Below are 55,632 nucleotides of genomic sequence, written 5' to 3'. Positions count from 1 at the left end.
TTCTGGCCCATGGAGGGCTCGGGGTTCGACCGGTGGGGCCCACTCGATGTGGCCGGTACCGCCGACGCGTGTGTATGAGCTGTGGCCGGCCCGTGGCCGACCCCTGTGACAGGCCTGTGACAGTCGGCGGACACGGCCATGAAAGTGCGGCGGCAAGCTTCTCGGCACAGGCAAGGAAGCCCGCCCCGACAGGCGGGCCGCACAACGGAAGTCCACGACGGGGGGCGCGAGATGAACACGCTGCACGGCATCAGCACCAGCGCAGTTGTCACGCGTCTGCACGACGTGAACCGGGGTTCCGAGAAGTCCGGTGCTGTGAGCATGCGGGGGTGCGCTCACAGTGCCGGGCGTCAGCACACCGGGTTCATGACGGTGGTTGACGCACGCACGGGGGAGAACAAGGGGACGGGGGAGGCTCACGGGGGAGCCGCGTACAGGGAGGGCTCGGGGGAGCGCAGCTCGCTGACGGAGGCGGAGTTCACCGCTTACGTCCGGGAGCGCCGCGCCTCCCTGTACGCGACCGCCTACCACCTCACCGGTGACCGCTTCGAGGCCGAGGACCTGCTCCAGAGCGCGCTGTTCTCGACCTACCGGGCGTGGGACCGGATCAGTGACAAGGCGGCGGTCGGCGGATACCTGCGCCGCACCATGACGAACCTGCACATCAGCGCCTGGCGGCGCCGCAAGCTCAACGAGTACCCGACCGAGGAACTGCCGGAGACGGCCGGCGACACGGACGCGATGCGCGGCACCGAGCTGCGCGCGGTCCTGTGGCAGGCGCTGGCCCGGCTGCCCGAACTCCAGCGCACCATGCTGGTCCTGCGCTACTACGAGGGCCGCACGGACCCGGAGATCGCGCAGATCCTCGACATCAGTGTCGGCACGGTGAAGTCCAGCATCTGGCGGTCGCTCCGCCGGCTGCGCGAGGACGAGGTCCTCAGCTTCGGCCGTGACGAGGAAGACGCCTTCGGCGAGCTCGTCGCCTGAAGGTACGGGGGGGAAGCACCACAAGGGGGCCCACGGGGGAACTGGGGAGACGCTGGGGGGCGTCTCCACAGGAGAGTGGGGGCTCGGGGGAGGACCACGGGGGAGCACAGGAGCGGGACCGGAGGGCCGGGGGGTCCGTCCGGTCCCGCTTTTCTGTGCGCTCCGGCTTCTGCGTGCTCCGGGCCTCTGGCGTGTTCCAGGGGCCTTCTGCGTGTTCCGGCGCCTCTGCACGTGTTCCGGGCCCTCTGCGTGTTCCGGGGCCTCTACGCGTGTTCCAGGGCCTCTGGGTGCTCCGGCCGCCCGGGACGGCGGTTCGCCTCCGTCCTCCGGCCGGCTAGGCCGCGGTACGCAGGCTCGCGCACCGGCCCGCCGCCGCTTCCGCAAGCCGGCCCATCGCCTCGTCCCGGTCACAGGCGTACGCGCCCAGTGCCGTCTGCCGGGAGACGATCGTCCGCTCCTGCCGCATCAGGCGCCAGCCGCGGCGCAGCAGGAACGGCACCGACTTGCGGCCCTCCTTCAGATCGCGCAGGAAGCGGCGGCGGAAGGTCCGCACCGGGCCGCGGCTCAGACACAGCGCGTCGGCGAGGACGCCGAGTTCGCGGCAGCGGGTGACGATCTCCGCGGCGAAGATGCCCTCCGCGATGAACAGCGGAGTCCGCCCGATGTCGACGGTCTCCGCGCCGGTGCGCGCACTGAGCGACAGGTCGTAGACGGGAACCTGCGTACGACCCGTGCGGCACAGGCGGGCGATCGCGGCGACGGCCGTGTCCGCGTCCCACGAGTCCGGGTGGTCCCAGTCGATGTCGGAGCTCTCCGCCACCAGGGGCAGGGTCGGGTCGTCGCCCTCCTTGTAGAAGTCGTCGAGCCGCAGCACCGGGAGACCGGAGCGGGCCGCGAGGAGGGACTTGCCGGAGCCGGAAGGGCCGCAGAGCAGCACGACTCGCGTGGGTAGGGGCAGTGGAGAACTCACGGGACACCAGTGTGAGGCATCCACCGGGGGCCGTACGCCCTGCGGGTCGGCTTTGATGCGCGCGTCACACCTCAACTACCCTCGGTCCCGACCCGATCACCCAGCGCATCAGAAGGTGGCACCCATGGCCCGACACGACTCCCCCACCAACCCGGCCGCCCGGCGTGCCCTGGCCGTCCTCGCGACCGCGGGCGTGGCGCTGGGGGCGGGCACGGCGACGGCCGCGGCGGACACGGAGTCGATCCTGGGCGTGGTCAACACCCGGCCCACCTCCCTCGGCAGGATCGACCCCCAGTCCGGCCTCCAGGCCGCCACCGGCACCCTCGGCTACGTCACGGGCCCGGTCGCCGGCCTCAAGCCCAACCCGCTCGCCGGCACGGGAGTGGACCCGCTCGACAACGGCATCGGCACCGACCTCGCCGACTTCAAGCCGATGACGTCCCAGGCGCTGACGGGGCCGGTGGCCCAGGCGCAGTCGATCGGCAGCATCCCGCTGGTGGGGCAGGCGGCCGGGCTGCTGTCGCAGCGGTAGGCAAGGAGGGCCGGGAGGGCGGGGCAAAGGCGCCTTCCTCTGTTCGCCGCACGGCTACGGAAGAAGCCCCGGCCCTCCTGGACGGAGGAAGGCCGGGGCTTCCGTGTGCGGGGGTGCGGGGTCAGTACGAGGAACCCGACGCGCCCAGTGAACCCGTGGGGTGCCAGACCGTCTTGGTCTCCAGGAACGCCGTCAGGCGGTCGATGCCGGGGGTCTGCGTGTAATCCACAGGCTGTGGACGCAGAACGCGCTTGAGGTTGTCGGCCGCCGCGATCTCCAGCTCCTTCGCGAGAACCTCGTCGGCACCCGCGAGGTCGATCGCGTTGACGTCCTGGTGGGCGGCGAGCGGGGCGGCGATCTCGGCCGTGCGGCCCGACAGGATGTTGACCACGCCGCCGGGGACGTCCGAGGTGGCCAGGACCTCGGCCAGGGACAGGGCGGGCAGCGGGGCCTTCTCGCTCGCCACCACGACCGCCGTGTTGCCCGTCGCGATCACCGGGGCCAGCACGGACACCAGGCCCAGGAAGGACGACTCCTGGGGGGCCAGGACCGCGACCACGCCCGTCGGTTCGGGGGAGGAGAGGTTGAAGAACGGGCCCGCGACCGGGTTGCCGCCGCCGACTACCTGGGCGATCTTGTCGGTCCAGCCCGCGTACCAGACCCAGCGGTCGATCGTGGCGTCCACGACCGCCGCCGCCCTGGACTTCGACAGGCCCTCCGCCTCGGCCACCTCACGGGTGAACTGGCCCCGGCGGCCCTCCAGCATCTCGGCCACGCGGTAGAGCACCTGGCCCCGGTTGTACGCCGTCGCCCCGGACCAGCCGCCGAACGCCTTGCGCGCGGCGACGACCGCGTCCCGGGCGTCCTTGCGGGAGGACAGGGGCGCGTTGGCCAGCCAGTTGCCCTTCGAGTCGGTCACCTCGTACACCCGGCCGCTCTCGGAACGCGGGAACTTCCCGCCGACGTACAGCTTGTAGGTCTTGAGGACACTCAGTCGCGTGTCAGACATCGAGGTACGCCTCCAGGCCGTGGCGGCCGCCCTCGCGACCGAAGCCCGACTCCTTGTAACCGCCGAACGGCGACGTCGGGTCGAACTTGTTGAACGTGTTGGACCAGACGACACCCGCGCGGAGCTTGTTCGCGACCGCCAGGATGCGCGAGCCCTTCTCCGTCCAGATGCCGGCGGACAGGCCGTACTGCGTGTTGTTGGCCTTGGCGACCGCCTCGTCCGGCGTGCGGAAGGTCAGCACCGACAGCACCGGGCCGAAGATCTCGTCGCGGGCGATCCGGTGCGCCTGGGTGACGTTGGTGAACAGCGTCGGGGCGAACCAGTAGCCGCTCTCCGGCAGTTCGCACGCCGGGGACCAGCGCTCGGCGCCCTCCGCCTCGCCCTGCTCGACGAGCGAGGTGATGCGGGTCAGCTGCTCCTCGGAGTTGATCGCGCCGATGTCGGTGTTCTTGTCCAGCGGGTCACCGAGGCGGAGCGTGGACAGGCGCCGCTTGAGGGAGTCGAGCAGCTCCTCCTGGATCGACTCCTGGACCAGCAGGCGGGAGCCCGCGCAGCAGACCTGGCCCTGGTTGAAGAAGATGCCGTTGACGATGCCCTCGACGGCCTGGTCGATCGGGGCGTCGTCGAAGACGATGTTCGCGCCCTTGCCGCCCAGTTCCAGCGTGACCTTCTTGCGGGTCCCGGCGACCGTGCGGGCGATCTCCTTGCCGACGGCCGTGGAGCCGGTGAAGGCGACCTTGTTCACGTCCGGGTGGGCGACCAGCGCCGCACCGGCGTCGCCGTAGCCCGGGAGGATGTTGACGACGCCCTTCGGCAGGCCCGCCTGGCGGCAGATGTCCGCGAAGAACAGCGCCGACAGGGGGGTCGTCTCGGCGGGCTTCAGCACCACCGTGTTGCCCGTCGCCAGCGCCGGGGCGATCTTCCACGCCAGCATCAGCAGCGGGAAGTTCCAGGGGATGACCTGGCCCGCGACACCGAGCGGCCGCGGGTTCGCGCCGAAGCCCGCGTGGTCGAGCTTGTCGGCCCAGCCCGCGTAGTAGAAGAAGTGCGCGGCGACCAGGGGGAGGTCCGCGTCGCGCGTCTCCTTGATCGGCTTGCCGTTGTCGAGCGTCTCCAGGACGGCGAGCTCGCGGGAGCGCTCCTGGATGATGCGGGCGATCCGGAAGAGGTACTTCGCGCGCTCCGCGCCCGGCAGCGCCGACCACGTCCCGAACGCCCGGCGCGCGGCCTTCACCGCACGGTCGACGTCCTCGGAACCGGCCTGGGCGATCTCGGACAGGACCTCCTCGGTGGACGGGGAGACGGTCTTGAAGACCCTGCCGTCCGCCGCTTCGACGAACTCGCCGTCGATGAACAGGCCGTACGAGGGCGCGATGTCGGCGATCGAGCGCGACTCGGGGGCCGGGGCGTAATCGAATACGGGTGCCATGGTGATCAGTCCACCGTCACGTAGTCGGGACCGGAGTAGCGGCCGGTGGCCAGCTTCTGCCGCTGCATCAGCAGGTCGTTCAGCAGCGAGGAGGCGCCGAAGCGGAACCAGTGGTTGTCCAGCCAGTCCTCGCCCGCCGTCTCGTTGACCAGCACGAGGAACTTGATGGCGTCCTTGGAGGTGCGGATGCCACCGGCCGGCTTCACACCCACCTGGATGCCGGTCTGGGCGCGGAAGTCGCGCACCGCCTCCAGCATGAGCAGCGTGTTCGCCGGGGTCGCGTTGACCGCGACCTTTCCGGTGGAGGTCTTGATGAAGTCCGCCCCCGCCAGCATCCCGAGCCAGCTCGCGCGGCGGATGTTGTCGTACGTCGAGAGCTCGCCCGTCTCGAAGATGACCTTCAGGCGCGCGGAGGTCCCGCAGGCCTCCTTCACGGCGGTGATCTCGTCGTACACCTTCAAGTATCGACCCGCCAGGAACGCCCCGCGGTCGATGACCATGTCGATCTCGTCCGCACCGGCGGCGACGGCGTCGCGCACGTCCGCCAGTTTGACGTCGAGCGCGGCGCGGCCGGCCGGGAACGCCGTGGCCACCGAGGCGACCTTCACGCCGGAGCCGGCGACGGCCTCCTTGGCCACGGCCACCATGTCGGGGTAGACGCAGACCGCCGCGGTGGCGGGCGTCGTACGGTCCGTCGGGTCGGGGCGGACCGCCTTCGCGCCGAGCGCCCGGACCTTGCCCGGGGTGTCCGCGCCTTCCAGCGTCGTCAGGTCGACCATCGAGATGGCGAGGTCGATGGCGTAGGCCTTCGCGGTCGTCTTGATCGATCGCGTGCCGAGGGAGGCCGCACGGCCCTCGAGTCCGACCGCGTCGACGCCGGGGAGCCCGTGGAGGAAGCGGCGCAGCGCGCTGTCGGACGAGGCGACGTCCTTGAGGGGGTGAGCTGCGGTGAGTGCAGAACTGGGCATGGTCACCAGACGAGCATATCTACGCGCGTAGCGGCTGTACAGCCCCCGGGTTCTTCCCGGACGGATGCGCCCGTCGTCCTCGGGCGGATGACGGACGCGTGTGCCCGTTGTCCTCGGGCGGATGACGGACGGATGCGCCCGTTGTCCTCGGGCGGATGACGGACGCGCGGAACGGTCCGGCAGAATCGAGACATGACGAGCCCCGAGTCCCAGTCGCCCGCGCCGCAGCCTTCGGAGCCCGAGTCCAAGGACCGGGTGTACCGGTCGGCCCCGGCCATCGCCGGCGGCGTGCTGCTGCTCGCCCTCACCGGGTGGCTCGGCATCGACGCGGTGATCTCCGGCGAAGGGCGCACGCCGTGGCTGGCACTCGCCGTGCTGCTCCTCCTCGTGCCGCTGATCGTCGCCTTCACCCTGCGGCCCGCCGTGTACGCCGGCGACGACCGGCTGCGCATCCGCAACCCCTTCCGCGTCGTGGTCGTGCCCTGGGCGCAGGTCGCCGCCCTGCGCTCCGCGTACTCGAACGAGGTCCTCACCGAGTCCGGTGCGAAGTACCAGCTGTGGGCCGTGCCGGTCTCGCTGCGCGCGCGCAAGAAGGCCGCGCGGCGCGAGTCGCGGGCGACGGCGCAGGCGCGGCGGGTGATGGGACGGGACGAGGGCCGCGGGAGCGCGCTCGGGATGACCGCGGGGCTGGGGCAGGGCCTCAGCCGGGAGCCGATCTCGGACGGGCCCGTGCGGGCGGAGACCGACCGGATCATGGACGAGCTGCGGGCGCTGCGCGAGGCGCGGCACGAGGCGGCGTCGGCGCGGGGCGCGGTGAGCGTGCGGTGGGCCTACGAGGTGCTGGCGCCCGCGGTCGCGGGGGCCGTGCTGGTGCTGATCCTCGTGGTGGTGGGCTGACGGGGTCGTCGGGCCCGGGCCGCACCGGTGCGGGCCGGGCCGGAGCCGGGGGTGGCCTGGTGACCCGGTGAGTGGGGCCGTGGGGTTCTGGCCCACCAGGCTCGTGATGACTGGCGCTAGCAGGCCGGTCGCGATGAGCACGAGCACCACGGGGACGGTCCGTTGCCCCGGTGGGGGACCGTGGGGTGGCGCGGGGGCGGCTCCCCTGGAGTCCCGTAGCGAGCCGGGGGAGTGCCGGGGAGTGCTGGGGAGCGCCGGGGCCGGACGTCCCGGCCCTGGTCGTGGGAAAACCGGTGGAGCCCTGCGAGGCGCGCGCCTAGGTTCGGGGGATGAGTACCCGTACCTTCCGTGTCACCGTCCGGGGCGTCTTCGACGGGCTGAGCGCCGGCCAGCGTGCCGAGCTGCTGGAGCGTGCCGCCGAGCACGATCTGCTGCGCGCCGCCTTCACGCTCGAGGGGAGCCTCACGTACGACATCGCCGTGCGGCCCGCCTTCACCTTCCGGTTCCTGGACTCCGGGGAGACCGAGGAGGACATCCTGGAGGCCGCCGAACGGGCCGAGGGGGCCGCGCGGGAGTGGCTGGAGCAGCGCGGGTACGGCTACAAGAACCTCAGGTCCAGCGCCGAGGACCTCTCCCAGGCGCCTCTTGGCAAGCGGCAGCGGCGGGAGGCAGCCCGGAAGAGTTCCTGAGCCCCGGCCGGGGCGGTGGCGTGGACCCCGGCCGAGGCCCCGGCCTTCTGGCTCAGATGCCGGCCGCCGCCGACAGGTCCCGCTTGATCGACTCCAGGACGTCCGCGGCCTCGGCGCGGGCCGCCGGGAGGTCTTCGGAGGACGCGACCGGGATCACGACCTCCAGGTAGCACTTCAGCTTCGGCTCGGTGCCGCTCGGGCGGACAATCACCCGGGCGCCGTCGAGGGTGTAGCGCAGACCGTCCGTGGGCGGGAGGTCGGCCGTGCCCAGGGTCAGGTCCTCGGTACGGGTGACCGGCAGGCCGGCCAGCTCCGTCGGGGGCTGTTCGCGCAGGCGGTGCATCGCGGCGGCGATGAGGGACAGGTCCTCGACCCGGACCGAGAGCTGGTCCGTCGCGTGCAGGCCGTGCTCCACCGCCAGGTCGTCCAGCAGGTCGAGGAGCGTGCGGCCTTCCTCCTTGAGCCGGGAGGCCAGCTCCGTGATCAGCAGCGCGGCCGTGATGCCGTCCTTGTCGCGCACGCCGTCGGGGTCCACGCAGTAGCCGAGGGCCTCCTCGTAGCCGAAGCGCAGGCCCTCGGCCCGGGCGATCCACTTGAAGCCGGTGAGGGTCTCGACGTGGGGCAGGCCCGCCTTCTTGGCGATCCGGCCGAGCAGGGACGACGAGACGATCGACTCCGCGAACGTGCCGGTCGCCCCGCGCCGGACCAGGTGCGCGGCGAGCAGGGCGCCCACCTCGTCACCGCGGAGCATCCGCCAGTCCGTGCCGTCCTGTACGGCGACGGCGCAGCGGTCCGCGTCCGGGTCGTTGGCGATGATCAGGTCCGGCGGGGTCTCACCGGCGCGGGCCGTCGCGAAGGCCAGGTCCATCGCGCCGGGCTCCTCCGGGTTGGGGAACGCGACGGTCGGGAACTCCGGATCGGGCTCGGCCTGCTCCGCGACGAGGACCGGTTCCGGGAAGCCGGCGCGTGCGAAGGCGGCCAGGAGGACGTCCTTGCCGACGCCGTGCATCGCCGTGTACACCGTGCGGGCGGTGCGGGGGGACCCCTCGGCGAGGACGGCGTCCGTGCGGGCCAGGTAGGCGTCCAGGACGCTGTCGTCGAGGACGTCCCAGCCTTCGGTGGGGCGCCGGACGGTGGTGAGGGACGCGACGGCGGCGATCTCCGCCGCGATGTCGATGTCCGCCGGGGGGACGATCTGGGAGCCGTCGCCGAGATAGACCTTGTAGCCGTTGTCGCGGGGCGGGTTGTGGCTGGCGGTGACCTCCACACCGGCGACCGCGCCGAGGTGCCTTATCGCGAAGGCGAGCACGGGGGTCGGGAGGGGGCGGGGCAGGACGGCCGCGCGCAGGCCGGCGCCGGTCATGACGGCGGCGGTGTCGAGGGCGAAGTCGTGGGACTTGTACCGGGCGTCGTAGCCGATGACGACGAGGCCGTCGTCGTGGCCCTGCTTCTTGAGGTACGCGGCGAGACCCGCGGCGGCACGGATGACGACCGAGCGGTTCATGCGCATGGGGCCGGCGCCCAGTTCACCGCGGAGGCCGGCGGTGCCGAACTGGAGGGTGCCGCCGAAGCGGGCGGCGAGTTCCGCGTGGTCCCCGGCGTCGATGAGACGGGCGAGCTCGGTGCGGGTCTCCGGGTCGGGGTCCTCGGTGAGCCACGCCTGGGCCTGTGCGATGAGTTCTTCGTGCACGGTGTGGGGTCAGCCTCTCCGGTGTGGTGTGGGTGCCTGCCTGCGGCGGCGGTGGGGGTGTGCCCGCCTGCGGCGGATGGGGGTGCGTGCGCCGTCCGCCTGGGTGGTGGGTCGGGGCCGCGCCGGGGGGTGTCCGTCCTCGGAACGGCGCGATGGGGTCGCGTACCGACTAACCGTCCGTCGACGCGCCAACCGCTGCGGGCGGACACCCCCCGACACGGCCCCTTCTCGCCGTACGCGGGCGCGGGAGCGCATCACGGCGGCTGCTCTGTCGCGCGGGCGACCCGCGGCACCCTGGGGGCGCGGGGAACTGCGCGACCAGCCACTACGGGCTCGCAGCCGCCGGACGACCTGCGGAGACGTCCCTCAGAGGCGGTCCAGGACCTGCGCGAGCAGGGATCCCATGCGCGTCGCGGAGTCGCGGCCCGCCTGGAGGACCTCCTCGTGGTTCAGGGGCTCGCCCGTCATGCCCGCCGCGAGGTTCGTGACCAGGGAGATGCCCAGGACCTCGGCGCCCGCCTCACGCGCCGCGATCGCCTCCAGGACCGTCGACATGCCCACCAGGTCCGCGCCGATGACACGGGCCATGCGGATCTCGGCCGGAGTCTCGTAGTGCGGGCCGGGGAACTGGGCGTAGACGCCCTCCTCCAGCGTGGCGTCGACCTCCTTGCACAGGGCCCGCAGCCGCGGGGAGTACAGGTCGGTCAGGTCGACGAAGTTCGCGCCGATGATGGGGGAGGTGGCCGTGAGGTTGATGTGGTCGCTGATGAGGACCGGCTGGCCGGGGCGCATGCCCTCGCGCAGGCCGCCGCAGCCGTTGGTGAGGACGACCGTCTTGCAGCCGGCCGAGACCGCGGTGCGGACGCCGTGGGCGACCGCCGCCACCCCGCGGCCCTCGTAGTAGTGCGTACGGCCCAGGAAGACCAGGGCGCGCTTGTCGCCGATCCGGTAGGAGCGGATCTTGCCTCCGTGGCCCTCGACCGCCGGCGGCGGGAAGCCGGGGAGCTCGGTGACCTGGAACTCGGCCTCGGGGGCGCCCAGGGCGTCCACGGCCGGGGCCCAGCCGGAGCCCATCACGAGGGCGACGTCGTGGGTCTCGGCGCCCGTCAGTTCGCGCAGGCGGGCCGCGGCGGCGTCGGCGGCCGCGCGGGGGTCGCCCTGGATGTCGTCCGGAAGAAGAGATGCGTTCACGCCGACGAGGGTAGCGGCTGTTTGCCTACGCGCGTAGATGGCAGAGCTCACGGGGTGGCGATCGTTGTCTTGTCGTTTCCGACGAAGGGGTGCCGCGGGGGCCGCCGTCAGCAGGGGCGCTTGCGGAGCTCCATCACGTAGTCGTGCGGCGCGCCGGCCGACTCGGCCGCGTCGGCGATCTCGCCCAGGTAGCGGGCGGAGGGCAGGCCGCCCTCGTACGCGTTCAGGGTGAAGGCCCAGGCGGAGTCCTCGCCCTCCAGGGTGTGGACCCGTACGCGCGTACGGCGGTAGATGTCGAGGCCCACCCCCTCCCAGCGGTCGAGTGACTCCTCGTCCATCGGGGCGATGTCGTACAGCGAGACGAAGACCTGGGAGAGCGGGTCCTCCACGATCGTCGGCAGCGCGCCCTCCCAGCCCATGTGCTCGCCGCCGAAGGTCAGTCGCCATCCGTTGAGCCAGCCGGTGGCGCGCAGCGGCGAGTGCGGGGCGCGGCGGGACATCAGCCGCGCGTCGAGGTTGCCGGCGTACGCGGCGTAGAGCGACATGGGGAGAGGGTACGGCAGGCGGCCCCGGCGTCACTGTCGTAACAACCGACGCACCGGTGGGGCCCCGGGGCGGTGGCACCTTGAGCGGTGCGGGACAATGGAGTACGTGACTCGGATCGTGATCATCGGTGGCGGACCCGGCGGATACGAAGCGGCGCTGGTGGCCGCTCAACTCGGCGCGGAGGTGACCGTCGTCGACTGCGACGGTCTGGGCGGGGCGTCGGTGCTCACCGACTGCGTGCCGTCGAAGACCCTGATCGCCACGGCCGAGGTGATGACGACCTTCGACTCCTCCTACGAGGAGCTGGGGATCATCGTCGCCGACGACACCCCGCACATCGAGCAGGCCGCCCGGGTGGTGGGCGTCGACCTGGGCAAGGTCAACCGGCGTGTGAAGCGGCTCGCGCTCGCCCAGTCGCACGACATCACGGCCTCCGTGACGCGTGCCGGGGCGCGTGTCATGCGCGGACGCGGGCGGCTGGAGGGCATGCAGGCGCTCGACGGGTCGCGCAAGGTCGTGGTGCGCACCGCCGACGGGAGTGAGGAGACGCTGACGGCCGACGCCGTGCTCATCGCCACCGGCGGGCATCCGCGCGAGCTGCCCGACGCCCAGCCGGACGGCGAGCGGATCCTGAACTGGACCCAGGTGTACGACCTCGACGAGCTCCCGGAGGAGCTGATCGTGGTCGGGTCGGGTGTGACGGGTGCCGAGTTCGCCGGGGCCTACCAGGCGCTCGGTTCGAGGGTGACGCTCGTGTCGTCGCGCGACCGCGTGCTGCCGGGTGAGGACCCGGACGCCGCCGCCGTGCTGGAGGACGTCTTCCGGCGGCGCGGGATGAACGTGATGGGGCGTTCCCGGGCGCAGTCCGCCAAGCGCGTCGGGGACCGGGTCGAGGTGACCCTCGCCGACGGGCGGGTCATCACCGGCTCGCACTGCCTCATGGCCGTCGGTGCCGTGCCCAACAGCGCGGGCATGGGTCTCGAGGACGCCGGGGTCCGGCTGCGCGAGTCCGGGCACATCTGGACCGACAAGGTCTCCCGTACGACCGCGCCGGGCGTGTACGCCGCCGGTGACGTGACCGGCGTGTTCGCCCTCGCGTCGGTGGCCGCCATGCAGGGCCGTATCGCGATGTACCACTTCCTGGGCGACGCCGTGGCCCCGCTGAACCTCAAGACGGTGTCGTCGAACGTCTTCACCGACCCGGAGATCGCCACCGTCGGCTACACGCAGGCCGACGTCGACGGCGGGAAGATCGACGCCCGGGTCGTGAAGCTGCCGCTGCTGCGCAACCCGCGCGCGAAGATGCAGGGCATCCGCGACGGCTTCGTCAAGATCTTCTGCCGGCCGGGCACGGGCATCGTGGTGGGCGGTGTCGTCGTGGCGCCGCGCGCCTCCGAACTGATCCACCCCATCTCGATCGCGGTCGACAACAATCTGACCGTCGAACAGATCGCGAACGCCTTCACCGTCTATCCCTCCCTGTCGGGCTCGATCGCCGAGGTGGCACGGCAGTTGCACACCCGCAAGGAGAACGGCCACGGCTGAGGCCGAAACCGACTCCTCGCTGGTCACGGGGAGTGTTCGACCATGCGTACGGCATAGGCGGCGGGACTAGGTCCTATACCACTTCCCGCAGCTCGGTGCGAACATCTTCTGCTATTCAGCGCAAACTGCTGAAAGCAGACGGTCGCTGGCGTTACTGTCAGTTTCGTGTTCGCTGCAGAACGTCGCCAATTGATCCTCGAAATGGTGCGAGCGAACGGGGCCGTGTCGCTCCGTGAGCTCGCCCGCGTCGTCCAGACCTCCGAAGTGACCGTACGGCGGGACGTGCGCGCGCTGGAGGCAGAAGGACTCCTCGACCGCCGGCACGGCGGTGCGGTACTGCCGGGCGGTTTCACGCGGGAGTCCGGCTTTCCGCAGAAGTCTCATCTCGCGACCGCCGAGAAGACCGCCATCGCCGACCTCGCCGCGAACTTCGTGGAAGAGGGGGAGGCGATCGTGGTCGGGGCGGGTACGACCACCCAGGAGCTGGCCCGCCGGCTCGCCCGGGTGCCCGGGCTCACCGTCGTCACCAACTCCCTCCTCGTCGCCCAGGCGTTGGCCCATGCCAACCGGGTCGAGGTCGTGATGACCGGCGGTACGCTCCGCGGGTCGAACTACGCGCTCGTCGGGAGCGGGGCCGAACAGTCCCTGCACGGGCTGCGGGTGTCGCGGGCGTTCCTGTCCGGGAGCGGGCTGACCGCCGAGCGCGGGTTGTCCACGTCCAACATGCTGTCGGCGTCCGTCGACCGGGCGCTGGTGCAGGCCGCGGCGGAGGTCGTGGTCCTCGCGGACCACACCAAGCTCGGCACCGACACCATGTTCCAGACCGTGCCGACGGATCTCATCACGCGCCTGGTCACCGACGAGCCGCCCGCGCACGACGACCGTGCCGCCACGGAACTCCAGGCGCTTGCCGACCAGGGCGTGCAGATCGCTGTCGCCGGTGGGCAAGGGGGCGCTGCCGGAGCGGGGGCGGGGGGCCCGGGGGGTGATTCCGTCCCGGCGCGTCAGCAGCGCCGGGACGTGCCGTTGCCCGGGCCCCGGCGGCAGGTGCCGGGGAGTGCGGGGCAGTTGCGGTCCGCCTCCGCGTCTGCCTCGATGCTGGGCGAGCAGAGTCCCGGGTCGGAGCGGGCGCGGGTGGCCGATCTGCGGCGGCGTTGACGCCGACGCCGGGCTGACCGCCGGTGCCGGAGCGGGGATGGGCCCGTCACCCGGCGAAGCGGGTGAGGTGCCTCGCCCAAGCTCCCTGCCCCGGCTCCCGGCTTCGCGAGCAGGGGCCGGCACGCGTGTCCACAGCGGGGTCAGGTGAGGGCGGTCCCGTGACCGACACCCATGCCCGCAGGGGGCGGGTTCGGTGGGCGGTCCTCGCGGCCGGTGCGTAGAGCCGCAGTGGGGTGGGGCAGGCCGCCGGGTGCTCCCCCCGCCGCCGGTGTGCGTGCCCGGGGCGGGCGGGCCCCGGATATGCGTGTGCGGCGCGGCCCCCTGGTCGGGGCCGCGCCGCAGACGTTCGTACGGTGAGGGCCGGTCAGTCCTTGATCTCGCAGATCGCCGCGCCCGACGTCACCGACGCCCCGATCTCCGCGCTCAGGCCCTTGATCGTGCCGGACCGGTGCGCGTTCAGGGGCTGCTCCATCTTCATGGCCTCCAGGACGACGATCAGATCGCCCTCCTTGACCTCTTGGCCCTCCTCGACGGCGACCTTGACGATGGTGCCCTGCATCGGGGAGGCGAGGGTGTCGCCGGACGCCACGGGGCCCGACTTCTTCGCCGCGCGGCGCTTGGGCTTGGCGCCCGCCGCGAGGCCCGTACGGGCCAGGGACATGCCCAGCGAGGACGGCAGCGAGACCTCGAGGCGCTTGCCGCCGACCTCGACGACGACCGTCTCGCGGCCCGGCTCCTCGTCCGCCTCGGCGTCGGCCGGCGCGGCGAACGGCTTGATCTCGTTGACGAACTCCGTCTCGATCCAGCGGGTGTGCACCGTGAACGGGTCGGTGGAGCCCGTGAGCTCGGGCGCGAACGCCGGGTCCTTCACCACCGCGCGGTGGAAGGGGATGGCGGTGGCCATGCCCTCGACCTGGAACTCCTCCAGCGCACGCGCGGCCCGCTCCAGGGCCTCCTTGCGGGTGCGGCCGGTGACGATCAGCTTGGCCAGCAGCGAGTCCCAGGCCGGGCCGATGACCGAGCCGGACTCCACGCCCGCGTCCAGCCGGACACCCGGGCCGGACGGCGGGGCGAACGTGGTGACCGTGCCGGGGGCGGGCAGGAAGTTGCGGCCCGGGTCCTCGCCGTTGATGCGGAACTCGAAGGAGTGACCGCGCAGCTCCGGGTCGCCGTAGCCGAGCGCCTCACCGTCGGCGATGCGGAACATCTCGCGCACGAGGTCGATGCCGGCGACCTCCTCGGTGACCGGGTGCTCCACCTGGAGGCGGGTGTTGACCTCCAGGAAGGAGATCGTGCCGTCGTTGCCGACGAGGAACTCGACCGTGCCGGCGCCGACGTAGCCGGCCTCCTTCAGGATCGCCTTGGACGCGGAGTACAGCTGCTCCACCTGCGCGTCGGACAGGAAGGGGGCCGGGGCCTCCTCCACCAGCTTCTGGTGGCGGCGCTGGAGGGAGCAGTCACGGGTGGAGACGACCACCACGTTGCCGTGGGTGTCGGCCAGGCACTGGGTCTCCACGTGCCGCGGCTTGTCCAGGTACCGCTCGACGAAGCACTCGCCTCGGCCGAACGCGGCGACGGCCTCACGCACGGCGGAGTCGTACAGCTCCGGCACCTCTTCGAGGGTGCGGGCGACCTTCAGGCCGCGGCCGCCACCGCCGAAGGCCGCCTTGATGGCGATCGGCAGGCCGTGCTCCTCGGCGAACGCGACGACCTCGTCGGCACCGGACACCGGGTCGGGCGTGCCGGCCACCAGCGGGGCACCGGCGCGCTGGGCGATGTGCCGGGCGGCGACCTTGTCGCCGAGGTCGCGGATCGCCTGCGGCGGCGGGCCGATCCAGATCAGGCCCGCGTCCAGGACCGCCTGCGCGAACTCGGCGTTCTCCGAGAGGAAGCCGTAGCCGGGGTGGATCGCGTCCGCCCCCGACTCGCGGGCGGCCTTCAGCACCTTCTCGATGTCGAGGTAGCTGGTCCCGGGGGTGTCACCGCCCAGGGCGAACGCCTCATCCGCGGCGCGGACATGCAGAGCGTCCCGGTCCGGGTCGGCGTAGACGGCCACGCTCGCGATACCGGCATCCCGGCAGGCCCGGGCCACGCGGACAGCGATTTCGCCACGGTTGGCGATGAGCACCTTGCGCACGATTGAGGCTCCCTCCTTGAAACAAGCCGAGTTTAGGGACTGCCGACACGGCACTACGACCCGTCCCCAGTGGTGAGCTTGCCCACACGGAGCGTGATGCTGGCTCGCTCGACCCGCGTAATCCCTTGTCGCACCGCGGTACGCAGTACTCCTGCGGGAAACCCTAGCCGTCTCCTGTGGTCAAGGTCTCTGTCATCACGTGCTGCGGGCCACTCGGTTTCTTTGTCGAGTCCCTACGAATGGCCCAATGATTCTTTGCCCGCCGCCGGACCCTTGTCCCGCGGTTTACCGGTTAGTAGCGTTCGCGATGTCTTCAGACGGAAGAGGTGGGCCCGGTGATACGCAGGCCGGTGGCGTGGGTCGTGGCCGTGGTGCTGTTCGCCGAGGCGATCGGCGTCGCGGCGCTCAACTGGTTCCTGGGGGTCGTCGTCGACCGGCAGGACATGTCGCTGGCCGGGCTGGACCCGCAGATGATGTCGGCGTCGTCGAAGATCGGCGGGATCGCCTTCGGCCTCTACTTCGCCCTGTGCGGGCTGGTCGCGCTGCTCGTGGCGCTGCGGGACCAGCGCCCGGCGGGCTTCGGGCGGGTGCTGCTGATCAGCGCGGCCGTGGTGCACGGACTGCTGGGCGCGTTCACCTGGGGCCTGGTCGGCTGGCCGGCGTTCCTGTTCATGGTGCTGGTGCTCGCCCTGATCGTGCTGCTGCTGATGACGTACGACCGTCCGGCCGCGCCCGCCGACGCCGCGCCCGGGGGCGGGAAGAGCGGCGACGGCTCCCCGGTCACTTCTCCGCCGGCGCCCACAACTCCGTGATGCCCACGCCCAGTTCGGCCAGCAGGCGCCGGACCAGGGGCAGGCTGATGCCGATGACGTTGCCGTGGTCGCCGTCGATGCCGTCGATGAACGGGGCCGAGCGGCCGTCCAGGGTGAACGCCCCGGCGACGTAGAGGGGTTCGCCGGAGGCGACGTAGGCGGCGATCTCCTCGTCGGTGGGCTCACCGAAGTGGACGACCGTGGAGGCGGTGGCGGAGACGTGGCGGCCGGTGAGCGTGTCGTAGACGCAGTGGCCGGTCTGGAGGGTGCCGGCCCGGCCGCGCATCGACTTCCAGCGCGCGGTGGCCTCCTCGGCGTCCGCGGGCTTGCCGAGCGCCTGGCCGTCCAGGTCGAGCACCGAGTCGCAGCCGATCACGAGCGCGCCCTTGACCTCCGGACGGGCCGCCACGACGGAGGCCTTCGCCTCGGCCAGGGCGAGCGCCAGCTCGGCGGGGGTGGGGGCGGTGACGGCGTCCTCGTCGACGCCGCTCACGATGACCTCGGGGGCGAGGCCGGCCTGGCGGAGCAGTCCGAGCCGGGCGGGGGACTGCGAGGCGAGGACGAGTCGGCGGCGCGGCTGATCTGTCATGCGTTCAGCGTATCGGCGTCACCGGGCGCCTCTCACCTCACGCCGATCACGATCATCGCCAGCACCATGGCCAGGGCCAGGAGAACGCTCAGCCGCCGCAGCATGCCCTGCATGTCACGCAGTTCTTCGGGCGGTTCGTTCTCGGGGTCGGACCACAGCATGCCACCAGCGTGCGGCCTGGCAGGGCGGGGCGCCTGAGTAGGGGTACTCAAATCGGCGCCCCGCGTTGTTCCGCCGTGCGCGGTTCCCCGCGCCCCTGGGGGCGGGGGCTCTAGCCCGGCCAGTAGGTCCGGCCCCACGCCGCCGGCCCCGGCTGGGGCAGGCGGTGGGCCGCGATGCGGGACGGGTCGGACCAGGAGTCGCGGGTGGCGGACGCGCCGGGCGGCGTCACCGCAGCCGCCGCGGCGCGGGCCCTGACCACCGCCAGGGCGGCGGCCAGCTCCTCCGGGGTCGGGTTGCCCCGTACGACTTTGATCGTCATGTGGGCCTCCTGGGCTCGCTGCGGGCTAGAGGGGGATGTTGCCGTGCTTCTTCGGAGGCAGGGATTCCCGCTTCGTACGCAGTTGACGCAGACCCCGTACGACGTGCCGGCGGGTGTCGGACGGCAGGATCACGGCGTCGATGTAGCCGCGCTCGGCCGCCACGTAGGGGTTGAGGAGGGCGTCCTCGTACTCCTGGATGAGCCGCGCCCGGACCGCCTCGGCGTTCTCGGGGCCTTCCCCGGCCGCCTCGGCCTCCGCGATGGTGCGGCGGTGCAGGATGTTGACCGCGCCCTGGGCGCCCATGACGGCGATCTGGGCGGTGGGCCAGGCGAGGTTGAGGTCGGCGCCCAGGTGCTTGGAGCCCATGACGTCGTAGGCGCCGCCGAATGCCTTGCGGGTGATGACCGTGATGAGCGGGACGGTCGCCTCGGCGTAGGCGTAGATCAGCTTGGCGCCGCGCCGGATGATGCCGTCGTGCTCCTGGTCGACGCCGGGCAGGAAGCCGGGGACGTCGACGAAGGTGATCACCGGGACGTTGAAGGCGTCGCAGGTCCGCACGAAGCGGGCGGCCTTCTCGCTGGCCTTGATGTCCAGGCAGCCGGCGAACTGCATCGGCTGGTTGGCGACGATGCCGACCGGCCGGCCCTCGACGCGGCCGAAGCCGGTGACGATGTTCGGCGCGTACAGCGGCTGGGTCTCGAAGAACTCGGCGTCGTCCAGGACGTGCTCGATCACCGTGTGCATGTCGTACGGCTGGTTCGCACTGTCCGGGACGATCACGTCCAGCTCGCGGTCCTCGTCCGTGACCTCCAGGTCGGCCTCCTCGGGGAAGGCGGGCGGCTCGGAGAGGTTGTTGGACGGCAGGTAGGACAGCAGCTGCTTGATGTACTCGATCGCGTCCTTCTCGTCGCCCGCCATGTGGTGGGCCACGCCGGAGGTGGCGTTGTGGGTCCGGGCGCCGCCCAGCTCCTCGAAGCCGACGTCCTCGCCGGTGACGGTCTTGATGACGTCGGGGCCGGTGATGAACATGTGCGAGGTCTGGTCGACCATGACCGTGAAGTCGGTGATGGCCGGGGAGTAGACCGCGCCGCCCGCGCACGGCCCGACGACCAGGCTGATCTGCGGGATGACCCCGGAGGCGTGGGTGTTGCGGCGGAAGATCTCGCCGTAGGCGCCGAGCGAGGCGACGCCCTCCTGGATGCGGGCGCCACCGGAGTCGTTGATCCCGATGACCGGGCAGCCGGTCTTCAGGGCGAAGTCCATGACCTTGACGATCTTCTGCCCGTAGACCTCGCCGAGGGCTCCGCCGAAGACGGTGAAGTCCTGCGAGAACACCGCGACCGGGCGGCCGTCGACCGTGCCGTAGCCGGTGACGACCCCGTCGCCGTACGGGCGGTTCTTGTCGAGGCCGAAGTTGGTGGAACGGTGCCGGGCGAACTCGTCGAGCTCGACGAAGGACCCCTCGTCGAGCAGGAGCTCGACCCGCTCACGGGCCGTCAGTTTGCCCTTGGCGTGCTGCTTCTCGACGGCACGGGCGGAGCCGGCGTGTGTCGCTTCCTCGATGCGTCGCTTCAGATCCGCGAGCTTGCCCGCGGTCGTGTGGATGTCGGGCTGCTGCTGCTCTTCCGGCTCGGACATCGGGATGCGGCTCCCTGCCTGCTCAAAAGGGGGGACGGTTACTCATCCGTAGAGTAGTGGGGGCCCTCCACATCGGCAGTGCGGCGTTTACCACACCTAGGGTGGCTTGCATGACGCCGCGAGATGCATCAGAGCCGAACGGAAGCCGGTGGTCCGACCTGGACCGTCCGCCCCTCAACATCACCGCCCTGCGCCGGGGTCTGGTGCGGGAGGGGGGACTGTGGTCGGAGGTGGACCTGGTGCAGCGCACCGGCTCCACCAACTCCGATCTGGTGGCCCGGGCGGACAAGGGCGAGGTGACCGAGGGGGCGGTGCTGGTCGCCGAGGAACAGACGGCGGGCCGCGGCCGCCTCGACCGCCGGTGGTCGGCACCGCCGCGCTCCGGCCTCTTCTTCTCCGTCCTGCTCACGCCGAGCGAGGTGCCGGTCGCGCGCTGGGGATGGCTGCCGCTGCTGACCGGGGTCGCGGTCGCGACGGGCCTTTCCCGGGCGGCGGGCGTGGACACGGCCCTGAAGTGGCCCAACGACCTGCTGGTCACGGTGGGGGGCGCGGAGCGCAAGGCCGGGGGCATCCTGGCCGAGCGGGCCGGCGACGACGGGGTGGTCATCGGGGTCGGCATCAACGTCTCACTGAAGGAGGACGAGCTGCCCGTGCCGACGGCCGGGTCGCTGGCGCTGGCCGGGGCCGTGAGCACGGACCGGGATCCGCTGCTGCGGGGCGTGCTGCGCTCGCTGGAGGACTGGTGCGGCAAGTGGCGTGCGGCGGGGGGCGACGCGGGAGCTTGCGGGTTGCACGAGGCGTATGCGGCCGGTTGCGCGACGCTCGGACGGGTGGTGCGGGCGGAGCTGCCGGGGGACCGGTCGGTCGTGGGGGAAGCGGTGGCCGTGGACGGAGACGGGCGGCTGGTGCTGGCGACGGAGGAGGGCGTGCAGGAGCCGGTGGGTGCCGGGGACATCGTGCACCTGAGGCCGGCGTGAGGCCCGGTGGGCGCAGCGACGGCCGGGGCGGGACGAGGGCCGGGTGCTTCAAGCCCGTCCGGCGATCGAGGACCAGGCCGTCCAGACCGATCGGGGGTCCAGCAGGCAAAGCCCCCTGGGAACAGCGGCACAGACGTCGAGTTCCTGTCCGACGCCGGGCACCTCACCCCTCGGCTCAACCAACGGAGTGAGCTGGCGCACACCTGCCGTAGAGTTGAGGCCGGTCGATACATGACCGTGACAGATCGGAAGGGCAACACGCGTGACCGTCGACGACTCGGGTTCCGGCGAGGACGCGCAGGGCGCCGACTCCGGCGAGGATCCGCTCGCCCTGCGCCTCGAAGGGCTCATCCTGGGCGCCGAGCGCCGCTACACCCCGTTTCAGGCGGCCCGCAGCGCCGGTGTCTCCATGGAGCTGGCCTCCCGCTTCTGGCGGGCCATGGGCTTCGCCGACATCGGCCAGGCCAGGGCCCTCACGGAGGCGGACGTCCTCGCGCTGCGGCGCCTGGCCGGTCTCGTCGAGGCGGGGCTGCTGAGCGAGGCGATGGCCGTCCAGGTGGCCCGGTCCACGGGCCAGACCACCGCGCGGCTCGCCGAGTGGCAGATCGACTCCTTCCTGGAGGGCCTGACCGAGCCGCCCGAGCCGGGCATGACCCGCACCGAGGTGACGTACCCGATCGTCGAGCTGCTCCTGCCCGAGCTGGAGGAGTTCCTGGTCTACGTCTGGCGCCGGCAGCTCGCCGCGTCGGCCGGGCGGGTCGTGCAGGCGGCCGACGACGAGGAGATGGTCGACCGGCGCCTCGCCGTCGGCTTCGCCGACCTGGTCGGGTTCACGCGGCTGACCCGCCGCATGGAGGAGGAGGAGCTCGGCGAGCTGGTCGAGGCCTTCGAGACCACGGCCGCCGACCTGGTTGCCGCGAACGGCGGGCGACTGATCAAGACCCTCGGCGACGAGGTGCTGTACGCCGCGGACGACGCCGGAACGGCCGCCGAGATCGCCCTGCGGCTGATCGAGACGATGGCGCACGACGAGACGATGCCGGAGCTGCGCGTCGGCATGGCGTTCGGCACGGTCACCACCCGTATGGGTGATGTGTTCGGTACGACGGTGAACCTGGCCTCCCGGCTCACGTCGATAGCTCCCAAGGACGCCGTCCTGGTCGACACCGCCTTCGCCGAGGAGCTGATCCGCACGCAGGACGCCCCGGCCTCCGAGGCGGAGGCGGCCGAGGAGGCCGCGGCGGCGGAGAAGGAGGGCGAGGAGCCCCCGGTGTACCGGTTCGGGTTGCAGCCGATGTGGCAGCGGCCGGTGCGCGGGCTCGGCGTGGTGGAGCCGTGGCTGCTCACGCGCCGGGACGGCGCACCGTAGCCACGGGCCCCTCGGCCGTCCTTCATCAGCGGCCCAGGGGGGAGTCCACGCAGACGCCGACGACCGGCACGCACAGGCCGGGGTCGTGCGGCTGCTCGGGCTCGTCGGGCCGGGGTGCGGGGGCGGGGGTGGCCCGGCTGGGGGGTGTCGTCCCGGTCGGTGGTGCGGGCGGTGCGGGGCGCGGGGTGCCGCCGCCCGAAGCCCTCGGGGCCGGGGCCCGATCCGCGGTGTTCGGCGTGTCGGGGATGGTCGTGGGCGCGGGGCCGGTGGCCGCGGAGGTCACGGGCGTGCCGGTCGCGGCGGCAGGGGACGGCCGGGCCCCCTCGGTGCCGCCCCGGGACGGGGCCGGGCCGCCCAGGGTCGTGGGTGACGACGGACCGGCCTGAGGAAGGGCCGGGAAGGTCGCGGCGGTGTGAGTGGTGTCGTCCGTGGCACTGGTGACCGGGTCCGGACGGGCCCCGGCCTCGACGGGGCCGGTGTCCGTACCGGGGCCGGAGGTCAGACGCAGCAGGCTCAGGGCGCCCGTGGCCAGGGCGAGACCGCCGGCGGCGAGCAGGACCTTGCGGGGGCGTGGCTTGCGGTGACGGCCCCGGGCACGGGGAGCGAAGGGGCCGGTCTCGGCCGGGGCCGGCGCGTGGGGAGCGGGCGGCTCACGCCTGGTGGGCGGCATGGCGGCCCAGGTGCCTTCTCGCGGCCTCGCCGGTGTGTTCGTCGTCATCACAGTCCCTCCCCCCGGGACGGTCCCTCCCTGGAACGGCCCCTCCCCGTAGCACCCGCGCCCCGGTGCGCCGAGAGGGACGCACGCTATGCGCTCCCATGGGCGGTTGGGTCGGAGTTGGGGTGATGTCACTCGAACGGGTGGGCGGGGGTGGCCGGAAACCGGACCCGTCCGGCCTTTCCCGGGTCGGGTGCGGCTGCGATGATCTGAGCGTCGACCTTGTTAACCCGCGTTAACCGGAGGGTGTCATGAGTGAGGAACGGTTCGGGGAGTTCGTGCTGGTGCGGCGGCACGAGCAGGGGCATGTCGCGGAGCTCGTCCTCGACCGGCCCAAGGCCATGAACGCGGTGTCGACCCAGATGGCGCGGTCCATCACCGGTGCGTGCACGACGCTGGGGGAGGACCGGGACGTCCGGGCGGTCGTGCTGACCTCGACGCACGAACGGGCCTTCTGCGTCGGGGCCGACCTGAAGGAGCGCAACTCGTTCAGTGACGCGGATCTGCTGCGGCAGCGGCCGGTGACGCGGGCGGCGTACACCGGGGTGCTGGAGCTGCCGGTGCCGACGGTGGCCGCGGTGCACGGGTTCGCGCTCGGGGGCGGGTTCGAGCTGGCCCTCGCCTGTGACGTGATCGTGGCGGACCGGACGGCCGTGGTGGGGCTTCCGGAGGTCTCGGTCGGGGTGATCCCCGGGGGCGGGGGGACGCAGTTGCTGCCCCGGCGGGTCGGGGCGGCCCGGGCGGCCGAGCTGATCTTCTCCGCGCGACGGGTGGAGGCCGTGGAGGCGGGGGAGTTGGGGCTGGTCGACCAGCTGGTCGAGGAGGGACGGGACCGGGAGGAGGCGCTGGCGCTGGCGGCCCGGATCGCGGGGAACTCCCCGGTGGGGCTCCGGGCGGCGAAGCGGGCGTTGCGGCTCGGCCAGGGCCTGGATCTGCGGGCCGGGCTCGAGGTCGAGGACGCGGCGTGGCGGACCACGGCGTTCTCCGGGGACCGGGCCGAGGGCGTCGCGGCCTTCAACGAGCGGCGCAAGCCGCAGTGGCCGGGGGAGTAGGGAGCCGGACCGGCCGCCCGGGCCGAACAGGTCGTCCCCGTTCGCGTCGTAAACAGGTCAGTCTGGCCGGAAACTCCCTAGCCTGGAGTGATGGGTGAGGACAGACGGCTGGCGGCCGTCGTCGCGTTGGCTCAGGGGATGGCGGCCGCGCACGGGTCGCGGGAGGCGTGGCGCGCAGCGGCCCTCGGGGCGTGCCGGGCGCTGGGCGGGAGCTTCGCCGCGCTGTCGGTGTGGGAGCGGGAGCTCGGACGGCTGAGGGTCCTCGTGAACGTCGGCGAGCTGGCCGAGGGGGAGGAGGAGTTCCCCGAGGACGAGGCCTATCCGGTGCACCAGTTCGCGGAGATCACCGAGTTCCTGCACGAGCAGTGGGCCGGTGGCGGGGAGCCCGACGCGTGGGTGGAGACCGCCGAGGGGCTCGCCGCCGGGCGGCCCGGGTACTGCCACCAGCGGGTGGCGGCCCTGCGGCGCCGGGGCCGGGGCTGCTGCGTGGTCGCGCCCATCGTGCTGCACGGGCGGGCCTGGGGCGAGCTGTACGTCGCCCGGCCGGCCGGCGAGACCGTCTTCGGACGGGGCGACGCCGATTTCGCGACCGTCCTGGCCGCCGTCGTGGCGGCCGGTCTCGCCCAGACCGAGCGGCTGGAGGAGGTCCGGCGGCTGGCCTTCACCGACTCCCTCACCGGCCTCGCCAACCGCCGGGCCGTGGATGTGCGCCTGGAGCAGGCGATCGAGCGGCACCGCGGTGACGGAGCCGTCGTCAGTCTCGTCGTCTGCGATCTGAACGGGCTCAAGCGGGTCAACGACACCCATGGGCACGCCGCCGGCGACCGGCTCCTGGAGCGGTTCGGCTCGGTGCTGTCGCTGTGCGGGGCCATGCTGCCGGGGGCGCTGGCGGCGCGGCTGGGCGGGGACGAGTTCTGTCTGCTTGCGGTCGGGCCGTCCGCCGACCAGGTCGTGAAGGCGGCCGGTGAACTGTGCCGCAGGGCGGCGGAGTTGGAGCTCGGGGACGGGGTGGCCTGCGGGGTCGCCTCCACCGAGGACCCGATCGGTCCTGTGCGCTCGGCCCGGCGGCTGTTCCGTCTGGCCGACGCCGCCCAGTACCGGGCCAAGGCCGAGCGGGCGAACCGGCCGGTCGTGGCCGGGCGGGCCGGTCCGGACGATCCCGTGGTGCGCCTGGCGGACGAACCGTCGCACGAGGCGGGCGGCGAGCGCCGGAGGTTCCGGGGCCGGCACGCGCCCTGACCCGGCCCGGCCGGTGTGACGCATTCGGTAAGGGGTGAACGGCGTCCCCAGTGGTGACATCATCGAATTCACTGCGTACGCTCCTGAATATGGATATGCACACTGTGGTGGTGGGGACGTCCGGGACGACGGCGTCCGACGTGCTCGCCGTGGCCCGCGGCGGCGCCCGCGTCGAGCTCTCCGAGGAGGCCGTGGCCGCCCTCGCCGCGGCCCGCGAGATCGTGGACGCCCTGGCGGCCAAGCCGGACCCCGTGTACGGCGTGAGCACCGGCTTCGGCGCCCTGGCGACCCGCCACATCAGCCCCGAGCTGCGCGCACAGCTCCAGCGCAACATCGTCCGCTCACACGCCGCCGGGATGGGCCCGGCCGTGGAGCGCGAGGTCGTCCGCGCCCTGATGTTCCTGCGGCTCAAGACCGTCTGCTCCGGGCGCACCGGCGTGCGGCCCGAGGTCGCGCGGACCATGGCCGACCTCCTCAACGCCGGCATCACCCCGGTCGTGCACGAGTACGGCTCCCTCGGCTGCTCCGGCGACCTCGCGCCGCTGTCCCACTGCGCGCTGGCGCTCATGGGCGAGGGCGACGCCGAGGGCCCCGACGGTGTCGTGCGCCCGGCCGCCGAACTGCTCGCCGCGCACGGCATCCAGCCCGTCGAGCTGCGCGAGAAGGAGGGCCTCGCCCTCCTCAACGGCACCGACGGCATGCTCGGCATGCTGGTGATGGCCCTGGCCGACCTGGAGGCGCTCTACCGGTCCGCCGACGTCACCGCCGCGCTGTCCCTGGAGGCCCTGCTCGGCACCGACAAGGTCCTCGCCCCCGAGCTGCACGCCATCCGCCCGCACCCGGGGCAGGCCGCCAGCGCCGCCAACATGCTGGCCGTGCTGAAGGGCTCCGGCCTGACCGGACACCACCAGGACGACGCCCCGCGCGTCCAGGACGCCTACTCGGTGCGCTGCGCCCCGCAGGTCGCCGGCGCCGGGCGGGACACCCTGGCCCACGCCCGGCTGGTCGCCGACCGCGAGCTGGCGGCCGCCGTGGACAACCCCGTCGTCCTGCCCGACGGGCGGGTGGAGTCCAACGGCAACTTCCACGGGGCGCCCGTCGCCTACGTGCTGGACTTCCTGGCCATCGCCGCCGCCGACCTCGGCTCCATCGCCGAGCGGCGCACCGACCGGCTGCTCGACAAGAACCGCAGCCACGGCCTGCCGCCGTTCCTCGCCGACGACCCCGGCGTGGACTCGGGTCTGATGATCGCTCAGTACACGCAGGCCGCCCTGGTGAGCGAGTTGAAGCGGCTCGCCGTACCGGCCTCGGCCGACTCGATCCCGTCCTCCGCCATGCAGGAGGACCACGTCTCGATGGGCTGGTCGGCGGCGCGCAAGCTGCGCACGGCCGTCGACAACCTCACCCGGGTGATCGCGATCGAGCTCTACGCCGCCACGCGCGCCGTGGAATTGCGCGAGGGACTGGCCCCGGCGCCCGCGTCGCAGGCGGTCATCGAGGCCGTGCGCGAGGCAGGGGTCCAGGGACCCGGGCCGGACCGGTTCCTCGCGCCCGACCTGGCCGCGGCGGACGCGTTCGTGCGCGACGGGCGGTTGCTGGCCGCGGTGGAGAAGGTCACCGGGCCGCTCCAGTAGGACGGCAGGGGCCTCGTCGTCCGGCGGGGCCCCGCCCAACGCCCGTCAGAAACCCAGGCGTTCCCGGCGCACCGAGTACGCGACGAACCCGGCGCCCAGGGTCAGGCAGAAGGTCCCGCCGATCACGTACGGCGTGCTGTCGAAGCTGCCCGTGTCGGCGAGACGGGTGCCGGTGACGGAGGCGTCCGCGGTCGTCGCCACGACCCTCGCCTGCTCCGTGACGTGCGGCGACGGGCTCGACGAGACCGCGTCTCTGACCGGGGAGTCCGACGTCGCGTTCGCGGACGGGACGAACCACAGGGCGCCCAGCAGGGACGCCGCGGCGGTGGCGGTCAGCAACGGACGGCGAGCGGATGACACGGAATATCGATCCCCTTGTGACGTCGGCGAATTGGCCGTGTGGGGCGATGTTAGTGAAAGTCGCGGGTCACGGGAAAGTCACGGGAGGACCTGGACGTACGCTCGCGCCATGAGCACTCCAGAGACATCACGTTTTGTACGGGTTCAGGTGGAAGTCGTTCTCGCAGTCGACGACGCGGACGCGGTCACCAAGGCCGCGCTGCGCAAGATCGCCGGCGAGAGCGAGATGCCGGAGACGGAACGGGCCCACGCCGAGGGCGCTGTGACGGAAGACACCGCGGAGGCCCTGGCCTATCTCGTGGACCCGTTCGACCTGGTCAGCCAGGTGCCGGGAGTGGAGCTCCAGCAGGCCTCCTGGAGCAGCGAGCGGATCGACTACGACCCCGATTCGCCGGACTGGGACCTCGACGAGGATGATGGCGACGACAGCGACGGCTGAGCTGTCCGGAACTCGTGACCCCGGGCGGCAACCGCCGCCCGGGGTCTCGCGTCTCAGACGGCGCACCGACCGCATCCGTATCGACCGGTCCCGTCCGTCACGGACGTGTTGATCCCCACACCTGCGCGACCTGGGGAACCGGACGAACCGGTCGTAGCGTTGAACGTTCCGGACGAGGACTGACGCGTCCCGGCGAGGACTCACCGGTCCCGCCGTGGGCACTCAGGTCCTTGACGGGGGACACTCGGGGTTTTGGGGAAATCGGCAACGATGGAGAAGCGTGTGATGACGGTCAGTAAGCGGCGCAAGGGCCTGACGGTCGCGTCCGCACTGCTCGGCGGAGTGCTGATGCTCTCGGCGTGTTCCGGGGGCGACGACAGCGCCTCCGGGGGCGACGGGGGTGACAGCTCCCAGTCGAAGGTCGACGAGGCCGCGGCCAAGAAGACCTCCGAGGCCCAGATCAAGATCACGCCGAAGGACGGCTCGGACAACGCCTCGATCAACAACTCCGCCACCGTCACCGTGAGCAAGGGCACGCTCACGGACGTGAAGATGACGACCGCCGAGGGCACCGAGGTCAGCGGCGAGATATCCGCCGACAAGACCAGCTGGAAGCCCACCACCCAGCTGGAGCGGTCCACCACCTACAAGCTGGCGGCCGAGGCGAAGGACTCCGACGGTCGCGTCGCCCATGAGAACGCCTCGTTCACCACCGTCTCCCCGGCCAACAGCTTCATCGGCAACTTCACGCCGGACGACGGCACCACCGTGGGCGTCGGCATGCCGGTGTCGATCACCTTCGACAAGGCGATCACCAACAAGGCCGCGGTCCAGAAGGGCATCAAGGTCAGCACGACCAGCGGCCAGGAGGTTGCCTGCCACTGGTTCAACGCCAACCGCATGGACTGCCGGCCCGAGGACTACTGGAAGGAAGGCTCCACCGTCACGCTGAAGCTCGCGCTCGACGGCGTCGAGGGAGCCGAGGGCGTCTTCGGCGTCCAGCAGAAGACGGTCACCTTCAAGATCGGCCGCAACCAGGTCTCGTACGTCGACGCGAAGACCAAGAAGATGAAGATCACGCAGGACGGCAAGGTCGTCCGCACGATCCCGATCTCCGCCGGCTCGCCCGAGAACAAGACCTACGAGGGCGTCATGGTGATGTCCGAGAAGTTCAAGGAGACGCGCATGAACGGCGCGACCGTGGGCTTCACGGACGACGACGGCAAGGGCGAGTACGACATCAAGGACGTGCCGCACGCCATCCGCCTCTCCAGCTCCGGCACGTTCATCCACGGCAACTACTGGGGCGCGAAGTCCATCTTCGGCAGCGTCAACACCAGCCACGGCTGCGTCGGCCTCCAGGACGCCAAGGGTGCCAACGACCCGAACACACCGGGCGCGTGGTTCTTCAACAACTCGATCATCGGTGACGTCGTGGTCGTCGAGAACACCGGCGACAAGACGATCGCGCCGGACAACGGCCTGAACGGCTGGAACATGAGCTGGGCCGACTGGAAGGCCGGTTCCGCGGCCTGACGGTCCGTCGGCTCCGCTGAACGAAGGGCCGCTGCCCACCCCGGACGAGGGGCCGGCAGCGGCCCTTCGCTCGTCCCTCGGGTCCGGATCGGCGTCAAGGAGAACACCCGCGCGCAACCATGCGGCCCTGTAACGGGGTTCCGACGACCGTGTAACAGTCGGCCGACGGAATTCTTACCGTCCTCTCATCTATTGAGCGCCTGATCACCCCTCGGCATACTGCGTATTCCGGGGGGTGTACGGGCATGCGTACGAGACCACCCCCGGCCGGGTGAACGGGGAAATTCACCCGGTTCTTCTGCAAGGGGGAAACTTGCGCAGACAAGTGAAAAGGGCGTACGCCGCCACAGTCGCCACTGCGGCGGCCGTGGCTCTGGCGGCGGGCATGACCAGCCCGGCGTCGGCCGACGGCGAACAGGCGGCAGCGGCCGCCCAGCCGGCGTCCCTGACCGCCAAGCACCGCGTCACACTGATCACCGGCGACCGGGTCGTCCTGGACGCCAAGGGCCGTGTCATCGGCCTGGAGCACGCCAAGGGCCGGGAGCACGTGCCCGTCCAGATCCGCAAGCTCGACGGCCATACCCTCGTCATCCCGGCCGACGCGGCCCGTCTGGTCGCCACCGGCAAGCTGGACCAGCGGCTCTTCGACGTCACCGAGCTGAACAAGTCCACGACCCGCAAGGCCCAGAAGAAGGGCCTGAAGGTCATCGTCGGCTATCAGGGCAGCGCCGCGGCCACCAAGGCCGACGTCCGCGAGGCCGGCACCCTGAGCCACACGCTGAAGTCCGTGAACGCGGACGCGGTGCAGACGCCGCAGGAGGACACCCCCGAGCTCTGGGACGCGGTCACCAACGGCGAGAAGACCGCTGCCGGGATCGCGCACGTCTGGCTCGACGGCGTCCGCAAGGCCAGCCTCGACAAGTCCGTCGCGCAGATCGGCGCGCCCAAGGCGTGGTCGGCCGGCTACGACGGCAAGGGCGTCACGATCGCCGTCCTGGACACCGGTGTCGACGCCACCCACGACGACCTCAAGGGCCAGGTGGTCGGCGCCAAGAACTTCACCACCGCGCCCGACACCTCCGACAAGGTCGGCCACGGCACGCACGTCGCCTCCATCGCGGCCGGCACCGGCAAGAAGTCCGGTGGCAAGTTCAAGGGCGTCGCGCCCGGCGCGAAGATCCTCAACGGCAAGGTCCTCGACGACGGCGGGTTCGGCAGCGACTCCGAGATCGTCGCCGGCATGGAGTGGGCCGCCGCGCAGGGCGCCGACGTCATCAACCTGAGCCTGGGCGGCGGCGACACGCCCGCGATCGACCCGATGGAAGCGGCGGTGAACAAGCTGTCCGCCGAGAAGGGCGTCCTGTTCGCCATCGCGGCCGGCAACGAGGGGGACTTCGGCGAGCAGACCGTCGGCTCCCCGGGCAGCGCCGCCGCGGCCCTGACCGTCGGCGCGGTCGACGACAAGGACAAGCTGGCCGACTTCTCCAGCCGCGGCCCCGGTATGGACGGCGCCCTCAAGCCCGACGTGACCGCGCCCGGCGTGGACATCACCGCGGCCTCGGCCCCGGGCAACCAGATAGCCCAGGAGGTCGGCGAGAAGCCGGCCGGCTACATGACGATCTCCGGCACGTCGATGGCGACCCCGCACGTGGCGGGCGCGGCGGCGATCCTCAAGCAGCAGCACCCGGACTGGAAGTACGCCGAGCTGAAGGGCGCCCTCACCGGCTCCACCAAGGGCGGCAAGTACACCCCCTTCCAGCAGGGTTCGGGCCGGATCCAGGTCGACAAGGCCATCGCGCAGTCCGTGATCGCCGAGCCGGTCTCGGTGAGCTTCGGTGTCCAGCAGTGGCCGCACACCGACGACAAGCCGGTCACCAAGGAGCTGACGTACCGCAACCTCGGTACGAAGGACGTCACGCTGAAGCTGACGTCGACGGCCACCAACCCCAAGGGCCAGGCCGCCCCGGCCGGCTTCTTCAAGCTCGGCGCCACCTCGGTGACGGTCCCGGCCGGCGGCAAGGCCTCCGTGCCGTTCACCGCCGACACCAAGCTGGGCGGCACGGTCGACGGCGCGTACTCGGCGTACATCACGGCGACGGGCGGCGGACAGAGCGTTCGCACGGCGGCGGCGGTGCAGCGCGAGATCGAGTCGTACGACGTCACCGTCAAGCACGTCGGCAGGGACGGGAAGCCGACGGACGTCTACGACACCGACCTCTGGGGCTACGAGGGTCTGGGCAAGGAGCGTCAGTACCTGGCACCGGTCGACGCTTCGGGCACCGTCACCCTGCGCGTTCCCAAGGGCACTTACCTGCTGAACGGCCTGATCGCCGAGGACGCCGAGACGTTCGAGGGCGGTATCGACTGGCTGGTCCAGCCGAAGCTGGCCGTCACCAAGAACACCACGGTGACCATCGACGCCCGCAAGACCGAGCCGGCCGACATCAGGGTTCCCGACGCGCAGGCCAAGCCGCTGTCCGCCATGGTCGACTACGCCTACGATGCGGCTGGCACAGGTCTCGGCCTGGGGGTCGAAACGTTCCGCGACCTGCGCATGGCCCACCTGGGTCCGGAAGTCTCCGGGCTGAGTCAGACCTGGAGCGGGCAGTGGACCAAGGGTGACAGCGCCGAGTACAACGTCGCCACCTCCGCCAAGGTCAAGAAGATTCAGGGTGACAAGGTCCGGCACTTCAAGGCGAGTGAACTCGCCACGGTGAAGCACAATATGGGTGCGGCCGCGTCCGGCAAGACCGGCGACCTGTTCACTCTGGGCCTGCTTCCCGAGACCTTGTTCTTCGGTGTTCCCGTGGAACAGAAGCTGCCGAGCACCCGCACGATGTACCTGTCGACCTCGGACAAGATCCAGTGGTCGTTCGACTTCACGCAATACAAGGGCAAGGACGCGAACGGCGACCCGATCCCCGAGGCCGGATATTCGCTCGACCCCCAGACGTACAAGGCCGGCCAGAAGTACACCAAGACCTTCAACACGGCAGTGTTCGGCCCCCGCCTGAACGGCGACTTCGGTGTCTTCCGCAAGGGCAACGCCCTCTACGGCTCGCTGCCGCTGTTCGCCGATGGCTCCGGACACGCGGGCGCGTCCGACTTCACGTCGGTCGCCACGAGTCTCTACCGCAACGGCGCCAAGGTCGGCTCCAACGCCGACCCGCTGTTCGGCGAAGAGTTCAAGGTCCCGTCCGCCGACGCCGAGTACAAGCTGACCACGTCGGTCAAGCGCAGCGTCAAGGTCGCGGCGGCCTCCACCCGCGTCGACGCCAGCTGGACGTTCCGCTCGAAGAAGACCAGCGGCATCACGAAGCTGCCCGTCTCCACGGCCCGCTTCGGCGCGACCACGGGCCTGGACAGCAAGGTCCCCGCCGACAAGACCGTCAAGATCCCGGTCACCGTCGAGGGCGCGGCCAAGGGCGGCAACCTGAAGTCGCTGTCGGTGTACGCGTCGTACGACTACGGCAAGACCTGGAAGAAGCTCACCGTCAAGGACGGCAAGGTGAGCGTCAAGAACCCGGCGAAGGGGAAGGCCATCTCCTTCCACGCCAAGATCGCCGACAAGAAGGGCAACAAGTCGACGATCTCGATCTACAACGCGTACTACGCCAAGTAAGCGGTAGCGTCCGCGCGTTCAGGGCCCGTCGGGAGCTTCGGCTTCCGGCGGGCCCGTCGCGTCGCCCGGCCTCACGACGGCGAGAGGCGCAGGGCGTCCGGCGCGAGCTGAAGGAGCCGAGCCGGGGCGGTCGGCGATGCGCAGGATCATGCGGCAGAACCTCGGCGTACCGGACTGATACGCCGGCGCTCACTCCGACGGCGTAGAAGCCCTGGCTCCCGAGCGCGTCGCGTCCGCCCCCCAGCTCGCCAGCAGGCGCAGGGCCTCCGCCGAGGGGGTGCCCGGTTCCGCGTGGTACGTGATCAGGGACTGCTCCGCGTCGTCGACCAGGCGGAACGTCTCGAAGGACAGGGTCAGGTCGCCGACCAGGGGGTGGCGCATGCGCTTGACGCCGTAGCTCTTCTCCTTGACGTCGTGCGCGGCCCAGAGGCGGCGGAACTCCTCGCTCTTCACCGACAGCTCGCCCACCAGGGCGGACAGCTGCGGGTCGTCCGGGTGGCAGCCCGCGTCCATGCGCAGATAGCCGACGATGTCGGCCGCCTTCTGGTCCCACTCGACGAACAGCTCGCGGTACTCGGGCCGCAGGAACACCATCCGCGCCCAGTTCCGCTCCTGGGCGGGCAGCTCCGCCCAGTCGCCGAAGAGGGCCGCGGCCATCCGGTTCCAGGCCAGGACGTGCGAGCGGCGGCCGACGACGTACGCCGGGACGCTGTCGATCGAGTCCAGCAGGTGCCGCAGCGCCGGCCGCACCTGCTGGCTGCGCGCCACCGGCTTCTTCTTGTGCTGCTTCGGCTTCGCCAGGTGCGTCAGGTGCGCGTGCTCGGCGTCGCTCAGCCGCAGGGCGCGCGCGATCGCGTCCAGAACCTCCGCCGAGACGTTGTGGCCGTTGCCCTGCTCCAGCCGCGTGTAGTACGCCACCGACACCCCGGCCAGCTGCGCCAGCTCCTCCCGGCGCAGCCCGGGCACCCGCCGCCGCCCGAAGTCGGGCAGCCCCACGTCCTCCGGCTTCAGCCGGGCCCGCCGGGTGCGCAGGAACTCGCTGAGCTCGGCGCGCCGGTCCAGGCCGCCACCGGCCGTCTGTGCGGGTTCGGGCTGTTCGTCCATGCCGTCCAGTATTCACGGTCGTACGCACACGAGCCTGACCCTGCCAGTGGTACGCACCGTGTGCGTACGCAAAAGCGTGGTCTGGGTGAGCGCTCGCGGATCGGGCACGCTGGTCATCGTGCCCGGCCGGAAGATCCAGAAGGCAGCCGGGCACGGAACCCCCGCTAGGAGAACCCCGGCATGACCACTGTTGCTGCGTACGCCGCTCCCGCCCCGAAGGCTCCGCTGGAGCGCACCACCATCGAACGCCGCGAGGTCCGCGAGTTCGACGTCCTGATCGACATCAAGTTCGCCGGCATCTGCCACTCGGACATCCACCAGGCCCAGGAGGGCTGGGGTGAGGCAATCTTCCCGATGGTCCCCGGCCACGAGATAGCCGGTGTCGTCTCCGCCGTCGGCCCGGGCGTCACCAAGTTCGCCGTCGGTGACCGCGTGGGCGTCGGCTGCATGGTCGACTCCTGCCGCGAGTGCGAGAACTGCAAGGCGGGCCGGGAGCAGTACTGCGTCCAGGGCAACGTCCCGACGTACAACGGCATCGGCCACGACGGCGAGCCCACCTACGGCGGCTACTCGGAGAACGTCGTCGTCGACGAGAACTTCGTCGTCCGCATCCCCGACGGCCTGGCGCTCGACGAAGCGGCCCCGCTGCTGTGCGCCGGCATCACCCTCTACTCCCCGCTCAGGCGCTTCGGCGCCGGACCCGGCAAGAAGGTCGCGATCGTCGGCCTGGGCGGCCTCGGCCACATGGGCGTGAAGATCGCCCACGCCCTCGGCGCCGAGGTGACCGTGCTGTCGCAGTCCCTGCGCAAGCAGGAGGACGGCCTGCGGCTGGGCGCCGACCACTACTACGCCACCAGCGACCCGAAGACCTTCGAGAAACTGGCCGGCACGTTCGACCTGATCGTGTCCACGGTGTCCGCGCCGCTGGACTTCAACGCCTACCTGTCGCTGCTGAAGACCGAGGGCACGCTGGCGAACGTCGGCGCCCCCGAGGAGCCGATCGCCCTCAACCTGTTCTCGGTGATCGGCGGCGGCAAGACCCTCGCCGGCTCCATGATCGGCGGCATCGCGGCAACCCAGGAGATGCTGGACTTCTGCGCCGAGCACGGCCTGGGCGCCGAGATCGAGCTGATCCGCGGCGACCAGATCAACGAGGCGTACGAGCGGGTCCAGGCCAGCGACGTGCGCTATCGCTTCGTGATCGACACGGCCACCATCTGAGGCCGGACGATTGCCTCCCTCTGAGGGCCCCGGCCGCGCGCCGGGGCCCTCAGGGCGTTCGTGATGCACGACGAGGCGCCCGGGGGGTACACGTGGGGGAGTGCTCCACAGGGGTTCGCCGGCCACTTGCAGGGGAGGCCCGCCATGACCGTGCAGCTGAACCACACCATCGTCGTCGCGCACGACAAGCGCGCCTCGGCCCGGTTCCTCGCCGATCTGCTGGGGCTCGACGTCAGCCCGCCCTACGGCCCGTTCCTCCCGGTCGAGATCCCCAACGGCGTGACCCTCGACTTCATGGACAGCCCCGGCGCCATCACGCCGCAGCACTACGCCTTCCTCGTCTCCGAGGAGGAGTTCGACGAGATCTTCGGCCGCATCCGGGAGGCCGGCCTGACCTACTGGGCGGATCCGTTCCACAGCCGCCCCGGCGAGATCAACCACAACGACGGCGGCCGCGGAGCCTACTTCGACGACCCCGACGGCCACCGCCTGGAGATCATCACGAGGCCCTACGGCAGCGGCGGCTGAGCCGCCCGCCCCCCGGCTCGTCACATCGTCGCGCCGCCGCGCGTCATACCGGCGAAGGCGACCGACCGACGAAGAACCGGGGAGCAGTCATGACAGCACCGATCCTGGTCACCGGCGGCACGGGCACCCTGGGCGGCCACGTCGTCCCGCTGCTGCGCGCCGCGGGTCACGACGTGCGGATCCTCACCCGGCACGCCCGCCCGGCCGCGGACGGCGTCCGGTACGTCACCGGCGACCTGCTGAAGGACGAGGGCGTGGCGGCCGCCGTCGACGGCGCGCGGACCGTGCTGCACCTGGCGGGCGGCCCCAAGGGCGACGACGAGGCCACCCGCGCCCTGGTGCGCGCCGCGTCCCGGGCCGGCGTACGGCACCTGCTCCACATCTCGGTCATCGGCGCCGACCGGGTCCCGCTGGCCTGGATGCGGACGAAGCTGGAGTCGGAGCGGGCCGTCGCCGAGTCGGGCATCCCGTGGACGACCCTGCGCGCGGCCCAATTCCACGACCTGGCGTTCACCCTGGTCGAGAAGATGGCGAAACTGCCGGTGTTCCCGGTTCCCGGCGGCCTCCGGCTCCAGCCGGTCGACGCGCGCGAGGTCGCCGCCCGCCTCGCGGAACTGGCCCTCGGCGCTCCTCGCGGCCTGGTCCCCGACCTGACCGGGCCGGACCTCCACGACCTCGCCGGTCTGGCCCGCCCCTACCTCCGCCTGCGCGGCAAGCGCCGCCCCATGCTGCCGGTGCGCATCCCGGGGAAGGCGGGGCGGGCCTACCGGGCGGGGGCGAACCTGGCGGAGGCCGGGGCGGAGGCGGGGAAGCGGACGTGGGAGGAATTCCTGGCGGAGAGGCTGGGCTAGGACCGGTCCTGCTCCTCGAAGGTCCACACCGCGTGCGACCCCGGGCCGACCACCAGGGCCGAGTGGCCGATCCGCTCCACGTGCCGGTACGGCACCGGATGGTTCAGCGACATCTCGACCTGCCGCAGGCCCACCTGGTCCAGGGGCACGGAGTCGAAGCGGATGGTGGTGCCGCCGCCCTTCGCGAGGACGCCCCCGCCCGGCAGGGAACGGACGGTGAACCCGCCGGCCTCCAGCAACGGCACCGTACCGGCGAGGTCGCGTGCGGTCACCGCGATCCTGATGCCGGTGACGTCCCGCATCAGCCGGTCGCGGTAGGTGTCCGGCAGGTAGCGCTCCCGGCCCACGTCACCGGGGTGGGAGGCGGGCTCGGTGTTGCCGCGCGGGTCGGCGAAGTACTCCGGCCGGTACTCCATCCCCCAGGCCCCGAAGAGGTCGTACTGCTCGGTGGTGAGGACGGCGTCGAACCAGGGCACGGGGACGCCGTCGCCGAAGTCGCGCGTCTGCCGGAACTCGACCGGGTCGGTGATCCCGGACGCGCGCAGCCGCTCGACCACGGTGGGCAGGTCCCCGGCGCGCTCGGCCGACACGCCCAGGCCGGCGGAGCCGAGGGTGCCGTCCTTGCCGGGTACGTCGCCCACCCCGAACAACTCGAGGTAGGTCTCGCGCCCCATCAGATAGCGGCCGGTCCAGGTCTGCCCGCCGGAGCCTGTCGTGGTGCGGACCTGGAAGTGGGCGAAGTCCCGCAGATAGGAGGAGTGCTCGATGGCGTCCGCGGTCACCCGGTCGAACACCCCGTAGGCGTGGTTGTAGAAGAGCAGTTGCCGCCCGCTCGTCGTCCCGTTCCCCTCGGCCCGCGCCGTGCCCACCCCGCCCTGGACCGCCCCCGCGAGGGCCAGGGCGATGACCATGATCAGCTGTAACGCTCGTCTGAGAACCATGCGAGGGAGCGTAGAGCGGGAGGAAACGCTTCCGCTGTGGATTACGCCCTACGCGGGGTCAGGCCTTGGTCGTCGGGGAGGCCGGTTGCGGTGCTGGCGGTGACGCCGCCGGGGGTTCCTGCCCGCCCTGGTCGAGCCGGAACGGCGGGTACTGATCCGTCAGCAGCGCGGCGTAGGCCGTCACCCGGGCCGCCCAGCGGGCCATTCCGATCAGGAAGTCGAAGAGGTGCCGCGGGTAGCGGGCGGTGAAGAGCAGGATGACGACCGCGACCAGGGAGAGGAAGGGCAGCAACCCGCCCCGCCAGCCGTCCCGGCTGCCCCAGCCGCCCCCGGTGAACAGCGCGACGACGATGTACTGCGGGATCGCCAGCAGCCACCACTTCACCAGGACCAGCCCGCGGGACAGCCGCTCGGGGTGGACGACGTCGAAGCGCGCCGGGTAGTCGGGCACGTCGGCGAGGGTGAACGGCGGGTACCGGTCGGTGCCGAGGGCGGTGTGCGCGTAGTAGGTGACCCGCCAGTTCCAGCGCAGCACGCCGACGTTGTAGTCGAAGAGGGCCCGCGGGTAGCGGGCGGTGAACAGGATCGCGAAGAAGGCGATCACGGTCCCCACGACGAACCCGATCCACAGGAACACCAGCACGATGTAGTGCGGGATGGCGAGCAGCCACTTCACCAGCCACATCCAGCGGGACAGGCGGGGATCGACGGACGCCTCCAGACGCACGGGGGAAGCGGCGACAGGATTCATGGGCGTGTTCCTCCTCGCCCGCAGGCTCTCAAGCGAGCAGGAGTCCGGCGACCGTGGCGGGGCCGTTCGCATGGCGGACGCCCCCGAAGCCGCTACGACGGCACGGCGGGTGTGGAGTCCGGTCCACCGTCTCCCGGTTCGCCCGCCGGGTCGGCGAGCTGCTCGCGCACGTAGTTCCACACCACCGCCATCAGCGCGGCCACGGGCACGGCGAGCAGGCTGCCCACGATGCCGGCGAGGTTGCCGCCCAGGGTCACCGCCAGCAGGACCACGGCCGCGTGGAGACCGAGACCGCGGCTCTGGATCATGGGCTGGAAGACGTTGCCCTCCAGCTGCTGCACCACGACGATGATCACCAGCACGATCACCGCGTCCGTGAGGCCGTTGGAGACGAGCGCGATGAGCACCGCGACGAAGCCCGCGAACAGGGCGCCGATGATCGGCACGAACGCCGAGACGAAGGTCAGCACCGCCAGCGGAAGCACCAGCGGCACGCCCAGGATCCACAGCCCCAGGCCGATCAGGACCGCGTCGAGCAGACCGACGGCCGCCTGGGACCGCACGAAGGCGCCCAGGGTGTCCCAGCCGCGTGCGCACACGGTCGGCACGTCGGTGGCGAGCCGGCCGGGCAGCTGGCGGGACAGCCACGGCAGGAACCGCGGGCCGTCCTTGAGGAAGAAGAACATCAGGAAGAGCGCGAGGACGGCGGTGACGACGCCGTTCACCACGGTGCTCACCCCGGTGACGACGGCGCCCACCATGCTGCCGACGCCCTCCTGGGCGCGGGAGACCGCGCTGTCGAACGCCTTGTTGATCTGCGCGTCCCCGATGTTCAGCGGAGGCCCGGCGGCCCACTCGCGCAACCGCTGGATGCCCTCCACGACACCGTCGGTCAGCTCCCCGGACTGGGAGGCCACCGGCACGGCGATCAGCGCCACGACACCGGCGGCGACCAGCAGGAACAGCATGGTCACGACGGAAGCGGCCAGCGCGGGCGGCCACCCGCGCTGGCGCAGGAAACGGGCCGCGGGCCAGGTCAGTGTCGTCAGCAGCAGCCCGACCACGAGCGGCCACACCACCGACCACATCCGGCCCAGCAGCCACAGAGCCACGACGGACAGGGCGAACACGAGCAGCACATCGGCGGAAACCCGCGCGGATATCCGCAGAGCGGCACGGGATCTGTCGGAACTCAGGGGCGCAGTCACGCAGGCACCCTATTGGCTGTGCGTACGTTCCCAGCAGCCCCCCGTCCTCCGGGAGCGGGCCGTCAGCGGACGGTGTACATGCTGAAGATGTGCAGGGCCGCCTCGATCTGTGCCCGCGTGCGGTCGTCGGGTGCCCCCGTGAGCCGGACGAAGACGACGGAGGAGCCGGGGTCGGCCGCCACCTGCACGGTCATCGGCACCCGGCCCGCCAGCGGGTAGTCGTACCAGCCGTCGGGCTCCTCCACGTCCGTGCGCGGCATGGCGTTGTCGATGGCCAGCCAGTCCGAGTCGTCGAAGTCGTAGCCGCAGAACTCCGAGACCGACTCGCAGAACGGACGCAGACCCTCCTCGAAGATCCAGCCTCCGCCGAAGCTCGCGGTGTCACCCATCGGCCCGGGCCACACCGATCGGGCAGGACACACCCGTGCCGCCGATGCCGCAGTAGCCCGCGGGGTTCTTGTCCAGGTACTGCTGGTGGTAGCCCTCCGCCGGGTAGAAGGGCCGGCCCTGGGCCGAGACGATCTCCGTGGTGACGCTGCCGTAGCCGGACGACGTCAGGACCTTCTGGTACGCCTCGCGGGAGGACTTGGCGGCGGCCTCCTGCTCGGGGGTGTGGGCGTAGATCGCCGAGCGGTACTGCGTGCCCACGTCATTGCCCTGGCGGAAGCCCTGCGTGGGGTCGTGGGACTCCCAGAACGTCTTCAGCAGCCGCTCGTACGAGATCCGCTCCGGGTCGAAGACCACCCGGACGACCTCGGTGTGGCCGGTCAGGCCCGAGCAGACCTCCTCGTACGTGGGATTCTCGGTGTGGCCGCCCTGGTAGCCGACGAGGGTCGTCCAGACACCGGCGGGGAGCTGCCAGAACGTGCGTTCCGCGCCCCAGAAGCAGCCCAGTCCGAAATCCGCCGTCTCCAGGCCCTCGGGGTACGGGCCGAGCAGCGGGGTGCCGAGGACGGTGTGGCGGTCGGGGACCGTGAACACCGGTTCCGGGCGGCCGGACAGTGCCTGCGCGGGAGTCGGCAGCGTGGGCGTACGGCTGTACAGGAACATGCGGGCTCCAATCGGGACGACGCCCCCTCAACGTGCCGCACCCGCCCGGCATTCCGGTGCGGCCGCGGCACCGGCGCGCCTCAGTGCGGCAGACTCGCGGGGCTGCCGCCGTTCGCCTCGTAGCCCGCCACCGCGAGCGCCCGGTACACGGCGAACTCGGCCGCCGGGTCGGCGGACAGGGTCCAGGGCAGGGCGCCCACATGGCCGTCGACCTGCACCAGCTGGTGCATGGCCTCCGACCAGCGCTCACCGCGGACCAGGAAGAACACCAGCAGGTGCCGCACATGGGCCAGCATCGGGTCGTCGGGGCGGGCCGAGTGCACCGCGTGCAGCGCGCCGTGCACCGCCTTCGTGACGACCTCGCTCTGCCAGAAGTTCGCCACCAGGGTCACCTCGGGCAGGTGCTCGAACACCGCGAAGAGGGGCATCGCAGCGAGGAGCGAACCCCGGGGCGCCCGCGCCGCCGCGGCCTCGGCGAACGCGTACGCCTCGGCACGCGAGCCGTGCCACTTCTCGCACCAGTAGTGCAACGCGGCCAGGTGCGCCCCCATGTGGGCCGGGGCGCGGTCCAGGATCTTCAGCCAGATCTGCTCGAAGTCCTTCTGGGAGTAGCCGAGACCGCGGGCCACCGACAGCTCCACGATGTACGGGATCGGGTCACCCGGGGCGAGCAGCGCCGCGTCGCCGCACGCCGTCCTGGCCTCCTCCATGATGATCCGGAACTCGTCCGTCCCCGGCGTCGCTGTCCGCCACGCCTGCTGCACCAGGAACTCGGCGTGCACCGCCGCGCCGCCCGGGTCCTTGGGCGCCTCGGCCCGCCACACCCGCAGCCACTGCCCGCCCGGCGCCTCGCTCACCCCGCCGGGCCGCCGCGCCAGCTCCAGCGAGGCCGCGCCCGCGAAGGCCTGCACGCGCTGCCAGCGCCGCTCGCCCTCCGTCTCGGTGCCCGCCAGGAGCTGCTGCGCGGCGCGGTAGTCCCCCGTGCGCTGCACCACGTCCAGGACGTCCAGCAGGTCCTGGTCGGGGCCCGGCATGCGGATGTCGAGCTCCTCCTCCAGGACGAAGCCGTAGTTCGCCGGGTCCGCCGCGTCCGGGTGGTCGGGGGAGACCAGCCCTGTCGCGACGCCGCGCCTGCGCCGCAGGAAGGGAAGCAGCACGAAGCCCAGCATGACCAGCGCGATCAGGACCCACAGAATCTCCATGCCACAAGCGAACCAGACCGCGCCGACAATTGGCCAACGTGGGCCGCGAACCTGTGGAAAACCCCGCGTAGCCCCGTCCCCCGGCACTCCTCGCGTCGGCGCACTACCCTCGGTGCTCATGAGCGACAGGCACATCAGTCAGCACTTCGAGACGCTCGCGATCCACGCGGGCAACACCGCCGACCCCCTGACGGGCGCGGTCGTCCCGCCGATCTACCAGGTCTCCACCTACAAGCAGGACGGTGTCGGCGGGCTGCGCGGCGGCTACGAGTACAGCCGCAGCGCCAATCCCACCAGGACCGCGCTGGAGGAGAACCTCGCCGCCCTGGAGGGCGGCCGCCGCGGTCTCGCGTTCGCGTCCGGGCTGGCGGCCGAGGACTGCCTGCTGCGTACGCTGCTCGTCCCCGGCGACCACGTGGTCATCCCCAACGACGCCTACGGCGGCACGTTCCGCCTGTTCGCCAAGGTCGTCGCCCGCTGGGGCGTGGAGTGGTCGGTCGCCGACACCAGCGACCCGGCCGCCGTGCGGGCCGCCCTCACCCCCAAGACCAAGGTCGTCTGGGTGGAGACCCCCTCCAACCCGCTGCTCGGCATCACCGACATCGCCGCCGTGGCCCAGGTCGCCCGGGACGCCGGCGCCCGCCTCGTCGTCGACAACACCTTCGCCACGCCCTACCTCCAGCAGCCGCTGTCGCTGGGCGCGGACGTCGTCGTGCACTCGCTGACCAAGTACATGGGCGGTCACTCCGACGTCGTCGGCGGTGCCCTGATCACCGGCGACGCCGCCCTGGGCGAGGAGCTGGCCTTCCACCAGAACGCGATGGGCGCGGTCGCCGGGCCCTTCGACTCCTGGCTGGTGCTGCGCGGCACCAAGACCCTCTCCGTGCGCATGGACCGGCACAGTGAGAACGCCGTCAAGGTCGCCGACATGCTCACCCGGCACGCGCGCGTGACCAGCGTGCTGTACCCGGGCCTGCCGGAGCACCCCGGTCACGAGGTCGCCGCCAAGCAGATGAAGTCGTTCGGCGGCATGGTGTCCTTCCGCGTCGCGGGCGGCGAGGAGGCGGCCGTCGAGGTCTGCAACCGCGCCAGGATCTTCACGCTGGGCGAGTCCCTGGGCGGCGTCGAGTCGCTGATCGAGCACCCCGGCCGCATGACGCACGCCTCCGTGGCCGGCTCGGCCCTGGAGGTCCCGGCCGACCTGGTGCGCCTCTCGGTGGGCATCGAGAACGCCGACGACCTGCTGGAGGACCTCCAGCAGGCGCTGGGCTAGCGGGACCGGGCCGGGTCACCAGCCGGTGAGGGGTGGAGTCGTGTCGGACGGCGGCTCCACCCACGGGCGGGCCGTCAGGGCCCACACCGTGAACGCGACGGCGGCCGCGAAGAGCAGCAGCCACATCGCGCGGCGGGCGAGCGTCCGGCGCCGCAGGATCCGTCCGCCCCTGCGCACCGCCTCCGTGTGGATCTCGGGCGGCAGGGGCCGCGGCGCCTGCTCCAGCAGCCGCCGTACGGCCGCCTCCCGATCGTTCCCCCTCATGGCGCCCCCCGGTTCATGACGGCACCGGCTTCGCGGTGGTCACGGTGGGCGAGGGGCCCTGGGGGCGGTGCAGGAGGGCCGAGGTCGCCCGGTGGCAGATGGCGCGCACCCGCTCCGGGGACAGCCCCAGCAGGGCCGCCGTCTGCTCCTCGGCGACACCTTCGTAGAGCCTGAGCACCAGGATCAGCCGTTCCTGCGGGGTCAGCGTGGCCAGGGGGCTCGCGGGGTGCGCCCGGGGGCGGCCGAGTCCGCCGTGGTGCCACGCGCCGCGTGCGAAACGGGTGGCCAGGTGGCAGCGGGTGCGGTCGTAGGGGTCCTCGCCGCGCAGCCGGTCCCAGCGCGCGTACGTGTGGGCCAGCGACAGGGTCAGCAGGCGCCGCGCGCGGGGATTGTCGTCCGGGGCCTCCGCGGTGAGCAGCGTGGCGGCGTGCAGCAGCCGCCCGGCCGCGCCCGCGACGAACGCCTCGAACTCCCGGGCGCGACGGGTGGCCCGGGACGCATGCCGCTCCAGCACCGCGCCTCCCGCCTGACGGCGACCCTGAGGATGCGGACCCCGGTCGCACACGAACGGGGACCCGGTCTCATATCAGGCCAGGGACGGCCCCGGGGTCAAGAGCCGCGCACGGCTCGCGCGGTGCCACGCGCGCGTGGCACCCCGGCCGTCGTACCGCTGCCGTACGCGTGCCGTGCCGAGTGCGTGCCGCGCGCGACCGCGCCGTGCGGCCCTCAGGCCGTCGGCTGTGCCTCCGGGCCCGGCATCCCCTGGGCCGACATCCGGGAGGACAGCGCCGTGTTGAACCGCGTGAGGAGGTCGCAGAACGCCTCGCGCTCCTCCGGCTCCCAGTCGTGGGTCAGCTCGGCCATCAACTGCCGCCGCGAGGAGCGCACTTCCTCCAGACGGGCCTGACCGCGCGGGGACAGCTGCAACACCACCGCGCGCCCGTCCTCGGGGTGGGAGGTGCGCTTGACCAGGCCGGTGTCCACGAGCGGAGCCACCTGCCGGGTGACCGTCGACGAGTCGATCCCCATGCTCGCGGCGAGCGCCTTCACGCCCATCGGGCCTTCCTTGTCGAGGCGGTTGAGCAGCAGGTACGCGGCACGGTCCATGGAGTTGCGCACCTGCCCGACGCCGCCGAGCCGGGTCTGTTCGGCACGGCGGGCGAACAGCGCCACCTCGTGCTGCAGCGTGTCGAGAAGACCGGTGTCACCGACGGTCGTCATGTCCATCGACATTTCAGGTGTTGTGGGCATGGCCGGGGGCTCACTTCGTGGAGGGCTGGCAGATTGGGGGACAGGGTACGCGGACGGAAGGCGGACCGTACCGGCGCTGCGCAAAGCGGGTCTCGGAGGTTGGTCACAACGGTCGTTCCCGCCTGTGAACTGCGATGCTGGAGTCATGAGCTACAGCACGGCTGACTCCTTTCGCCCCGTCACCCTCGACGACGTGCGCGGCGCGCAGAAGATGCTCTCGGGTGTGGCGCGGGTGACCGCGATGGAGGGCAGCAGGCACCTGTCCCAGATGGTCGGCGCGCCGGTGCATCTCAAGTGCGAGAACCTCCAGCGGACCGGCTCGTTCAAGCTGCGCGGCGCGTACGTCAGGATCGCCGGTCTGCTGCCCGAGGAGCGCGCCGCCGGTGTCGTCGCCGCGAGCGCCGGCAACCACGCGCAGGGCGTCGCCCTGGCGTCCTCCCTGCTGGGCGTGCGTGCCACGGTGTTCATGCCGAACGGCGCCCCGCTGCCCAAGGTCAGCGCCACCCGCGACTACGGGGCCGAGGTGCGGCTGCACGGCCAGGTGGTCGACGAGACGCTGGCCGCCGCACAGGAGTACGCGGCCGAGACGGGCGCGGTGTTCATCCACCCCTTCGACCACCCCGACATCATCGCCGGGCAGGGCACCGTGGGCCTGGAGATCCTGGAGCAGTGCCCCGAGGTGCGCACCGTCCTGGTCGGGATCGGCGGGGGCGGGCTCGCCGCCGGGATCGCGGTGGCGGTGAAGTCCCTGCGACCGGACGTGCGGATCGTAGGCGTGCAGGCGGCGGGCGCGGCGGCCTACCCGCCCTCGCTGGCGGCGGGCCGGCCGGTGACGGTGGAGAACCCGGCGACGATGGCCGACGGCATCAAGGTGGGGCGGCCGGGCGACGTGCCGTTCGGCATCGTCGGAGAGCTGGTCGACGAGGTGCGCACGGTGAGCGAGGACGAGCTGTCCGCCGCGCTGCTGCTGTGCCTGGAGCGGGCCAAGCTCGTCGTGGAGCCGGCCGGGGCGAGCCCGGTGGCGGCGCTGCTGAGCGAGGCCGGCACCTTCGAGGGCCCGGTCGTCGCGGTGCTGTCCGGCGGCAACGTCGACCCGGTGCTGATGGAGCGGGTGCTGCGGCACGGCATGGCCGCGCAGGGCCGCTACCTGGCGGTCCGGCTGCGGTTGACGGACCGGCCCGGTGCCCTTGCCACGCTTCTGGGCGTGTTGTCGGTGGTCGACGCTAACGTCCTGGATGTGAGCCACCTACGGACCGACCCGCGGCTCGGGCTCACGGAGGCGGAGGTCGAGCTGCACCTGGAGACGAAGGGCCCGGCGCACTGCGCCGAGGTGGGTCAGGCGCTGCGCGAGGCGGGCTACACGGTCATCGGCTGACCGCTCCGACCCGGTCGAAGATCCTTTCGTCGCACGGAGAACACCCGCGGACCTACTCATTGTGAGACGCGATACATCGCGTTATGGTGTGTCGGTGAAGAGCCTCGCCGGACGTCCGTCCGGACATCTATGACATCTACGAAGACGTGGAGACTCATATGCCAGGCGCCATCTACGCCGAAGGCCTGGTCAAGACCTTCGGCGACGTAAAGGCCTTGGACGGCGTCGACCTCGACGTGCCCGAAGGCACGGTCCTCGGCCTGCTCGGGCCGAACGGCGCGGGCAAGACGACCACCGTCCGCTGCCTGACCACCCTGCTGCGGCCCGACAGCGGACGCGCGGTCGTCGCGGGCATCGACGTGCTGAAACAGCCCGACGCGGTCCGCCGCTCCATCGGCCTGTCCGGCCAGTTCGCGGCCGTCGACGAATACCTGACCGGCCGGGAGAACCTCCAGATGGTCGGCCGGCTGTACCAGATGCGGGCCAAGGCGGCGAAGGAGCGCGCGGCCGAACTGCTGGAGCAGTTCCACCTCACGGACGCCGCCGACCGCCCCACCAAGACCTACTCCGGCGGCATGCGCCGCCGCCTCGACCTCGCGGCGGCCCTGGTCGTCTCACCGCCCGTGATGTTCATGGACGAGCCCACGACCGGCCTCGACCCCCGCAACCGCCAGCAGCTGTGGGAGGTCATCAAGCAGCTGGTCTCCGGCGGCACCACCCTGCTGCTCACCACGCAGTACCTGGAGGAGGCCGACCACCTGGCGCACGACATCGCCGTGGTGGACCACGGCAAGGTCATCGCCCAGGGCACCTCCGACCAGCTCAAGGCCCGCACCGGCGGCGAGCGCGTCGAGGTCGTGGTGCACGAGCGGGAGCACATCCCGGCCGCCGCGGAGGTCCTCGCCGGATTCGGCAAGGGTGAGACCACCGTCGAGGAGCACATGCGCAAGCTCACCGCGCCCGTGACCGGCGGCGCCAAGCTCCTGGCCGAGGTCATCCGCGAACTGGACACCCGCGGCATCGAGATCGACGACATCGGCCTGCGCAGACCCACCCTCGACGATGTCTTCCTGTCCCTCACGGGACACGTGGCCGAGGCCGAGGCCCAGGAGAACGACAAGGAGGACGCCCAGTGAGCGCCGTCACCGACACCGTGCGGGTGGCGCCGGCCACGAACCCGGTCAGCCAGTCGATCCGGGACTCGATGGTCGTCGCCAAGCGCAACCTGATCCGCATGTCCCGGATCCCTGAGATGATCATCTACGGGCTGATCCAGCCGATCATGTTCGTGGTGCTGTTCACCTACGTCTTCGGCGGATCCATGCAGATCGGCAACAGCACCAGCGCGGCCGACTACAAGAACTTCCTGATGGCCGGCATCTTCGCGCAGACCGTCACGTTCGCCACCGCCAGCTCCGGCGCCGGCATCGCCGACGACATGCACAAGGGCCTCATCGACCGCTTCCGCTCCCTGCCCATGGCGCGCGGCGCCGTGCTCACCGGGCGCACCCTCGCCGACTCCGTGCAGACGGCCCTGACCCTGGTGGTCCTCGCCGTGGTCGCCCTGCTGGTCGGCTGGCGCGTCGGGTCGGACGGCAGCACCAACGCCGCCAAGGTCCTCGCGGCCTTCGGCCTGCTGCTCCTGCTCGGCTACGCGTTCACCTGGATCGGCGCCCTCATCGGCATGTCCGTGAGGACCCCCGAGGCGGCCACCTCCAGCGGCCTGATCTGGCTCTTCCCGGTCACCTTCATCTCCAACGCCTTCGTGGACACCAGCCACATGACCCCCTGGCTGCGCCACATCGCCGAGTGGAACCCCTTCAGCGCCACGGTCCAGGCCTGCCGCGTGCTGTTCGCCAACCCGGGCCGGTCACCGTCGGACGCCTGGCCCATGCAGCACCCCGTGTGGGCCTCGCTGATCTACTCGATCCTGATCCTGGTGGTCTTCCGGACGCTGGCGGTGCGCAAGTACCGCTCGGCGACGGCATGACAGTGCCCCCGGTGCCGCAGCGGCGCCGGGGGCAGCTCAGGGCTCGGAAGACGGCGGGTCAGCCCTCGTACGGTTCGGCCTTGAGGATCTTCACCAGGGCCTTCTTGCCGTTCGGCAGCTCGTACTCCGCGTCCTCGCCGACCTTGTGGCCGATCACGCCGGTGCCCAGCGGGGACTGCGGCGAGTACGTCTCGATGTCGGAGCTCGCGTACTCGCGGGAGGCGAGCAGGAACGTCAGCGTGTCGTCCTCGTCGCCGTCGAACGCGATCGTGACGACCATGCCGGGCGCCACCGCGCCGTCCGCCGCAGGCGCCTCACCGACCTTGGCGCTCTCCAGGAGCTGGGTGAGCTGGCGCACACGGAGCTCCTGCTTGCCCTGCTCCTCCTTGGCCGCGTGGTACCCGCCGTTCTCACGCAGGTCGCCCTCCTCGCGCGCCGCGGCGATCTTCGCGGAGATCTCCGCCCGCGCGGGACCAGTAAGGTACTCAAGCTCAGCCTTGAGCTTGTTGTACGCCTCCTGGGTCAGCCAGGTGACGTTCTCGCTGGTCTGGGTCACAGGTGCTCCTCGTAGGTACTGGGAATACAAAGCATCGCCCTACCCAGAAGAATGTTCCTTCACGGAAGGGCGAAACCACGAGCCTAACAATTCAGGGCCCGAAGGGGGAGGACATAAGCGACCAGAATCACGTCAATGCAGGTCAGCCTCTACGCATTCCAGGTGACGTCGCGCTGTCGTCAGCCGGCGTGGCAGCCCAGCAGCTCGGCCGTGGTCCCCGGAGAGGTCGTACGGAGAGTGACGACCTTGTCGATGCGGGTGTCGTCCCCGCCGAAGCGGAAGTCGGCCCGGCCCACCTCGGCCCCGTTCTCGGCCTGTGAGCGCACGGTGCAGTAGCCGTCGGTGCCGGCGTCCTTGCGGACCTCCAGATGCACCCGCACGGACTCCTTGCCCGGCTCGAAGCTGATCACCTCGGCGCTGATCTCGTTCTTGGCGACGTAGTGGTAGCCGAAGTAGCCGACGAGCCCCAGCAGCGCCACCGCGAGGACGGCGCCCACGACCTTGAGCGTGCGGTCGGCGCGCTCGTCCGAGGAACGGCCGTATCGGCCCTCGGGCGGTCGTGTGCTCGCCGTACTCATGATCGTCCTCCAGGCCGGGCCGGGACGCAGGTCCCGGAAGGGGCTCCAGGGCAGGGCCCCGGAATTATTCGCCCCCCGATTCGGTCACTATAGAAGCCGCTGATTGCGCCGACGCACACAGGGCGCCGACTTACTGAGGATTGAGTCTTGACTGACCAGTTGCGACTGATGGCCGTTCACGCCCACCCCGACGACGAGTCGAGCAAGGGCGCCGCGACCATGGCGAAGTACGTGTCCGAGGGGGTGGACGTGCTGGTCGTGACCTGCACGGGCGGGGAACGCGGCTCCATCCTCAATCCGAAGCTCCAGGGCGACGCGTACATCGAGGAGCACATTCACGAGGTGCGCAAGAAGGAGATGGACGAGGCCCGGGAGATCCTGGGCGTCAAGCAGGAGTGGCTCGGCTTCGTCGACTCCGGCCTGCCCGAGGGGGACCCGCTGCCGCCGCTGCCCGAGGGCTGCTTCGCCCTGGAGGACGTGGACCACGCGGCCGGTGAGCTGGTGCGCAAGATCCGCGCGTTCCGCCCGCAGGTGATCACCACCTACGACGAGAACGGCGGCTACCCGCACCCCGACCACATCATGACCCACAAGATCTCGATGGTGGCGTTCGAGTCGGCGGCGGACACCGAGAAGTACCCGGAGGCCGAGTACGGCCCCGCCTACCAGCCGCAGAAGCTCTACTACAACCAGGGCTTCAACCGCCCGCGCACCGAGGCCCTGCACCAGGCGATGCTGGACCGCGGCATGGAGTCCCCCTACGGGGACTGGCTCAAGCGCTGGGAGGAATTCGGCATGAAGCAGCGCACGCTCACCACGCACATCCCCTGCGCCGAGTTCTACGAGATCCGCGACAAGGCGCTGATCGCCCACGCCACGCAGATCGACCCGGACGGCGGCTGGTTCAAGGTGCCGATGGAGATCCAGAAGGAGGTCTGGCCGACCGAGGAGTACGAGCTGGCGAAGTCCCTCGTCGATACCTCCCTCCCCGAGGACGACCTCTTTGCGGGCATCCGCGACAATGCCTGACATGAGCGCAAGCGCAAGCCTGGCAATGACGCACCTCGTCACCTTCGCCAAGGAGGTCGACGAGGACAAGGTCACCCCCGGCGTCCTCGGTTTCATCGTCTTCGCGGCGATGGCCCTGGCGGTGTGGGCCCTGATGAAGTCCATGAGCCGGCACATGAACCGGGTGGACTTCAAGCAGGTCCCGGAGCCGAGGTCGGAGCAGCCGGAACCGGCGGAACCGGCCGCGTCGGAGGAGTCGGCCGAGAGCGCCGCCGGCGCCGGCAAGAAGCCGTCCGGAAACGGCTAGCCGTCCGGAGCGGCTAGCTGTGCTGTTCGGAACGGCTGACCGCCCGGAGCGGCCGACCGTCCGGAGACGGTCGGCACCCGGCGGCCCGGCCGGTGTCCTCCCCCGGGAGTGCGCGGCCACTGACAGCGGAAGGTGTGCCGTCTCCGGCCGCAGATGACCGGAGCGCGCGCCCGACGGGCCCTTCCCCCGGACGAAGCAGTGGCGAGGGGGCAGGGCTCGGCGGCGTCCCCCGACGATCCGCGGGGGCGTCACCCCCCTCCCGTCGGGACCGGCACCCCCATCACCTCGCGCGCATGCCGGTTCGGCACCATGCCCAGGCGCCAGGCCTGCCAGCCCGCCTCCAGGGTCACGCCGCGTTCCAGCAGGAGCTGGAAGGCGTCGATGTAGTCGTCCAGCTTGCCGTCCCGCAGGTCGTGGCCCGCACGCGACAACCGGGTCAGCTCCTCCTGGGCCACCGCCGTGCCGACCTCCATGCCGCCCGGGGCGGCATAGGGAAGCAGGGTGCAGCGCAGGAAGCGGGCCCAGTCCTCGCCCCGGCGGTCGCCGTAGGACGTGAACAGCTCCACCGCCTCGTCGCACAGGGCCAGGGCCTGCTGCGTGCGGGCGTTGCCCGCGTCGACGACCGCCAGCTCCAGGCACGTCCACGCCTCGCCGTGGGCGACGCCGATGCGCTGGAAGTCGGCCCGGGCGTCGACCAGCAGCTGGCGGGCGAAGCCAGAGTTGCGCAGCGAGCCCGTCTGGGCCGCTCGCTGGTCGCGGGTGACGCGGGCGGAGTGGTGGCGGGCGCAGGCCAGGCCGTAGACGTCCCGCATGCGCGAGAACATCGTGCGGGCGCGTTCCAGTTCGCGGACCGCCTGGTCGAGGTCGCCCGTCTCCTCAAGGGCCTGGCCCAGGTAGTACAGCGTCCAGGCCTCGCCGCGCGCGTCCTCGTTGTCACGGTGCCGGGCCGCCGCCCCGCGCAGTTCCTCCACCGCCGGTGACGCGTCCCCGGCCACCAGCAGCGCCCGGGCCAGCTGCGTCAGGGCCCAGGCCTCCCCACGGGCGTCACGGGTCCGTCCGTACAGGTCGAGCGCCGCCCGCAGCTCCGACTCGGCACGCGGCACGTCCCCCATGCGCAGACCGAGCTGCCCCAGCTGGAAGTGCGCCCACGCCTGACCGTGCACGGACTCGCCCCGCCGGTGCAGCACCAGCGACTCGGTCAGCAGCTCCAGCGCCTGGGCCAGCCGGGCCCGGTCCCGCTCCACCGCCGCGAGCGCGTGCATCGTCCATGCCCGGTCCACGGCCAGCGCGGGGGAGGACTGGAGAGCCAAAGCCTCGCGGAGCTTCTCCGACGCCTCCGTCAGATTGCCCTGGTGGTGCAGGGTGATGCCGAGGGAGCACAGGGCACGCGCGGCCCCGGCGTCGTGATGGGCCTCCCGGTAGAGATCCACGACCGACGCGAGCGTCGTACGGGCCTTGTCCAGCTCGCCCAGCTGCCGCGCCGCGATACCCGTGCGCCACTGCACCGAGCGGACCAGCAGCCCCTCGTCCACCGCCTGGGCCAGCTCACTGATCTCGCCCAGGCGGTACAGGTCGCCGCGCAGCAGGCAGTAGTCGCACAGGGCACCCAGCAGGTTCAGCACCGCCGCCTGGTCCACGCCCTCGGCGTGCCGCAGCGCCGCCGTGATGAAGCTCGACTCGTCGTCCAGCCAGCGCAGCGCCTCGTCGAGGGAGGTGAAGCCGTACGGGCTGAAGCGGTTGGTGCGGGTCGACATGTTGCCGTCGACCATGCGCAGCACCGAGTCGGCCAGCTCGGCGTAGTTCACGATCAGCCGCTCCTGCGCGGCCGTGCGCTCGGCCGGCTCCTCCTCGTCGAGAAGGCGCGCCTGGGCGAAGGAACGCACCAGGTCGTGCAGCCGGTAGCGATCGCCGCGGACGTGGTCGATCAGGCCGGCTCGGGTCAGGGTCTGCAGATGGCGCTTGGCCTCCGCCTCGTCCGTGGCCAGCAGCGCGGCGGCCGCGGCGGCCCCGAGCGAGGCCCGGCCGGCCAGGGCCAGCCGGCGCAGCAGCCGCCGTACGGTCTCCGGCTGGTCGGTGTAGCGCAGCCACAGGGCACGCTCCACCGGCTCGACCGGGCCGTACGCGGCGAGGTCCGTGGCCAGTGCCCGGGGGGAGCGCGGGCCCAGGCACGAACCGGCGATGCGCAGCGCCAGCGGCAGCCCGCCGCACAGCTCCCGGACCCGGTCAGCGGACTCCGCGTCGTACGGCCCGGAACGATCCTGCGCCGCCGCGCCCAGCAGCTCCTCCGCGCCCGCCGCGTCCAGCGCGGCCACCGCCAGCTGGTGCACCCGAGCGGGCAGACCCGCCAGCTCCAGCGGGCCCCGCGCCGTCACCAGCACCAGGCTGTCGGACCGCTCCGGGACCAGGGCACGGATCTGCTCGGCGTCGGCGGCGTCATCGAGGACGACCGTGACCGGCAGGCCCGTCAGATGCTGGTGGTACAGCTCGCTCAGCCGTTTGACCTGCTGGTCGGGGGAGGAGCGCTCGCGGAACAGCAGTTGCTCGCGGGGCGCGCCGAGCCGGTTCAGCAGATGCAGCAGGGCGTCACGGGTGGACAGCGGGGACTCGCCCGGCCCGTCGGCGCGCAGATCGACGACGCAGGCACCCCGGAAGTAGTCCTTCAGATCGTGCGCGGCGTGCACCGCGAGCGCCGTACGGCCGCTGCCGGACGGGCCGTGCAGCACCACCACGGTCGGCTGCGTCTCCGTGCTCGCCCGGGCCGCCTGCACCCACTGCCGGATCTGCGCCAGCGCCTGCCGCCGCCCCGCGAAGGGCTCCGCCGGCTCGGGGAGCTGCGCGAAGGACTGCTCCAGCACATTGCGCCCGCGCGCAGCGGCGCTCTTGTCCGCGCCCCGCAGCCGGGGCCCGGTCTTCTTCGGCCCGGTCGACGCCGCCAGCACCCGCTGCTGGTCAAGGAACGGCCGGATGCCCCGCACCTCCAGCGCCGTCAGCCACTGGAGCCGCAACTGCTCGGGCCCGCCCGGCTGGCTCACGGCACCGGCGCGGCGGCTCGCGGCCGGCAGATGCGAACCGACCACCTTCACCACCGTCGCCGCCGCCCCCACGACACCCACCGTCACACCCGCCCCCAGAGCGGTCCCGGTCCCCGTGCCGAGCGTCAGGTCGGCGACCACGGCCGCGACCGCCGCCACCCCCGCCACCAGCAGCGGCGTCCCGCCACCCTCCCGGGCGTAGCGCTCCGCGAAGGTCAGCTGACCGGCCGCCGCCTCGTCCAGGGCGCGCGTATAGGCCTCGTACTCCTCGGACGCGCTGCGCGCCATGAGGTCGAGCGCCCCGCGGGCCCGTGCGAGCAGCACCTTCCCGTCGCTGCGCCCGCCCGAACGCCGCACCTCCTCCTCCACGGCCCGCTGCAACAGCCGCTCGGCCTCCACCCGATGACTGTCCCGCATGTCAGGTCCCCCTCCGGCCACAACTCCTGGGCCTATGAGTGTCCTTGGTGGGAGGCGTGAGCGCGAGGGGGTGACGATCAACGGTTGCGGTCCGGTGACCTGCGCGCCGCCCGCAGGCAGCAGGTGCGCGTTCCGTGGCCGGGCGGCCGACGTGAGGCAGGATGGAAGCATGCCGAACCGACTGGCGCACGAGACGTCCCCGTACCTGCTCCAGTCCCCCCGTCGACTGGTGGCTGTGGTCGGAGGAGGCGTCTCGGGGACTGTCGCTACCGCTCCCTACGACGCAGGAACTGCCAGCCCAGTACGGCAAGGGCGAGCGTCTGCCCGAGAGAAGTGAGCATGAGAAGGGGCTGAATGACGGGAGAGCACCAGAATGCGGTCGTGCAGACCATGGGCAGGACCAGATACGTGAACAGGTCCACCGCAGTCTGCAGCCGCTTGCGCACAGTGCGGCCCGAAACGTTGCGGTGGTAGACCTCCCAGCCGAAAACTGCGCCATCGGCGGAGGCCAGTTGCCTCAGGCGCGGTCCTAGCCGGTCGCGTACGTAGCAGCCGATCGCCGAGATCTTCTCGTCGTTGACCAGGTAGGTCCAGCCCAGGATCAGGCAGATCGCGGGGACGGAGAGCAATAGCCGGGACTGTCCGCTCTGGGCGGTGATCGCCACGACCGCAGTGGCAGCGGCGAGCGTGAAGTAGAGCAGATTGTCGCGAAACCCTATACGGGTCTTCTGTTCCTCCTTGAGCCGGTCGTACTCGGCCAGAAGGATCTTGCCCTCGGTGACGTCGTCCGTGCGGGTCACAGGCACTCCTATGCTCGAGTCAAGGATCAGACAGCGATCTGGAAGGGCGCCAGACTGTCGGGGCCGTGCCGTTCGAGCCAGTTCTTCCCGTCCGCCGCTATACCTTCCAGGAGGCGGAAGGTGTGGGTGGTGCCGGCCGAGCTGAGGTTGATCTCGGTAATTTCCTGCGCATTCTCGGTCGGTGCCAGTTGATGGGCGTCGGCGTCCTTGACGCGCATCTTCCTTGCCGGTCCGTTGGTGAGGACGAGCTCCAGGTCGTAGCCGATGTCGTTCTCCGTCACCTGCACGGAGGTCAGTGCGTCGAACCGGTAGTTGCTCCGCTGCTCATTCCTGCGCGTCGCGTCGGAGAAATTGAACTCCGCACTGACCTCGCGGATACCGTCCTGGGTGAATAGGAACAGGCGGAAGACGTAGTGCGAGTACCGCCATGGGCCGCCTCGGACCCGGCCTCGTTTGTACGAAGGAGCCGGGGCTACCAGGATGGTGTGGGTGATCAGGTCGCGCCAGGTGAGCCGGTGGTGCCGGAGTGCCGCATCGACGAACGTCGACTTGTCGCAAGCGAGCCAGGTCTCCATCTCCAGTTCGCTGGGGCGCGTGGCGTCCAGGAACGACTGCCAGCGCTGGTAGGCGATCTGTCGTGCGGTCAACTTCTCGGTGTACTCCTGAGCCTCCCGGTCCAGCCGGTGCTCTTCACGCCGTACCTCCAGCCATCGGTAAGCGGTCGCGTGCCCGGACCAGGCCGCACCGAGCACGGCCAGGAACGCCCACAGAGCTTGTGGTTGGGCGCCCGCGGAGGCTGCCGTGCCGAACGCGGACAGAGCCGCCGCACCGAGAACCGTGAGGGCCGCAATGGTCAGAGCCTTCGTCCTGCCCGGAGTCTGGTCCTGGCGGTGCTGATCGGACAAGGTGCCGTTGTTGTAGCGATCTCGGGCGTTCTCGGCGAGGTACCGGATCAGCCAGTCGACCCGCTCCACACCAATCCGGCTCTCCCGATAGAGGTCCGCGATCTCGGCGGCGAGACTGCTGCGGATCTGCGCCGTGTGGGCGAGCCAGGCGTCCGAGGTGAACCCGCGCGGCCTGCGCACACTGAAGTAGTGATCGAATGAATGGCGGACGCGTTTGGTGAACCCGTCCTCGGCGGAGGCGGGGTCGCGCGGCTGTGGGACGCGGGCCCCGGCCCCGAGACCCGGCTTGGGCATCCGGCCCCACCACCGAACGCCGAAGCGAGCCGCAGTCAGGCCCGCGCCGAGTGCCATCGATAACTCGACGATCGCCCGGCCCGGATCCGCGACCAGTGCCAGGACCCAGAGGAGCGCACTGCTGACAACGAACAGGGCAGCCCGGACAGGGAGGGCCGCTTTGGCTGCGTCAGCAGTGCTCGGGCGCGGCGCGAGGGCCCGCGGCGCCATCGGGGTGGGTGCGAAGTAGGCCCAGACCCGTCTGCCCCGGTCATTGCCGAAGCGTTCTGCATGGGCCCGTTCGAGGGTCTCTGCCCACAGGTCGTCCTTCAGCCCTCCGGTGAGCATGAGGTCTAGGTGGCGGAGGATCGCGTCGTGCTGGCGGGGTGGCAGGCCCTGCAGCTGCTTCAGCACGGGGCCGGTCTCGCTGCCGGTGGTGCTGAGTACCGCCAACAGGTCGAAAGTGACGCGCAGGGCTTCCTTCCACTCGTCCTCGGGGTAGGTCCGTACGAGGCTGGAGGTGTAGCGCAGCCGC

The 55,632-nt window shown here is 71.5% G+C and carries 53 protein-coding genes (1 of these 53 running past the window's edge); 24 read left to right on the top strand and 29 right to left on the bottom strand.

What is annotated here, in order from left to right; translation table 11 throughout:
- Positions 1-231 precede the first annotated feature (231 nt).
- Positions 232-987 carry a SigE family RNA polymerase sigma factor gene (locus AB0I06_RS10850; protein WP_363118441.1) on the top strand — a complete coding sequence of 252 codons (756 nt, stop codon included), beginning with the start codon at positions 232-234 and terminating at the stop codon, positions 985-987.
- Between the two features lie 334 nt (positions 988-1,321).
- On the opposite strand, the gene AB0I06_RS10845 is transcribed toward AB0I06_RS10850, so the two are convergent.
- A complete protein-coding gene (locus AB0I06_RS10845; RefSeq protein ID WP_363118440.1) occupies positions 1,322-1,957 on the bottom strand; it encodes a uridine kinase in 636 nt (211 codons plus the stop codon).
- 124 nt (positions 1,958-2,081) lie between these two features.
- On the opposite strand from AB0I06_RS10845, the gene AB0I06_RS10840 reads away from it, so the two are divergent.
- A complete protein-coding gene (locus tag AB0I06_RS10840; RefSeq protein WP_363118439.1) occupies positions 2,082-2,489 on the top strand; it encodes a hypothetical protein in 408 nt (135 codons plus the stop codon).
- A gap of 121 nt (positions 2,490-2,610) precedes the next feature.
- On the opposite strand, the gene AB0I06_RS10835 is transcribed toward AB0I06_RS10840, so the two are convergent.
- The 3 genes from AB0I06_RS10835 to deoC are packed head-to-tail and all read right to left on the bottom strand — an operon-like array spanning position 2,611 to position 5,895.
- Positions 2,611-3,498, bottom strand: coding sequence for an aldehyde dehydrogenase family protein (locus AB0I06_RS10835; protein ID WP_363118438.1), 888 nt, complete (start codon positions 3,496-3,498; stop codon positions 2,611-2,613).
- Positions 3,491-4,927 carry an aldehyde dehydrogenase family protein gene (locus AB0I06_RS10830; RefSeq protein ID WP_363118437.1) on the bottom strand — a complete coding sequence of 479 codons (1,437 nt, stop codon included), beginning with the start codon at positions 4,925-4,927 and terminating at the stop codon, positions 3,491-3,493. The genes AB0I06_RS10835 and AB0I06_RS10830 overlap by 8 nt, the downstream gene beginning before the upstream one ends.
- A 5-nt stretch (positions 4,928-4,932) precedes the next feature.
- Positions 4,933-5,895, bottom strand: coding sequence for a deoxyribose-phosphate aldolase (gene deoC, locus AB0I06_RS10825; RefSeq protein WP_363118436.1), 963 nt, complete (start codon positions 5,893-5,895; stop codon positions 4,933-4,935).
- A gap of 192 nt (positions 5,896-6,087) precedes the next feature.
- Here deoC and AB0I06_RS10820 point away from each other — a divergent pair, with 192 nt between their 5' ends.
- Together AB0I06_RS10820 and AB0I06_RS10815 are read left to right on the top strand one after the other, a co-directional pair.
- Positions 6,088-6,792, top strand: coding sequence for a PH domain-containing protein (locus AB0I06_RS10820; protein ID WP_363118435.1), 705 nt, complete (start codon positions 6,088-6,090; stop codon positions 6,790-6,792).
- 329 nt (positions 6,793-7,121) lie between these two features.
- Complete coding sequence (locus tag AB0I06_RS10815) at positions 7,122-7,481, top strand: DUF6204 family protein (RefSeq protein ID WP_363118433.1); 360 nt, start codon at positions 7,122-7,124, stop codon at positions 7,479-7,481.
- A 52-nt stretch (positions 7,482-7,533) separates the two neighbouring features.
- On the opposite strand, the gene AB0I06_RS10810 is transcribed toward AB0I06_RS10815, so the two are convergent.
- From AB0I06_RS10810 to AB0I06_RS10800, 3 genes are all read right to left on the bottom strand, one after another.
- Complete coding sequence (locus AB0I06_RS10810) at positions 7,534-9,171, bottom strand: phospho-sugar mutase (RefSeq protein WP_363118432.1); 1,638 nt, start codon at positions 9,169-9,171, stop codon at positions 7,534-7,536.
- A gap of 366 nt (positions 9,172-9,537) precedes the next feature.
- Positions 9,538-10,362: a purine-nucleoside phosphorylase gene (locus AB0I06_RS10805; RefSeq protein ID WP_363118431.1), complete on the bottom strand. Its 825-nt coding sequence runs from the start codon at positions 10,360-10,362 to the stop codon at positions 9,538-9,540.
- 107 nt (positions 10,363-10,469) lie between these two features.
- Entirely contained in the window at positions 10,470-10,907 is a 438-nt protein-coding gene (locus AB0I06_RS10800; RefSeq protein WP_363118430.1) for a gamma-glutamylcyclotransferase, read from the bottom strand.
- Positions 10,908-11,004: 97 nt separating this feature from the next.
- On the opposite strand from AB0I06_RS10800, the gene AB0I06_RS10795 reads away from it, so the two are divergent.
- Complete coding sequence (locus tag AB0I06_RS10795; RefSeq protein ID WP_363118428.1) at positions 11,005-12,453, top strand: NAD(P)H-quinone dehydrogenase; 1,449 nt, start codon at positions 11,005-11,007, stop codon at positions 12,451-12,453.
- Between the two features lie 165 nt (positions 12,454-12,618).
- Positions 12,619-13,611 (top strand): DeoR/GlpR family DNA-binding transcription regulator, encoded by a 993-nt coding sequence (locus tag AB0I06_RS10790; RefSeq protein WP_363118427.1) that lies wholly within the window; start codon positions 12,619-12,621, stop codon positions 13,609-13,611.
- 364 nt (positions 13,612-13,975) lie between these two features.
- On the opposite strand, the gene AB0I06_RS10785 is transcribed toward AB0I06_RS10790, so the two are convergent.
- Positions 13,976-15,748, bottom strand: coding sequence for a biotin carboxylase N-terminal domain-containing protein (locus AB0I06_RS10785; RefSeq protein WP_363118426.1), 1,773 nt, complete (start codon positions 15,746-15,748; stop codon positions 13,976-13,978).
- 335 nt (positions 15,749-16,083) lie between these two features.
- Between AB0I06_RS10785 and AB0I06_RS10780 the strand changes: the two genes are divergently transcribed.
- Complete coding sequence (locus AB0I06_RS10780) at positions 16,084-16,560, top strand: hypothetical protein (protein WP_363118424.1); 477 nt, start codon at positions 16,084-16,086, stop codon at positions 16,558-16,560.
- On the opposite strand, the gene AB0I06_RS10775 is transcribed toward AB0I06_RS10780, so the two are convergent.
- From AB0I06_RS10775 to AB0I06_RS10760, 4 genes are all read right to left on the bottom strand, one after another.
- On the bottom strand, positions 16,529-17,149 hold the full coding sequence (locus tag AB0I06_RS10775) for a nucleoside triphosphate pyrophosphatase (protein WP_363118423.1): 621 nt from the start codon (positions 17,147-17,149) through the stop codon (positions 16,529-16,531). The two genes, AB0I06_RS10780 and AB0I06_RS10775, sit on opposite strands and share 32 nt — an antisense overlap.
- A 32-nt stretch (positions 17,150-17,181) precedes the next feature.
- Positions 17,182-17,310 carry a hypothetical protein gene (locus tag AB0I06_RS10770; protein WP_107308373.1) on the bottom strand — a complete coding sequence of 43 codons (129 nt, stop codon included), beginning with the start codon at positions 17,308-17,310 and terminating at the stop codon, positions 17,182-17,184.
- Positions 17,311-17,420: 110 nt separating this feature from the next.
- Positions 17,421-17,630, bottom strand: coding sequence for an acyl-CoA carboxylase epsilon subunit (locus AB0I06_RS10765; protein WP_363118422.1), 210 nt, complete (start codon positions 17,628-17,630; stop codon positions 17,421-17,423).
- A 25-nt stretch (positions 17,631-17,655) separates the two neighbouring features.
- On the bottom strand, positions 17,656-19,269 hold the full coding sequence (locus tag AB0I06_RS10760) for an acyl-CoA carboxylase subunit beta (protein ID WP_363118421.1): 1,614 nt from the start codon (positions 19,267-19,269) through the stop codon (positions 17,656-17,658).
- A gap of 110 nt (positions 19,270-19,379) precedes the next feature.
- Here AB0I06_RS10760 and AB0I06_RS10755 point away from each other — a divergent pair, with 110 nt between their 5' ends.
- Both AB0I06_RS10755 and AB0I06_RS10750 read left to right on the top strand, forming a co-directional pair.
- Positions 19,380-20,246: a biotin--[acetyl-CoA-carboxylase] ligase gene (locus tag AB0I06_RS10755; protein ID WP_363118420.1), complete on the top strand. Its 867-nt coding sequence runs from the start codon at positions 19,380-19,382 to the stop codon at positions 20,244-20,246.
- A gap of 262 nt (positions 20,247-20,508) precedes the next feature.
- Positions 20,509-21,615: an adenylate/guanylate cyclase domain-containing protein gene (locus AB0I06_RS10750; RefSeq protein ID WP_363118419.1), complete on the top strand. Its 1,107-nt coding sequence runs from the start codon at positions 20,509-20,511 to the stop codon at positions 21,613-21,615.
- A gap of 25 nt (positions 21,616-21,640) precedes the next feature.
- Here the strand turns inward: AB0I06_RS10750 and AB0I06_RS10745 are convergent, their stop codons facing one another.
- The gene (locus AB0I06_RS10745; protein WP_363118418.1) at positions 21,641-22,333 is read right to left on the bottom strand and encodes a hypothetical protein; all 693 of its coding nucleotides are present in this window, start codon (positions 22,331-22,333) and stop codon (positions 21,641-21,643) included.
- A 248-nt stretch (positions 22,334-22,581) separates the two neighbouring features.
- On the opposite strand from AB0I06_RS10745, the gene AB0I06_RS10740 reads away from it, so the two are divergent.
- The 3 genes from AB0I06_RS10740 (at position 22,582) to hutH (ending at position 26,255) form a co-directional block, all read left to right on the top strand.
- Positions 22,582-23,382, top strand: a complete 801-nt coding sequence (locus AB0I06_RS10740; RefSeq protein ID WP_363118417.1) for an enoyl-CoA hydratase-related protein — start codon at positions 22,582-22,584, stop codon at positions 23,380-23,382.
- 90 nt (positions 23,383-23,472) lie between these two features.
- Positions 23,473-24,621, top strand: a complete 1,149-nt coding sequence (locus AB0I06_RS10735) for a GGDEF domain-containing protein (protein WP_363118416.1) — start codon at positions 23,473-23,475, stop codon at positions 24,619-24,621.
- Positions 24,622-24,716: 95 nt separating this feature from the next.
- A complete protein-coding gene (hutH, locus tag AB0I06_RS10730; RefSeq protein WP_363118637.1) occupies positions 24,717-26,255 on the top strand; it encodes a histidine ammonia-lyase in 1,539 nt (512 codons plus the stop codon).
- Between the two features lie 45 nt (positions 26,256-26,300).
- Here hutH and AB0I06_RS10725 read toward each other — a convergent pair whose 3' ends face one another.
- Positions 26,301-26,615 (bottom strand): hypothetical protein, encoded by a 315-nt coding sequence (locus AB0I06_RS10725; RefSeq protein ID WP_363118415.1) that lies wholly within the window; start codon positions 26,613-26,615, stop codon positions 26,301-26,303.
- A gap of 109 nt (positions 26,616-26,724) precedes the next feature.
- Here AB0I06_RS10725 and AB0I06_RS10720 point away from each other — a divergent pair, with 109 nt between their 5' ends.
- From AB0I06_RS10720 to AB0I06_RS10710, 3 genes are all read left to right on the top strand, one after another.
- On the top strand, positions 26,725-27,054 hold the full coding sequence (locus tag AB0I06_RS10720) for a hypothetical protein (RefSeq protein WP_363118414.1): 330 nt from the start codon (positions 26,725-26,727) through the stop codon (positions 27,052-27,054).
- A gap of 285 nt (positions 27,055-27,339) precedes the next feature.
- Positions 27,340-28,590 (top strand): Ig-like domain-containing protein, encoded by a 1,251-nt coding sequence (locus tag AB0I06_RS10715; protein WP_363118413.1) that lies wholly within the window; start codon positions 27,340-27,342, stop codon positions 28,588-28,590.
- Between the two features lie 313 nt (positions 28,591-28,903).
- Entirely contained in the window at positions 28,904-32,212 is a 3,309-nt protein-coding gene (locus AB0I06_RS10710) for a S8 family serine peptidase (protein WP_363118412.1), read from the top strand.
- 189 nt (positions 32,213-32,401) lie between these two features.
- Here AB0I06_RS10710 and AB0I06_RS10705 read toward each other — a convergent pair whose 3' ends face one another.
- Positions 32,402-33,316, bottom strand: coding sequence for a helix-turn-helix transcriptional regulator (locus AB0I06_RS10705; protein WP_363118411.1), 915 nt, complete (start codon positions 33,314-33,316; stop codon positions 32,402-32,404).
- A gap of 180 nt (positions 33,317-33,496) precedes the next feature.
- Between AB0I06_RS10705 and AB0I06_RS10700 the strand changes: the two genes are divergently transcribed.
- From AB0I06_RS10700 to AB0I06_RS10690, 3 genes are all read left to right on the top strand, one after another.
- Entirely contained in the window at positions 33,497-34,537 is a 1,041-nt protein-coding gene (locus AB0I06_RS10700; protein WP_363118410.1) for an NAD(P)-dependent alcohol dehydrogenase, read from the top strand.
- A gap of 144 nt (positions 34,538-34,681) precedes the next feature.
- Positions 34,682-35,065, top strand: coding sequence for a VOC family protein (locus tag AB0I06_RS10695; protein WP_363118409.1), 384 nt, complete (start codon positions 34,682-34,684; stop codon positions 35,063-35,065).
- Between the two features lie 89 nt (positions 35,066-35,154).
- On the top strand, positions 35,155-35,916 hold the full coding sequence (locus tag AB0I06_RS10690) for an NAD(P)H-binding protein (protein WP_363118408.1): 762 nt from the start codon (positions 35,155-35,157) through the stop codon (positions 35,914-35,916).
- Here the strand turns inward: AB0I06_RS10690 and AB0I06_RS10685 are convergent.
- The 6 genes from AB0I06_RS10685 to AB0I06_RS10660 all read right to left on the bottom strand — a co-directional run bounded on the left by AB0I06_RS10685 (position 35,913) and on the right by AB0I06_RS10660 (position 41,068).
- Positions 35,913-36,833 carry a DUF5829 family protein gene (locus AB0I06_RS10685; RefSeq protein ID WP_363118636.1) on the bottom strand — a complete coding sequence of 307 codons (921 nt, stop codon included), beginning with the start codon at positions 36,831-36,833 and terminating at the stop codon, positions 35,913-35,915. The two genes, AB0I06_RS10690 and AB0I06_RS10685, sit on opposite strands and share 4 nt — an antisense overlap.
- Positions 36,834-36,915: 82 nt before the next feature.
- Entirely contained in the window at positions 36,916-37,608 is a 693-nt protein-coding gene (locus tag AB0I06_RS10680; RefSeq protein WP_363118407.1) for a DUF4389 domain-containing protein, read from the bottom strand.
- Between the two features lie 92 nt (positions 37,609-37,700).
- Entirely contained in the window at positions 37,701-38,816 is a 1,116-nt protein-coding gene (locus AB0I06_RS10675) for an AI-2E family transporter (RefSeq protein ID WP_363118406.1), read from the bottom strand.
- A gap of 62 nt (positions 38,817-38,878) precedes the next feature.
- Positions 38,879-39,205: a hypothetical protein gene (locus AB0I06_RS10670; protein WP_363118405.1), complete on the bottom strand. Its 327-nt coding sequence runs from the start codon at positions 39,203-39,205 to the stop codon at positions 38,879-38,881.
- Positions 39,198-39,866, bottom strand: coding sequence for a peptide-methionine (S)-S-oxide reductase MsrA (gene msrA, locus AB0I06_RS10665; protein ID WP_363118404.1), 669 nt, complete (start codon positions 39,864-39,866; stop codon positions 39,198-39,200). Before msrA ends, AB0I06_RS10670 begins: the two co-directional genes overlap by 8 nt.
- 80 nt (positions 39,867-39,946) lie before the next feature.
- The gene (locus AB0I06_RS10660; RefSeq protein WP_363118403.1) at positions 39,947-41,068 is read right to left on the bottom strand and encodes a hypothetical protein; all 1,122 of its coding nucleotides are present in this window, start codon (positions 41,066-41,068) and stop codon (positions 39,947-39,949) included.
- Between the two features lie 118 nt (positions 41,069-41,186).
- Between AB0I06_RS10660 and AB0I06_RS10655 the strand changes: the two genes are divergently transcribed.
- Positions 41,187-42,341 (top strand): cystathionine gamma-synthase, encoded by a 1,155-nt coding sequence (locus AB0I06_RS10655; protein ID WP_363118402.1) that lies wholly within the window; start codon positions 41,187-41,189, stop codon positions 42,339-42,341.
- Positions 42,342-42,356: 15 nt separating this feature from the next.
- Here AB0I06_RS10655 and AB0I06_RS10650 read toward each other — a convergent pair whose 3' ends face one another.
- From AB0I06_RS10650 to AB0I06_RS10640, 3 genes are all read right to left on the bottom strand, one after another.
- Entirely contained in the window at positions 42,357-42,605 is a 249-nt protein-coding gene (locus tag AB0I06_RS10650; protein ID WP_363118401.1) for a hypothetical protein, read from the bottom strand.
- A gap of 13 nt (positions 42,606-42,618) precedes the next feature.
- Positions 42,619-43,119, bottom strand: a complete 501-nt coding sequence (locus tag AB0I06_RS10645; protein ID WP_363118400.1) for a sigma factor-like helix-turn-helix DNA-binding protein — start codon at positions 43,117-43,119, stop codon at positions 42,619-42,621.
- A gap of 212 nt (positions 43,120-43,331) precedes the next feature.
- Positions 43,332-43,838 (bottom strand): MarR family transcriptional regulator, encoded by a 507-nt coding sequence (locus AB0I06_RS10640; RefSeq protein ID WP_363118635.1) that lies wholly within the window; start codon positions 43,836-43,838, stop codon positions 43,332-43,334.
- 163 nt (positions 43,839-44,001) lie between these two features.
- On the opposite strand from AB0I06_RS10640, the gene ilvA reads away from it, so the two are divergent.
- The 3 genes from ilvA to AB0I06_RS10625 all read left to right on the top strand — a co-directional run bounded on the left by ilvA (position 44,002) and on the right by AB0I06_RS10625 (position 47,221).
- Entirely contained in the window at positions 44,002-45,231 is a 1,230-nt protein-coding gene (gene ilvA, locus AB0I06_RS10635; protein WP_363118399.1) for a threonine ammonia-lyase, read from the top strand.
- Positions 45,232-45,389: 158 nt separating this feature from the next.
- Positions 45,390-46,367: an ATP-binding cassette domain-containing protein gene (locus tag AB0I06_RS10630; protein ID WP_363118398.1), complete on the top strand. Its 978-nt coding sequence runs from the start codon at positions 45,390-45,392 to the stop codon at positions 46,365-46,367.
- The gene (locus AB0I06_RS10625; protein WP_363118397.1) at positions 46,364-47,221 is read left to right on the top strand and encodes an ABC transporter permease; all 858 of its coding nucleotides are present in this window, start codon (positions 46,364-46,366) and stop codon (positions 47,219-47,221) included. The genes AB0I06_RS10630 and AB0I06_RS10625 overlap by 4 nt, the downstream gene beginning before the upstream one ends.
- Before the next feature lie 58 nt (positions 47,222-47,279).
- On the opposite strand, the gene greA is transcribed toward AB0I06_RS10625, so the two are convergent.
- Both greA and AB0I06_RS10615 read right to left on the bottom strand, forming a co-directional pair.
- Entirely contained in the window at positions 47,280-47,777 is a 498-nt protein-coding gene (gene greA, locus AB0I06_RS10620) for a transcription elongation factor GreA (protein WP_363118396.1), read from the bottom strand.
- A 179-nt stretch (positions 47,778-47,956) separates the two neighbouring features.
- Positions 47,957-48,355: a DUF4307 domain-containing protein gene (locus tag AB0I06_RS10615; protein WP_363118395.1), complete on the bottom strand. Its 399-nt coding sequence runs from the start codon at positions 48,353-48,355 to the stop codon at positions 47,957-47,959.
- 147 nt (positions 48,356-48,502) lie between these two features.
- Here AB0I06_RS10615 and mca point away from each other — a divergent pair, with 147 nt between their 5' ends.
- Both mca and AB0I06_RS10605 read left to right on the top strand, forming a co-directional pair.
- Complete coding sequence (gene mca, locus AB0I06_RS10610) at positions 48,503-49,384, top strand: mycothiol conjugate amidase Mca (RefSeq protein WP_363118394.1); 882 nt, start codon at positions 48,503-48,505, stop codon at positions 49,382-49,384.
- Positions 49,377-49,670 carry a hypothetical protein gene (locus AB0I06_RS10605; protein ID WP_363118393.1) on the top strand — a complete coding sequence of 98 codons (294 nt, stop codon included), beginning with the start codon at positions 49,377-49,379 and terminating at the stop codon, positions 49,668-49,670. Before mca ends, AB0I06_RS10605 begins: the two co-directional genes overlap by 8 nt.
- A 248-nt stretch (positions 49,671-49,918) precedes the next feature.
- Here AB0I06_RS10605 and AB0I06_RS10600 read toward each other — a convergent pair whose 3' ends face one another.
- From AB0I06_RS10600 to AB0I06_RS10590, 3 genes are all read right to left on the bottom strand, one after another.
- Positions 49,919-53,119 (bottom strand): tetratricopeptide repeat protein, encoded by a 3,201-nt coding sequence (locus AB0I06_RS10600; protein ID WP_363118391.1) that lies wholly within the window; start codon positions 53,117-53,119, stop codon positions 49,919-49,921.
- Positions 53,120-53,385: 266 nt separating this feature from the next.
- Positions 53,386-53,919 (bottom strand): hypothetical protein, encoded by a 534-nt coding sequence (locus tag AB0I06_RS10595; protein ID WP_363118390.1) that lies wholly within the window; start codon positions 53,917-53,919, stop codon positions 53,386-53,388.
- 26 nt (positions 53,920-53,945) lie between these two features.
- Positions 53,946-55,632 carry the 3' portion of a hypothetical protein gene (locus tag AB0I06_RS10590; RefSeq protein ID WP_363118389.1) on the bottom strand. The gene runs 293 nt beyond the window's last position, so the window shows 1,687 of its 1,980 coding nt (coding positions 294-1,980); its start codon lies off the right edge, out of view; its stop codon occupies positions 53,946-53,948.

The sequence above is a fragment of the Streptomyces sp. NPDC050674 genome (genome assembly GCF_040654575.1).
Classification (GTDB): domain Bacteria; phylum Actinomycetota; class Actinomycetes; order Streptomycetales; family Streptomycetaceae; genus Streptomyces.
Note: the sequence above shows the minus strand (reverse complement) of the source record. Positions and strands in the feature narration are given on the sequence as shown.

What these genes read in the sequence shown, in the direction of transcription:
- hutH (WP_363118637.1), top strand. Translation starts at nt 24,717, where the DNA reads ATGCACACTGTGGTGGTGGGGACGTCCGGGACGACGGCGTCCGACGTG.
- AB0I06_RS10655 (WP_363118402.1), top strand. Translation starts at nt 41,187, where the DNA reads ATGAGCGACAGGCACATCAGTCAGCACTTCGAGACGCTCGCGATCCAC.
- AB0I06_RS10650 (WP_363118401.1), bottom strand. Translation starts at nt 42,605, where the DNA reads ATGAGGGGGAACGATCGGGAGGCGGCCGTACGGCGGCTGCTGGAGCAG.
- AB0I06_RS10835 (WP_363118438.1), bottom strand. Translation starts at nt 3,498, where the DNA reads ATGTCTGACACGCGACTGAGTGTCCTCAAGACCTACAAGCTGTACGTC.
- AB0I06_RS10760 (WP_363118421.1), bottom strand. Translation starts at nt 19,269, where the DNA reads ATGTCCGAGCCGGAAGAGCAGCAGCAGCCCGACATCCACACGACCGCG.
- deoC (WP_363118436.1), bottom strand. Translation starts at nt 5,895, where the DNA reads ATGCCCAGTTCTGCACTCACCGCAGCTCACCCCCTCAAGGACGTCGCC.
- AB0I06_RS10705 (WP_363118411.1), bottom strand. Translation starts at nt 33,316, where the DNA reads ATGGACGAACAGCCCGAACCCGCACAGACGGCCGGTGGCGGCCTGGAC.
- AB0I06_RS10850 (WP_363118441.1), top strand. Translation starts at nt 232, where the DNA reads ATGAACACGCTGCACGGCATCAGCACCAGCGCAGTTGTCACGCGTCTG.
- ilvA (WP_363118399.1), top strand. Translation starts at nt 44,002, where the DNA reads ATGAGCTACAGCACGGCTGACTCCTTTCGCCCCGTCACCCTCGACGAC.
- AB0I06_RS10800 (WP_363118430.1), bottom strand. Translation starts at nt 10,907, where the DNA reads ATGTCGCTCTACGCCGCGTACGCCGGCAACCTCGACGCGCGGCTGATG.
- AB0I06_RS10605 (WP_363118393.1), top strand. Translation starts at nt 49,377, where the DNA reads ATGCCTGACATGAGCGCAAGCGCAAGCCTGGCAATGACGCACCTCGTC.
- AB0I06_RS10720 (WP_363118414.1), top strand. Translation starts at nt 26,725, where the DNA reads ATGAGCACTCCAGAGACATCACGTTTTGTACGGGTTCAGGTGGAAGTC.
- AB0I06_RS10615 (WP_363118395.1), bottom strand. Translation starts at nt 48,355, where the DNA reads ATGAGTACGGCGAGCACACGACCGCCCGAGGGCCGATACGGCCGTTCC.
- AB0I06_RS10695 (WP_363118409.1), top strand. Translation starts at nt 34,682, where the DNA reads ATGACCGTGCAGCTGAACCACACCATCGTCGTCGCGCACGACAAGCGC.
- AB0I06_RS10715 (WP_363118413.1), top strand. Translation starts at nt 27,340, where the DNA reads ATGACGGTCAGTAAGCGGCGCAAGGGCCTGACGGTCGCGTCCGCACTG.
- AB0I06_RS10840 (WP_363118439.1), top strand. Translation starts at nt 2,082, where the DNA reads ATGGCCCGACACGACTCCCCCACCAACCCGGCCGCCCGGCGTGCCCTG.
- AB0I06_RS10660 (WP_363118403.1), bottom strand. Translation starts at nt 41,068, where the DNA reads ATGGAGATTCTGTGGGTCCTGATCGCGCTGGTCATGCTGGGCTTCGTG.
- AB0I06_RS10795 (WP_363118428.1), top strand. Translation starts at nt 11,005, where the DNA reads ATGGAGTACGTGACTCGGATCGTGATCATCGGTGGCGGACCCGGCGGA.
- msrA (WP_363118404.1), bottom strand. Translation starts at nt 39,866, where the DNA reads ATGTTCCTGTACAGCCGTACGCCCACGCTGCCGACTCCCGCGCAGGCA.
- AB0I06_RS10630 (WP_363118398.1), top strand. Translation starts at nt 45,390, where the DNA reads ATGCCAGGCGCCATCTACGCCGAAGGCCTGGTCAAGACCTTCGGCGAC.
- AB0I06_RS10820 (WP_363118435.1), top strand. Translation starts at nt 6,088, where the DNA reads ATGACGAGCCCCGAGTCCCAGTCGCCCGCGCCGCAGCCTTCGGAGCCC.
- AB0I06_RS10770 (WP_107308373.1), bottom strand. Translation starts at nt 17,310, where the DNA reads ATGCTGTGGTCCGACCCCGAGAACGAACCGCCCGAAGAACTGCGTGAC.
- AB0I06_RS10690 (WP_363118408.1), top strand. Translation starts at nt 35,155, where the DNA reads ATGACAGCACCGATCCTGGTCACCGGCGGCACGGGCACCCTGGGCGGC.
- AB0I06_RS10765 (WP_363118422.1), bottom strand. Translation starts at nt 17,630, where the DNA reads ATGACGATCAAAGTCGTACGGGGCAACCCGACCCCGGAGGAGCTGGCC.
- AB0I06_RS10745 (WP_363118418.1), bottom strand. Translation starts at nt 22,333, where the DNA reads ATGACGACGAACACACCGGCGAGGCCGCGAGAAGGCACCTGGGCCGCC.
- AB0I06_RS10640 (WP_363118635.1), bottom strand. Translation starts at nt 43,838, where the DNA reads ATGTCGATGGACATGACGACCGTCGGTGACACCGGTCTTCTCGACACG.
- AB0I06_RS10830 (WP_363118437.1), bottom strand. Translation starts at nt 4,927, where the DNA reads ATGGCACCCGTATTCGATTACGCCCCGGCCCCCGAGTCGCGCTCGATC.
- AB0I06_RS10755 (WP_363118420.1), top strand. Translation starts at nt 19,380, where the DNA reads ATGACGCCGCGAGATGCATCAGAGCCGAACGGAAGCCGGTGGTCCGAC.
- AB0I06_RS10680 (WP_363118407.1), bottom strand. Translation starts at nt 37,608, where the DNA reads ATGAATCCTGTCGCCGCTTCCCCCGTGCGTCTGGAGGCGTCCGTCGAT.
- AB0I06_RS10600 (WP_363118391.1), bottom strand. Translation starts at nt 53,119, where the DNA reads ATGCGGGACAGTCATCGGGTGGAGGCCGAGCGGCTGTTGCAGCGGGCC.
- AB0I06_RS10815 (WP_363118433.1), top strand. Translation starts at nt 7,122, where the DNA reads ATGAGTACCCGTACCTTCCGTGTCACCGTCCGGGGCGTCTTCGACGGG.
- AB0I06_RS10700 (WP_363118410.1), top strand. Translation starts at nt 33,497, where the DNA reads ATGACCACTGTTGCTGCGTACGCCGCTCCCGCCCCGAAGGCTCCGCTG.
- AB0I06_RS10775 (WP_363118423.1), bottom strand. Translation starts at nt 17,149, where the DNA reads ATGACAGATCAGCCGCGCCGCCGACTCGTCCTCGCCTCGCAGTCCCCC.
- AB0I06_RS10740 (WP_363118417.1), top strand. Translation starts at nt 22,582, where the DNA reads ATGAGTGAGGAACGGTTCGGGGAGTTCGTGCTGGTGCGGCGGCACGAG.
- AB0I06_RS10670 (WP_363118405.1), bottom strand. Translation starts at nt 39,205, where the DNA reads ATGGGTGACACCGCGAGCTTCGGCGGAGGCTGGATCTTCGAGGAGGGT.
- AB0I06_RS10735 (WP_363118416.1), top strand. Translation starts at nt 23,473, where the DNA reads ATGGGTGAGGACAGACGGCTGGCGGCCGTCGTCGCGTTGGCTCAGGGG.